Here is a 56,914-nt window from a genome sequence, read left to right on the forward strand (position 1 = left end):
AGGACCGCCACGTCAAGGCCGCGACCTTCGTCGACCTCAGCCTGTCGTATGCGATCACGCCGAACATCTCGCTGCAGTTCGACGCGATCAACATCACCAAGGAGAAGTTCGAGAGCTACCTGAACGACCCGATCCGTCCGCGCGACATCCGCTACAACCCGACCACTTACGGCCTGGGTCTGCGCTTCTCCCTGTGATCATGACGACGACTTACACCAACCCGGTCTGGCCCGAGGTCTTCGCCGATCCCTTCGTGCTGCGGCACGAGGGGGTCTACTATGCCTACGGCACCGGCCCGGGCGGTGCCGACGGCAGGCAGGTGCCGGTGCTGCGCTCGACCGACATGGTCAACTGGGAATCGCTCGGTCATGCTTTGGTGCCCGCCGCCGGGATGGACGCAGACCAGGGCTACCACTTCTGGGCGCCGGAAGTGGCCGCGCACGAGGGCCGCTTCTATATGTATTACTCGTCGGGCAATGCGCGGGAAGGCACCGACCAGAAGCTGCGCGTGGCGGTGGCCGAGCACCCGGCCGGGCCCTTCGTCGACACCGGCAAGATCCTGGTCCCGGACCAGCCGTTCTCGATCGATGCCCACCCGTTCCGCGACCAGGAAGGGCAGTGGTGGCTGTTCTACTGCGTCGACTTCCTCGAGCTGTCGCACGACGAGCGGACCGGCACCGGCATCGTGGTCGACCGCCTGCTCGACATGACGACGCTGGCGGGCGAGGCGCGCACGGTGGTGCGCCCGCACCAGGACTGGCACGTGTTCCGCAAGGGCCGCACGATGTACGGCAATGTCTACGACTGGCACACGGTGGAAGGCGCCTCGGTGCTTTATCACGACGGCCACTACTACTGCTTCTACAGCGGCGGGGCCTGGGAAAAGGAGAATTACGGCGTCAGCTACGTGGTGGCGAAACACGCCGAAGGCCCGTACCGCCGCCCCGAAGGCGGCCACGAGGCGCTGCTGATGCGCACGCCGTCTTCCGGGGAATTACTGGGGCCGGGGCACAATTCGTTCACGGTGTCACCAAGTGGCAGCGAGACCTGGATCGTGTACCACGCCTGGGACCCGGGCCAGACCGCGCGCCGGATGTGCATCGATCGGGTGGATTGGGTGGATGGCAAGCCGGTGACGCCGGGGCCGACCTGGACGGCGCAGCAGGCGCCTACTTGAGGTCGTTCCGCACCGAATACGTCGTTCCCGCACCAGATACGTCGTTCCCGCGCAGGCGGGAACCCAAGTTTGCGGGCGCAGCCTTAACACGTGCGAAAACTTGGATCCCCGCCTGCGCGGGGATGACGGCTGATGCGCGGGGATGACTGCTCGTGCGCATGGACGGCGGTTCACTTCGCCAGGAACTCCTTTACCTCCGCCTGGAAGCGCGCCGGCTGGTCCCACATGATGAAGTGGGCACTGTCGTCGATGCGCTTCAGGGTCACGTTCTTGATGGGCGCGTACATGCTCTTGTACCCGGCGTCGAAGTGCCCGGCCGGCACCGGCATGGTCTTCGGCTGAACGTACAGCACTGTCACCGGCACGCTGATCTTCGACAGCTCCGGCCCGAGGTCGGTGACGATCAGCTCGCGGTAGGCGCGGGTGCCGACGTCGGCATCGCTGCGCATCGAATCCTCGATCGCGCCGGCGCGCATGGACTCGGTATTCACCATGCCATTGATGGTCTCGACGGCGCGTTTGCTGCGCGCGTCCGGCGTGGCGGCGCGCATGCCGGCTTCGACGCGGTCGGCGACCGGCACGATACTGCTCGCCGTCGCACCCGGACCGCCGAAGAAGATCCCCATGAAAGGCACCATGTCGACCACCATCAGGCGCGACAGGTCGCCCGGATGGCGCGCGGCCAGCATCATGCCCATGGTGCCGCCCATCGAATGGCCGATCACGGCCGGCTGCTTGAGCCCGGCTTCCTTGATGTAGCGGTCGATTTCCTCGGCCACCGGCGCCGCCACCGGGCCTTCGGTATTGCCGCCTTTCGGCTGGCCGGCAAACCCGGACACCTGCACCAGGTGGTAGCGGTAGCCGGGCACGGCCTTGATCATCTCGGTCCACACGCGCGGCGAGGAATTCAGGCCGGGGATCAGCACCACGTCCGGGCCGCTGCCTTCCGTGCGAACCGAGATGCGGGTCGATTCGAAGGGGGCGGCGAGGGCGGAGGCGGCAATGCCGAGCAGGGCGGTGGCGGCAACAGCGGCTTTGAGGGTGAAGCGGCGAGAAAACACGGCGGCGGGCATCTTGTCTCCTGGTGGGTGATGTGCACAGGATTCTATGCCGGCGCGGCGCTTAATGCTGCCTGCAAGAAATGATAGTGTCGTCCACGCCTTCTATGCCGGATCGAAGCTGCGGTCCATGGTCTCCCTGTCATAGTCGAGCAGGTAGCGATTATGTTTCTCGTAGAGCCCCTTCAGTAGTGCTGGGCGGCGGCAGATGATGTCCATGCCCCGGTCGTCATAGGGATGCACGAGGATGCCGTTCGCAGCATCGACCAGATACACCCGGCAGTGCGGATTTAGTAGCCGGCCCGCTCCATCGCTTCCTCGATCGCCCCCTTGAGCCGCCGTTGCAGCGCCTGCGACACCGTATCCCTGACCTTCGGGTCGCCCAGGTTGGACAGGTCGGGACGCAGCCCCAGCTCGGTCTCAGGGGTCATATGCGGATTATCCCTGGTCGCGCCCCGCCTGACCAGTTCCTTGCCGTTGCGGTCCACCACGATCAGGCCGATATAGGCGTGCACCATCATCGGCCCGGCCTTGTCGCCGAAGGTGCGGAAGGTCAGGCCGACGCCTTGCCCGGGCAGGTTCTGGCCCATGCCGTCTTCGAGCACGAAGATCTGGTCGACGTCCAAGCGCGCCGCGAGGGCCGCCAGCGCCGCCGTGTTGGCGCTCGCAGTCTGCTTGGCGCCGGCGGGGAGATCGAGCGCGCCAGCCTTGAGCGCCCACTGTGGACGCGTGCCCGCCAGGCGCTGCCTGACCGTCTCGACCGCCACCTGTTTCAGCTTGCCGTTCTGGGGAATGCCGTCCCTGGCGTTGGCGAACACCGTAAAGCCGAGGCGCCGTACCGGGCCGGACTCGTCCAGCAGCGAGACCACGGCGACGGAACGGACAGCGGCGTCCTCTTGCGCGCTGCGCGGTGCCGCGCAGGCGGCGAGCAGCAGAGCGGCGGTGCCGGCGGCGAGCAGGGTACGAAGCAGCTTGTCCATGCGGTTTCTTTCGGATGAGGGAATGGTTCCGCCAGCATACCGGGAGATCCTGAACAAGCCGCATGGCGGCCTTTCCTAACGTGCGGATTCACGCGCCGCGCATAAGCGCAGCTCAATCCCAATCATGCCGCGTCTCGCCTTCCTGCGCCCGCCGGTCGCGCGCAATCATTTCCTCCAGTTCCTCGCGCGCCCGCTTGGCCATCGACACATACTGCTCGCGGTCCTTGTAGTACGGGTAGACCGCATGCACGTTGGCGATGTTGTGCTTCCTGAACTTCAGCGCCGCCTGGCGCACGCTGTAGGCGTTGTGACCGAGACCGGCGGTCAGCACGGCACGGCCCATCTGCAGCGAGGACTCGAAGGTCTCGCGCTCGATCATGGTCACGCCGCGGTCCATCAGCTGGTAGTAGTGGGTGACGTTGCGGGCGCGCGCGAAGATCTGCAGCTGCGGCCAGTCGCGGCGCACGGTCTCGACCAGTTCCAGGCTGTCTTCGATGTCGTCGATCGCGACCACCAGCGCGCGGGCGCGGGCGGCGCCGGCGGCGCGCAGCAGGTCGGCGCGGGTGGCGTCGCCGTAGAACACCTTGAAGCCGAAGCGGCGCAGCACCTCGATCTGGTCGGGGTCGTGGTCCAGCACCGTCAGCTTGATGCCGTTCGCGTGCAGGAAGCGGCCGACGATCTGGCCGAAGCGGCCGAAGCCGGCGACGATCACATGGTCTTCGTTCGGCTCGATGGCGTCGGCTTCGGGTTTGTTGTCCTGGCATTCGCGGCGCGCCATGACTTTGTCGTAGGCCATCAGCACCAGCGGCGTGACCACCATCGACAGCGCCACCACGACCACCAGCATCGAAGCGACTTCCTCGGTGAACACGCGCGCGGTGGCCGCCGCGCCGAACACGACGAAGGCGAATTCGCCGCCCTGCGACAGCAGCAGCGCGAACTGCAGGTGCTGGCCGCGGGCGATGCCGAACGCGCGCGACAGGCCGTACAGCACCGCGGTCTTGAGCACCAGGAAGCCGGCCACCAGGCCCAGGATCAGCCCGGGATGGGCCAGGAACACGGCGAAGTCGACCGACATGCCGACCGCGATGAAGAACAGCCCGAGCAGCAGGCCCTTGAAGGGTTCGAGGTCGGTCTCCAGCGCGTGGCGGTATTCGGAATCGGCCAGCAGCACGCCGGCCATGAAGGCGCCCAGTGCCATCGACATCTCGATCCACTGCATCAGCAGGCCGATCGCGATCACCAGCAGCAGCGCGAAGGCGGTGAAGATCTCGCGGGTGTCGGTGCGCGCGATGACCTGCAGCAGCGGGCGCACCAGGTAGCGGCCGCCGACGATGATCGCCGCCAGCACGCCCACGACCTTGGCGGTGGCCAGCCAGAAGTTGCCGCTCGATCCGGCCTCGTCGGGAATGCCGAGCAGCGGCACGATGGCGATCATCGGGATCGCGGCGATGTCCTGGAACAGCAGGATCGCGAAGCCGGCCTGGCCGGCGGGCGTCGGCATCAGGTTGCGCTCTTCCAGCGAGGCCAGGGCGATGGCGGTCGAGGACAGCGACAGCCCGAGGCCGGCGATCAGCGCCACCTTCCAGCCGATCCCGAGCAGCAGTCCGGCGCCGAACAGGCTTGCTGCGACGGCCACGACCTGGGCGCCGCCCCAGCCGAAGATGGGCCGGCGCAGCGCCCACAGGCGGTCCGGTTCGAGCTCGAGGCCGATCAGGAACAGCAGCAGCACCACCCCGAATTCAGCGAAGTGCAGGGCGTCCTCGACGTTGCCGATCAGCTTCAGGCCGTAGGGGCCGATCAGGATGCCGGCCGCCAGGTAGCCGAGCACGGTGCCCATGCCGAGCCGCTTCGACAGCGGCACCGCGACCACGGCGGCAGCGAGATAGATCAGTGCGTTCTGCAGCAGGCTATTCTCCATGTGCGGCCTCCGTGTAGGCCAGCAGGCGGCGCCTGAACTCGGCGATGTGGGCGTCGACCGCCGCTTCGCCGGCCGCGGCCGCGCCGTGCATCGTCAGCGGTGCGATCCAGTCCATGCCGCACAGCGCGGCGGTCTGCTCGAAGGGCGCGAGGAAGTCGGCGAAAGGCCGGCCGTGCAGGCCGCCGGGCTGGTAGGCCTCGGCGCCGCTGCCGGTGGTCGCCACCAGCCAGTAGCCCTTGCCGCGCAACACCGAATCTGGCGTGCCGTAAGCCCAGCCCGGCACCATGACGACGTCCATCCACTCCTTCATCAGGGAGGGCATGCCGTACCACCGGATCGGGTGCAGGAAGACCAGCAGGCTGGCGTCGCGCACCAGGGCGCGCTCGTTCTCGGCGTCGATGTCGAAGTCGGGATAGGTATCGTATAAATCCTGCACGACGACGCCGGGCGTGGCGCGCGCGGCATCGGCCAGGCGGCGGTTGACCGGAGAGCGGTGCGGGGCGGGGTGGGCGTACAGGACGAGAATGTGTTTTGCGTTCATGGTATTGATTATTCCACAATGCCTCGCCCGATATGTCCTACAAGCCAGTCGGGTGCTTGCCTATTTGTCTGCAGAATGTGCGGGACTATGATGAACACAACGTCAACGTCAAGGAGATCGGCATGTCGATGCAAAGCGAAGGCAAGGACGCCAAAGGCCGCAATTACCACCAGACCACGAAGGACGGCACCGGTTCGGCTGCCAGCGTGGGCACCGGCGGCACCGGCGATATCGGCCGCATGTCGGGCGATGTCGATGCCGGCACGCCAGGCAATGCGCGTGAAGGCGGGGTCGGCAACGCACAATCGGACGTCCGTTCCGACGATCTGCTGACCTCGGGCACGGAACAGGAGCGCAAGCAGGGTTACCGCCCGAGCGAGCCGGGGGCGATCGAAACCGGCATGGAAGGGATCGGCAACAAGGTCGGCGGCGACGCCGGCAATCGCCAGAAGGAGAACCCATGAGCGCGCAGAACGGAACCAAAGACCCGCGGGAACCGATGGGTGCCGACGTCGTCGGCGGGGGCGGCAACCAGCACAACGACTGGGGGCACAGCGATGTCGGCGGCAACAAGCAGTCGACCCTGGACGACGTGGTCGGTTCGGATACCGGCCGTCCCGAAGAGGAAGCCGGCGAGCTGCAGACCGGGCTGGGCGGGACCGAAAGCCTGAGCACCGGGAATGCCGGCAGCCGCCAGTCGGCGGACAAGCAGTAAAAGAAGACGTCATTCCCGACCTGGCCGGCCGCCTTGGCGGGAATCCAAGTTTTAGCGCTGCGTTAGCGCACGCAGAGCTTGGATCCCCGCCTGCGCGGGGATGACAGCTAGACACACGTGAACGACGGGGCTGTCAGATATGCAGCGCGTGCCCCAGCGCCCTTAACGCCGCTTCCTGCACCGCCTCACCCAGCGTCGGGTGCGCGTGGATGGTGCCGCCCACGTCTTCCAGCAGCGCGCCCATCTCGATCGACTGCACGAAGGCAGTGCTGAGCTCGGCCACGCCGCTGCCGACCGCCTGCCAGCCGACGATCAGGTGGTTGTCCTTGCGGGCGACGACGCGCACGAAACCCTCCGTTCCTTCGATGGTCATGGCGCGGCCGTTCGCGGCATAGGGGAAGCTGGCGCTGATGCAGTCCAGGCCCTGGTTCGCGGCCTCCTGCGGGCTCAGCCCGACCACCACCACCTCCGGGTCCGTGAAGCACACCGCCGGAATCGCGGCCGGCGTGAAGTGGCGGCGCTTGCCGGCGATGATTTCGGCCACCATCTCGCCCTGCGCCATCGCGCGGTGGGCCAGCATCGGCTCGCCGGTCAGGTCGCCGATCGCCCAGACATTGCGCATCGAGGTGCGGCACTGGTTGTCGATCCGGACCGCGCGGCCGTTCATGTCCAGCATCAGGCTTTCCAGGCCAAAGCCGGCCGTGCGCGGACGGCGGCCGACGGCCACCAGCACGCGGTCGGCTTCGATCGCGACTTCCTCGCCGCCGCCGTTCTTCATGCGCACGGACTTGCCGTCCTCGCTCATGCCCAGCACGCTCGATTCCAGGTGCAGCTCCACGCCCAGCGACTTCAGGCGCGCCGCCACCGGCCGCGACAGTTCGTCGTCATAGGCCGGCAGCACGCGGCCGGCAGCTTCCACCACCGTCACGCGCGCACCCAGCTTGCGGTAGGCGGTGCCCAGTTCCAGGCCGATGTAGCCGGCGCCGACCACCACCAGGTGTTCCGGCAGGGTCGCGGGCGACAGCGCCTCGGTGGCGGATATCACATTCCCGCCGAAGGGCAGGAAGGGCAGCTCGACCGCTTCCGAGCCGGTCGCCAGCAGCAGGTGCTCGCAGCGGATGCGGGTGGTCTGACCGCCGGCATCGTTGGCGGCGCCTGTGCCGCCGCCCTCGCTGTTGAGCACCTCGACCGTCTTGCCGTCCAGGATGCGGGCCCAGCCGCGCACCACCTGCACGCCGTTCTTCTTCAGCAAGGCGCCGACACCGCCCGTCAGGCGCTTGACGATGCCTTCCTTCCAGGCGACGGTACGCTTGACGTCGATGCTGGGCGCCGCGGTGCGGATACCTAATGGCGAGTCGCCTGCATAGTGGCAGGCCTTGTGAAATTCCTCGGCCGCGTGGATCAGCGCCTTGGACGGGATGCAGCCCACGTTCAGGCAGGTACCGCCCAGCTGGGCACCCTCCACCAGCACGGTCTTGATGCCCAGTTGTCCGGCACGGATGGCGGCCACATAGCCGCCCGGTCCGCCGCCGATGATGAGTAAAGTCGTTTCCATCGTCATCTTGATCGATATCCCTTATTCCACGAACAGCGTTGCCGGCGTTTCGAGATAGCCGCGGATGGTCTGGATGAACTCGGCCGCGACCATGCCGTCGATGACGCGGTGGTCGAAGGACGAAGACAGGTTCATCAGCTTGCGCGGTACCAGGCCGCCGTTCTTCACGACCGGGCGGTCGAGGATGCGGTTGACGCCGACGATCGCCACTTCCGGGTGATTGATGACCGGGGTGGTGACGATGCCGCCCAGCGGGCCCAGGCTCGTAATCGTGATGGTCGAGCCGGACAATTCGTCGCGCGCGGCCTTGCCGGTGCGCGCGGCCTCGGCCAGGCGCACGATCTCCTTCGCGCTGTTCCATGGATCGCGCGCCTCGGCGTTGCGGATCACCGGCACCATCAGCCCGGCGTCGGTCTGGGTGGCGATGCCCAGGTGGACCGGCTGGTAGCGGGTGACGATGCCGGCCTGGTCGTCGAAGCGCGCGTTGACTTCGGGGAACTTGCGGATCGCCAGCACCACCGCGCGCATCAGCAGCGGCAGCAGGGTCAGCTTGCCGCGTTCCTTGCCGTAGCGCTCGTTGAGCTGGGCGCGCAGGGCTTCCAGTTCGGTGACGTCGACTTCCTCGACATAGGTGAAGTGCGGGATCTGGCGCTTGGCCATCTGCATCTTCTCGGCGATCTTGCGGCGCAGGCCGATCAGCGGCACCGCTTCCTCGCCGTGCAGCTCGGCATAGCGGCTGTCGGAACCGCCGCCGCCGTGCGCGGCATGGCCGCCGCGCTGGCGGCCCGCTACAAACGCGTCGAGGTCGGCGTGGGTGATCTGGCCGGCCGGACCGCTGCCTGCCACGAACTGCAGTTCGATCCCCATGTCCCAGGCGCGCTTGCGCACGGCCGGCGCCGCCAGCGGTTTTTCGCCCGGGTCGCGGAACAGTGCGCGCGAGGCGGCGCCGTTGTGCTGCGGTGCCGGCGAAACCGAACGCGCGGCCGGGGAAGCAGCCGGCGCCGAGGGCGTACGCGCCGAAGAAGCGGCGGGCGCCGACACGCTGGCCGCGCCGGCGGCCACCCGCTGCGGCTCGGGCACGAAGCCATGCGGCACGTCGGCCGGCTCATCCGCGGCCGGCGCTGCGGCAGTGGCCGGGGCTGCGGCAGGCGCGGCAGCCGCTGCGGCCGGCTTCGCCGCCTCGGCCTTCAGGTTGCCCGCGCCCTCGATTTCCAGGCGGATCAGTTCCGCGCCCACGGCCAGCGATTCGCCGACCTTGCCGCCCAGCGCCACCACGGTGCCGTGCACCGGCGACGGGATCTCGACCGTCGCCTTGTCGGTCATGACATCGGCCAGGATCTGGTCTTCCGTGACCGCATCGCCCGGCTGGACACGCCAGGCCACCACTTCGCATTCCGCAATACCTTCGCCCACATCGGGCATCTTGATGATGTGAATTCCCACCTTTATGCCTCCATCGCTCGTTTGAATGCCGCACCGACGCGGTCCGGCCCCGGGAAATACGCCCATTCCTGCGCATGCGGATAAGGGGTGTCCCAGCCGGCCACGCGCTCGATCGGCGCTTCCAGGTGGTAGAAGCAGTGTTCCTGCACCAGCGCGGCGAGCTCGGCGCCGAAGCCGCTGGTCTTGGTCGCTTCGTGCACGACCACGCAGCGGCCGGTCTTCTTGACCGATTCGACGATGGTGTCGAGGTCGAGCGGCCACAGGGTGCGCAGGTCGATGATCTCGGCGTCGATGCCGGTCTCGAGCGCAGCGGCTTCCGACACCCAGACCATGGTGCCGTAGGTCAGCACGGTGAGGTCCGCGCCGGGACGGAAGACCGCCGCCTTGTCCAGCGGCACCGTGTAATAAGCTTCCGGCACCTTGCCCAGCGGGTGCTTGGACCAGGAGGTCACCGGGCGGTCGTGGTGGCCGTCGAAGGGACCGTTGTACAGGCGCTTGGGCTCCAGGAAGATCACCGGGTCGTCGTTCTCGATGGAAGCGATCAGCAGCCCTTTGGCATCGTAGGGATTGGACGGCATCACGGTGCGCAGGCCGCAGACGTGGGTGAAGAAGGCTTCCGGGCTCTGGCTGTGGGTCTGGCCGCCGTAGATGCCGCCGCCGCAGGGCATGCGGATCGTCAGCGGCGAGGTGAAGTCGCCGGCCGAGCGGTAGCGCAGGCGCGCCGCCTCGGAGACGATCTGGTCGGTCGCCGGGTAGAAATAGTCGGCGAACTGGATCTCGACCACCGGGCGCAGGCCGTAGGCGGCCATGCCGACCGCGGTGCCGACGATGCCGCCCTCGGAAATCGGGGCGTCGAAGGCGCGCTGCTTGCCGTACTTGGCCTGCAGGCCGTCGGTGACGCGGAACACGCCGCCGAAATAGCCGACGTCCTGGCCGTAGACGACCACGTTGGGGTCGCGTTCCATCATCACGTCCATGGCCGAGCGCAGGGCCTGGATCATGGTCATCGGCGTGGTCGCCGTCTCTTCGGCAGCCTGCTCGGCGGCCTGGTCTTTATCGATATCTCGCATCACGTCACACCCCCAGTTGTTGGCGTTGGCGGCGCAGGTGTTCGGGCATCTCCTTGTAGACGTCCTCGAACATCGATGCGGCGCTCGGCACCCGGCCATCGATCAGCGTGCCATATTGCTCGGCTTCCTTCTGCGCGGCCAGCACTTCGGCTTCCAGCGCGGCCTGCAGCGCTTCGTGCTCGGCGTCGGACCACCAGCCCTTCTTGGTCAGGTGGCGCCGCAGGCGGCCGATCGGGTCGCCCAGCGGGAAGTAGGTCCATTCGTCGGCCGGGCGGTAGCGCGCCGGATCGTCGGAGGTCGAGTGCGGGCCGGCGCGGTAGGTCACCCATTCGATCAGGGTCGGGCCCAGGTTGCCTCTAGCGCGCTCGGCGGCCCAGCAGGAGGCCGCGTAGACCGCCAGGAAGTCGTTGCCGTCCACGCGCAGCGAAGCGATGCCGGCGCCCACGCCGCGGGCGGCGAAGGTCACGCTCTCGCCGCCGGCGATGGCCTGGAAGCTCGAGATTGCCCACTGGTTGTTGACCACGTTCAGGATCACCGGGGCACGGTAGACGTGGGCGAAGGTGAGGCCGGTGTGGAAATCGCTCTCGGCGGTGGCACCGTCGCCGATCCAGCCGGAAGCGATTTTGGTGTCGCCCTTGATGGCCGAGGCCATGGCCCAGCCCACCGCCTGCGGGATCTGGGTGGCGAGGTTGCCGGAAATCGTGAAGAAGCCGTCCTTCTTGGACGAATACATGACCGGCAGCTGGCGGCCCTTGAGCGGGTCGCGTTCGTTCGACAGCAGCTGGCAGATCATGTCGACCATCGGGTAGTCGCGCGCCATCAGCAGGCTTTGCTGGCGATAGGTCGGGAAGCACATGTCGCCGTCCTTCAGCGCCAGCGCGTGGGCGGTGCCGATGGCTTCCTCGCCGAGCGAGGTCATGTAGAACGACATCTTCTTCTGGCGCTGGCCGATGACCATGCGGGCATCGAAGACGCGGGTCTTCATCATGGTGCGCAGGCCGGACAGCAGGGTTTCCTTGTCCAGTTCCGGGGCCCATGGACCGACGGCATCGTCGTTGTCGTCCAATACGCGGATCAGGCTGGAGGCGATCTCCGCCGTGTCCTGGTAGCGGACATCGACGGGCGGACGCGGCACGACGCCGGCCGGGTTCACGCCAAGATACGAAAAATCAGTCTTGCAACCCGGGCGGCCGGTAGGCTCCGGGACATGCAGCGACAGAGGTTGACTCTGGCTCATAGTTCACTTTCCCTTCGGTAAAGGTGTGTACAGCAGAAAACATATTAATTGCCGCAAGGGCGCACACGCGTGCTTTGCGCGACTTTTTTTCTGCTGCTCTGCAGCACGGAAACACCGGGGTAAGGCGTCATCCGCCCGCGGCTACAGGCCAAGACACTAGCACGCGCTGCAGCGAAGCCGTGTCGACTACGGCAAGCGTGCGCGGGCTTTCGGCAGCCAGCCGATGCCTTCCGCATGCAGGCTATGGATGTAAAGACGGTCGGCAGTTTCCAGCACGCCGGTGGTGTCGCGGTAGGCGCCGTCCGGGTCCTGCAAGTCGGCCAGCACCTTGCCGTCTTCATCGAAGGCCAGCACGTGGCCGTAGGCCGGCGGCAGCGGCCACAGAAAGCGCGGCAGGCGCAGCGCCAGCTTGCGCAGGAAAGGGTGGCCGGCCGTGGCATCGGCCGAGGCCGTGCGCGGCTTGGCCAGCCCAAGCCAGATGCGCCCGTCCATGCCGCGCATCAGGTTGTCCGGGAAGCCCGGCAGGTCGGCCAGCAGCACGCTAGCCTGGGCCGAGGGGCCATGGCGCAGGTCGAGCCGGCGCCCGTCGGCGGCGATGCGCCAGACCCGGTAATTGCCGCTTTCGGCCACGAACAGGGCGCGGCCGTCCTGCGACATCACGATGCCGTTGGCAAAAGACAGGCCGTCGGCCACGACTTCCACGCCCTGGCCCGGCCGGTAGACCAGCACGCGGCCGGTCGGTTCGTGTTCCAGGAAATCGAGCAGGCTGGCTTCGAAGGGGCCGCCGTGCTCGCGCGGCGAAAAGCGCCGGCTGGCGTCGGTGAAATAGACGCTGCCGTCGGGTGCGATCGTCACGGCGTCCGCGAAACGGATCGGCTCGCCGTCCGGCATGCGGTCGGCCAATACGGTCACGTGATGCGGCGCCTCGGCCGCGATCGCCAGCAGGCCGCGCATGGCATCGGCGGCGATCATGCGGCCGCTGCCCTCGAATGCGAAACCCAGCACGCGGCCGCCGGTCTGCGCCCAGATCTCCTGGCCGCTGCCGTCCGGCCGCATGCGCAGCACGCTGCCGCCGGCCACGGCCGCGTACAGCCAGCCGTCCGGCCCCAGCGCGATATGTTCCGGTCCGACCGCGCCATCCAGGGCGATCGTCGACAGGTCCGCCAAGCGCTCGTTCGCCGCATACGCGCCCGTATAGCCGGGATTCGCCGGCGCCTGCCACGCCACCGGATCGGCCTGCACCGGCGCCAGCGCCAGCCAGCCGGCGCAGACGAGCAGGAGGAGGGCGGCAGTGCCGAGCAGGGAAGGGCGCATGGACACTCCAAAGATGTTGTCTATATTGCACAATTTTAAGGCCAATAATATCTTGCAACACTCCCATTTCGTATAGTGTTTCCTGTAATCCTCAAAGCATTTACAATTGCGGACTTCATAAAAAGACTAGGTTTATTAACAAGATGGCGATGCGCGACGCGGTCCTGGCCAGGACCTTCGGCAGTGATGGCGGAATTCTCGGCAAACTGATCGACGACCACGACTGGAGCGCTACCAGCCTCGGTCCCATCGCGAGCTGGCCGGCGGCCATGCGCACCACCGTCGAACTGGTGCTGCGCTCGCCGGCGCCGATCGCCACCCTGTGGGGGCGCGAGGGCGTGATGATCTATAACGCGGCCTATGCCGCCATCGCCGCTTCGCGCCATCCGGCCATGCTCGGCGCGCCCGTATGCGAAGCCTGGGCCGAAGCCGCCGCCTTCAATGCCAATGTGCTGGAGGTGGTGCTGGGCGGCGGCACGCTGTCTTACCGCGAGCAGCCGATGACCCTGGAGCGCGACGGCCGGCCGGCGCAGTGCTGGTTCGACCTCGATTACTCGCCGGTCGCCGACGAGCACGGCAGCGTGCTGGGCGTCATGGCGCTGGTGGTCGAGAGCACCGCCAAGGTCAGGGCCGAGGTGGGCCTGGACGTCGAGCACAGCCGTCTGCGCGCGATCTTCCAGCAGGCGCCCAGCTTCGTCGCGCAGCTGACCGGTCCCGAGCACGTGTTCGCGCTGGTGAACGCCGCCTACAGCAACCTGATCGGCGAGCGCCCGGTGATCGGCCGGCCGCTGCGCCTGGCGCTGCCGGAGACCGTGCCGCAAGGCTTTGTCGACCGGCTCGACCACGTCTACCGTAGCGGCGAACCGTTCGCCGCCACCGCGACGCCGCTATGGCTGTCCGAAGGCGGCAACCAGCGCCGCCTGTACTACATCGATTTCACTTGCCAGCCGCTGCGCGGCGAAGACGGCAGCGTGAGCGGCCTGTTTGTGCAGGGCAACGACGTGACCGAACGCGTGCTCGCCGAACAGGCGCGGCGCGCCAGCGATGCCCGCTTCCACAGCTTCGCCCAGGCCATGCCGCACCAGGTCTGGAGCGGCACCGCCGACGGCAAGAACGACTGGTTCAACGACCATGCCTATGCCTACAGCGGTTTGAGCCTGGCGGAACTCGGCGGTACAGGCTGGACCACGATCGTGCACCCGGACGACCTGCCCGAAGTGACGACCCGCTGGGCGATCGCGGTCGCCTCGGGCTCGACCTATGAAGCGGAGATGCGCCTGCGTGCGCACGACGGCAGCTACCGCTGGCACCTGTGCCGGGCGGTGTCGCTGCGCGGCGACGACGGCGAAGTCAGCGCATGGGTCGGCACCAACACCGATATCGAAGACCGCAAGCAGGACGAGCAGCGGCTCGCGCTGCTGAACGCCAGCCTGGAACAGCAGGTGGCGCAGCGCACCGCCGAGCGCGACCGCATGTGGCGCCTGTCCAAGGACATCATGCTGGTGGCCGGCTTCGACGGGCGCGTGGAGGCGGTCAGCCCGGCCTTCGGCTCGCTGCTGGGCTGGAGCGAGGCCGATGCCGTCGGCCGCAGTATCTTCGATCTGGTGCATCCGGACGACCATGCCGCCACCGCGGCGCAGATGGATTCGCTGGGCGCCGGTCACTACGTCTACAAGTTCGAGAACCGTTTCCGCCGCAAGGATGGCAGCTGGTGCCTGCTGTCCTGGTCGGCCGCGCCGGACGCCGCCTTCATCCACGCGATCGGGCGCGACATCACCGCCGACCGCGAACAGGCCGAGCAGATCCGCCGCACCGAGCTGGCGCTGCAGCAGTCGCAGAAGATGGAGACCATCGGCAAACTGACCGGCGGCGTGGCCCACGACTTCAACAACCTGTTGCAGATCATCTCCGGCAACCTGCAACTGCTGGAGGTGCATTGCGAGGGCGCCGAGGTGCAGCGCTGGATCGCGAATGCCCGCTCTGCGGTCGAGAAAGGCGCCAAGCTGGCCAGCTATTTGCTGGCCTTCGGGCGCCGCCAGCCGCTCGAGCCGCGCGTGGTCAAGATCAGCCGGGTCGTGATGGGCATGGAAGACATGCTGCGCCGCGCCCTCGGCGAGGAAATCGAGGTCGAACTGGTGATTTCGGGCGGGCTGTGGAACACCGCGGTCGACGTCGCCCAGGTCGAGAACGCGGTGCTGAACCTGGCCATCAACGCGCGCGACGCGATGAGCGCGAATGGGACAAATTCGGGCCGGCTCACCATCGAGGCCAACAACGCGGTGCTGGACGACCTGTACTGCCGCAACCACGCCGACGTCGCGCCCGGCCAGTACGTGATGATCGGCGTGACCGACACCGGCACCGGCATGGCGCCCGAGGTGCTGCGCCAGGCCTTCGAACCCTTCTTCTCGACCAAGGAGGAGGGCAAGGGCACGGGCCTGGGCCTGTCGATGGTGTACGGCTTCGTCAAGCAGTCCGGCGGCCACGTCAAGATCTACAGCGAGCCGGGACAGGGCACGACCGTCAAGATCTACCTGCCGCGCACCCTGGCCGCGGTCGAGGACGCGCTGGCGCCGGTGCTCGAACTCTCGCCGGCGGTGGGCGGCACCGAGACCATCCTGGTGGCCGAGGACGACGAAGCGGTGCGCACCACCGTGGTCGAGATGCTGACCGACCTCGGCTACCGCGTGCTGAAGGCGGCCGATGCCGCCAGTGCGCTGGCGGTGGTCGAATCCGGGGTGCCGATCGACGTGCTGTTCACCGATGTGGTCATGCCCGGCACCCTGCGCAGCCCGGAACTGGCGCGCATGGCGCGCGAGCGCCTGCCGAACCTGGCGGTGCTGTTCACTTCGGGTTACACCGAAAACGCGATCGTCCACGGCGGCCGCCTCGATCCGGGCGTCGAGCTGCTCGGCAAGCCCTATACCCGCGATAGCCTGGCGCGCCGCATCCGCCAGGTGCTGGCCAACCAGCGCAGCCGCGCACTGGGGGCGCCGGCGATCACTCCGCCGCGCGCGGACGGCGGCGCCGGCGCTAACAGCGGATCGCTGCGCATCGTGCTGGTCGAAGACGAGGAAGAGATCCGCGATGCGACCGAGGCGCTGCTGCTGCACCTCGGCCACGAGGTGCGCTCGGCCGGCACCGCCGAAGACGCGCTGGCGCTGATCTCGGGCGAGTCGGACTTGTTGATCACCGACGTCCAGCTGCCGGGCATGTCCGGCGACATGCTGGCGGCCGAGGCGCGCGTGCTGGCGCCGGGGATCCGGATCGTGTTCGCGACCGGTAAAGGGGAGGTCAACAACTGGCCGGATGCGGTGGTGCTGCGCAAGCCTTACGATTTGATGGGCTTGAGTGCGGTGCTGGCCGACGCCACGGCGCCGGCCTGAAACGGCCACGTCGTTCCCGCCCTGCCACGTCGATCCCGCCCAGCCACGTCGTTCCCGCCCCCATCACGTCGTTCCCGCGAAGGCGGGAACCCAAGTTGGACGAAAAGCCTCAGGCGCGTGATGCTTGGATTCCCGCCTGCGCGGGAATGACGGTAGCTGTCGCCGCGGGCAGGTCCTGCAGAGCGGCCTCGATGAACGCCGCCGTCCGCTCCACCTGCGTGATCGGCAGCATATGCCCACCCTCGACCAGCTCCAGACGCGCGCCCGGCACCTTGTCGACCAGCGCCTGGCCGTTCGCCTTCCAGTCGAGGATGCGGTCGTCCTTGCCGTACAGGACACTGACCGGCACGCGCAGCTCGCGATAACGTTCCTGCACCTGCGGCAGCCGTTCCGGCAAGGCCTGCAGATCGCTCGATGCGGACAGGAAGGCCGACGGCCGCAGGCTCAACAGGCCGCCGCCCTTGGTGGCGAAATCCTTCGGCACCGCTTCCGGTCCGAACACCATCTCCAGCGTCGCCTTGCTGTTCTTGATCGACGCCGGCACCGCCAGCGTCCAGGCGACCAGTTTGCGCACCAGCGGCGAGGCGATGGTCAGGCCCTTGAAGGCCGGCGGCACGTCTTCGCGGATGTGGGTCAGCGGCGCCAGCAGGGCCAGCCCGGCCACCTGCTGCGGATGCTCGAGCGCCAGCGTCAACGCCACCGCGCCGCCCAGCGAATGGCCGACCACCAGGCTCGGGCCGAGGCCGAGGTTGCGCATCAGAGCGGCCAGCGCGGCAGCCTGGGTCGACAGGTCGGCGGATGTGTTGGCGGCGCGGGTCGAATAGCCCGAACCCGGACGGTCGACCACGATCACGCGGTGCTGCGCGGCCAGCTTGCCGGCCACGCCATACGTAAAGTGCGACAGCTGGCCGGCCAGGCCGTGGATCATCAGGATGGCCGGGCGGCCGGCGTGGGTGTCGCCGAAGTCGCGTATGTGCAGGCGCGCGCCGGGCACGTCGACGAAGCGTCCCTTGGCCGGCAGCAGGCTCTCCACCTTGCGCGCGGTGTGCCAGGTGAACAGGACGACGATCGCCAGCAGGATCGCCAGGATACCGACGAGGGCAAGGAAGATGTTCATCGCTTGATCGCTTTCTTCAGGAGGTTCCAGTAACCGACCGGCGCCAGGCGCTCGAGGACGGCGGCGGCCTTGGCGTCGCTGCCGACCAGGATGCGGGCCTGGCGCTTTTCGATGCCGCGCACGATGATCTCGCCGGCTTGTTCGGGCGGCATGCGCAGCAGCTTTTCCATGGTCTTGCGGCCGCGCGCGATTTCGTCGCCGGGCGCGCCGGCCGGCACGCGCGCGTTCTTTGCGATCGAGGTCGCGACGCCGCCCGGATGCACCACCGAGACGCCGACGGTGCTGCCTTCGAGCTCGTGGCGCAGCACGTTGGAGAAGCCGCGCACCGCGAACTTGCTGGCCGAGTAGGCCGCCTGGCCGGGCGGCGTGATGATGCCGTAGATGCTGGAGACGTTGACGATGCGCGCATCGTCCGAGCCGTGCAGCAGCGGCAGGAAAGCGCGCGTCATGCGCACCACGCCGTGGAAGTTAATCTCCATCAGCCAGTCGAAGTCCCCCTCGCTGACCTGTTCGAAGGTCCCGCCCAGCGCCACGCCGGCGTTGTTCATCAGGAGGTCGACACGCTGGTGCGCCTTGCGAACGATCTCCGGAAAGGCGGCGACGGCGGCGCGGTCGGCCACGTCCAGGCGGTGCGCGGTGGCGCGCACGCCCAGCGTCTGCGCGGTGCGCGCGGTGTCGAGCGCGCCGGCTTCGTCGATGTCGGCCAGCGCCAGGTGGCAGCCGCGGCGGGCCATGGTGAGTGCGGTGGCGCGGCCGATGCCGCTGCCGGCGCCGGTGATCACGGCGACGCGATTACTGAGATTCACGGCATAACTCCTTTCGCTCCGAAGTGCATCACGCCGTCGGCCAGGCGGCCGTAGCGGATGGTGATCATGTCCTGCAGGTAGTTCTGGTAGACCTGCCACGGGCGGCGCGAGCCCTGCTGCGGCAGTTCGCCCTTGGCGCGCTGCACGTAGCCCGAGGTGAAGTTCAGGAAGGGCTCGGGCTCGACCCCGGCTTCGCGGCGCGGCACGGCGATCGCGATGCCCTTGCGGTCCATGTAGCGCAGCAGGCGGCAGACGTAGGCGGCGGTGAGGTCGGCCTTCAGGGTCCAGGAGGCGTTCGTATAACCGAAGGTCATCACGCAGTTCGGCAGCTCGCTCAGCATCATGCCCTTGTAGGACATGGATTCGCTGGCGTGGAAGGGCTTGCCGTCGACGGTCACCGCGACCCCGCCCAGCACCTTGATCTTCAGGCCGGTCGCCAGAACCACCACGTCGGCCGCCAGCTCCTTGCCGGACTTGAGCAGGATGCCGATCTCCGTGAAGCGCGCGATGTGGTCGGTGACCACCGAGGCGCGGCCTTTGCGGATGGCCTTGAACATGTCGCCGTCCGGGACCACGCAGACGCGCTGGTCCCAGGGCTTGTAGTCGGGCGTGAAGTGGGTGGCGACGTCGAAGTCCTTGCCCAGCTGGTGCCGCGCCATCGCGACGATCTTCTGCTTGGCCAGCTCCGGCTTGCTGCGCGCCACGCGGTACAGCAGCATGCTCTCGACGATCACGCGCCAGCGCGTCGCCCAATAGGCGGTCTTTTCCGGCAGCCAGCTGCGGAAGCGCCGGGCGAAGCCATACTCGGACGGCCGCGTGACCACATAGGTGGGCGAGCGCTGCAGCATGGTGACGTGGGCGGCCTTGTCGGCCATCGCCGGCACCAGGGTCACGGCGGTGGCGCCGCTGCCGACCACGACGACCCGCTTGCCGCCGTAGTCCAGGTCCTGCGGCCAGAACTGCGGCTGCACGATACGGCCCTGGTAGCGGTCTTCGTCTTCGAAGTCCGGTCGGTAGGCTTCTTCGTAGCTGTAGTAGCCGCTGCACATGTAGAGGAAGCGGGTGCGGATCGTGACCGCGGCGCCGTCGTGCAGGGCCTGCACGGTCCAGCAGGCGTCCTGGCTGGACCAGGAAGCGGCCGTCACCTTGTGCTTGAAGCGGATGTGGCGGTCGATGCCGTTGTCGCGCGCGGTGTCGCGAATGTAGTTGCGGATCGAAGGGCCGTCGGCGATCGCCTTGCCGGCGGTCCATGGCTGGAAGGCGTAGCCCAGCGTGTACATGTCGGAGTCCGAGCGCACGCCGGGATAGCGGAACAGGTCCCAGGTGCCGCCGATGGCCTCGCGCGCCTCGAGGATCGCATAGCGCTTGTTCGGGCAACGCTGCTGCAGGTACCAGGCCGCGCCGATGCCGGACAGGCCGGCGCCGACGATCAGCACGTCCAGCAGCTCGCCGCCCTGCGTCGTGGAGGAGGAAGCTTGCATGGTGTCTCTTGTAATATTGGTTTTGGTTAGAGCACCTAACAAAACCTCCATGGCTGCGTTGCATCGTCTCGCCGTACTAAAGTACTGTCTTCGACGATGCGCCTTGCCCTAGAGCTTTTGTTAGGTACTCTTAGTGACACTGTACATTGTCACATTTGTTCTGACAACATTCCGTGGCAAAATAGAAGAATGTCTCGAGAACCTTCCCCAGCGCGTACTTACCGCGGCGTGTCACAGGACGAGCGCCGGGCGCAGCGGCGCAGCCAGCTGATCGGCGCCGCCATCCAGGTGTATGGCGAGCGCGGTTATCGCCAGGCGACCGTCAAGGCGGTCTGCGAAGCGGCCGGCCTGACCGAACGCTATTTCTACGAATCCTTCGCCAACAGCGAAGACCTGCTGATCCAGTCCTACAACGCGGTGACCTTCTCGGTGTTCGGCGAGCTGCGCAAGGCGGCGCAAGCGGCCGGGCCGGACCGCATGCAGCGTTCGCGCGCGATGCTGCGCGCCTACTTCACGGCGCTACGCGACGATCCGCGTTCGGCGCGCGTGTTCCTGGTCGAGATCCGCGGCGTCAGCCGGGCCGTCGACAAGGCTTTCGATGCCTCGCTGCGCGCAATTGGTGACGAACTGGCCCAGATGTCGGGGCCGGAGAACGAGGAAGCGGATCCGCTGCTGTTGGCCGGCGTGGTCGGCGGCGTGATCCATATCGCGCTGCGCTGGATCGAGGATGGCTACAGCCCGGATATCGATAGCGTGACCGAGAGCGCGATGCGGCTGGTGATGGTGGCGCCCAGGAACGCAGCGGCGTAGCGCGCCCGCGGCCGCTCAGGGCCAGTCCAGCTCCACCCAGGTCGGTGCATGGTCGCTCGGCTTCTCGCGTCCGCGCACCTCGCGGTCGACGCCGGCCGCCTTCAGTTTCGGCGCCAGCGCTGGACTCAGGAGCAGGTGGTCGATGCGCAGGCCGGCGTTGCGGCCGAAGGCGTCGCGCATGTAGTCGAAGAAGGTGTAGATCACTTCGTCCGGATGCGTCGCGCGCAGCGCGTCGAGCCAGCCCTGGTCGACCAGCTTGAACCAGGCGGCGCGGCTTTCGGGGCGGAACAGGGCGTCGTCGAGCCAGCGCTCCGGCTTGTAGACGTCGAGTTCGGTCGGCATCACGTTGTAGTCGCCGCACAGGACCACCGGCGCGCCGGTGTCGATCAGTTCCTGGGCGCGTTTGTGCAGGCGCTCGAACCAGCGCAGCTTGTAATCGAATTTGGGGCCCGGTGCCGGGTTGCCGTTCGGGAGGTAGAGGCAGCCGACCAGGATGCCGTTCACCGCGGCCTCGAGGTAGCGGCTTTGTTCGTCCTCGGGGTCGCCCGGCAGGCCGCGCGTGATCTCCTGCGGTTCCGCATCGCGGGCCAGGATGGCGACGCCGTTCCAGCTCTTCTGGCCGTGCCAGATCGGGTGGTAGCCGGCGGCGCGGATTTCCATTTCCGGGAATTTTTCCTGCGGCGCTTTCAGCTCCTGCAGGCAGGCGACGTCCGGCTGCGTCTCTTCCAGCCATTGCAGCAGGGCGGGCAGGCGGCTGTTGATGCCGTTGACGTTGAAGGTGGCGATTCTCATGCGTCGTCTCATGTGATTGGCTTCGGGTCGATGATACCTCATCAGGCCTTGGCCTTGCCGGCGCTGGAATCCATGTGAAAAACGCCGGGTCGCTGTTCGGCAAACCCGGCGCCGAGACGAAGGGCTTACTCTGCCTTGCGGCGCTTCATGCGGCCCAGAGCGGCCAGGCCGAGGCCGACGAGGGCGAGGCTGCCGGGTTCCGGGACATCGCTTGGCGGCGGCGGGGTATCCGAGAAGGTGCCGGCTTCGATGAAGACGCCGGAATCCAGACTGCCGTCGCCCTGGTCCGCGATGAAGAACTCAAAGGTATTCGTCCCGGTCAGGCCTGTGGCCTGTGCTGTCAGGACAGTCGTCATGCCATCGTAGCCGGTGTTATACGCCCCGGTCGTGTTATCCCGAAAGTAGGCCGAATTCGTGCCGTTGTTGACGTTGTTGATCGAGACGAGGCCGCCGCCTCCAGGCAGCAGAGCGATGTTGACACCGTTGAGGCGCACTTCGAACCTGTCGTTAAAAGTGGAGTTGACAAATTCGTTGTATTCTTCCGATGCGAAAACGTACCGGAAGTACACGTTGCCGTTAGAACTTGTGAAATCGAATTTGAGGGATGTGGTAGTACCAGCTCCGCTGCAGTTCGAGGACAGATTCGGTCCGACCGCGCAGGCAACGGTGCCCGTGGTCAGGAGAACACCTTGATCGAAACCGATATTGCCGCCCCCGGTAAACGTGCCCGCCGCCGTTGGAGTCGCGGCGCTGAAGACGACATTCGAAATGTTGATGCCGCTGCCGGAAATGGCGCTTGCCAGGGCGTTGCCATCGGTCGTGGACGTCACCACCACGGCGCTGGCGGAGTGGCCGACGGTTGCGAGAAGTGCGGACAAGATTACTTGCGTGAATTTGTTCATTTGGTCACTTTCAAGGTAGGTTATGGACGAGTTGCATTCCAAATTTGAGCAATATGCGTGCCAACGAAGAATTCCGACAGTTAATCAAGCACTTAGCGTTACCGAGAGTAGTTTGTATTAAAAATATGTTAAGATTGCCGACATGCAATTTGGGTAACCCGCCTACGATGCAGTAGTCAAACTACGCAAAGACAGTTCCTGGCAGAATGGAGTCTCCCAGCAAGCGACCAACGGCTGTAAATTTACTACCTCATCCGCACGAATTCTGGCATGCTCTCGGCAGAACCACGACCAAAAACCGAGACCATGAAACACACCCGCCTCACGGCCGCCCTGGCCACCGCCTTCGCCACCCTGGCCGCCAGCCCGCTGGCCCATGCGCAAAACGCCGACCGCCACTTCCTCGGCTTCAGGCAAGCGCCGGGCAGCGGCTACGAAATCGCCACCAGCGACGGCCGCTACCTGATCAAGCCCTACGCGGCCAACATCGTCGAGACCACTTTCGTGCCCGCGAACGAGGAAGGCAAGCCGCGCGCCGCCTCGCACGCGGTGGTGCTGCAGCCCGGCCAGGTCCCGGTCCAGGTGAGGGAAGACGCGGCCCGCATCGTGCTGGCCACCGAGGGCATCATGGTCACGGTCGAGAAGTCGCCGTTCCGCATCGGCTACAGCTACAAGGGCAAGCCGCTGGTCGCCGAGAAGCACGGCTATGCGCGCGCCGACAAACTGGAATCGATCGAATTCGCGGTCGAGGGCGGCGAGGCCCTGTACGGCGCCGGTTCGCGTGCGGTCGGCATGAACCGCCGCGGCTACCGCTTCCCGCTGTATAACAAGGCATCTTATGGTTTCGGCGCGCATGCCGAGCAGATGGGCTATGGGATTCCGATGGCGCTGTCGTCGAAGCGCTATGCGATCCACTTCGACAACCCGCAGGCCGGCTACCTCGATCTGGACAGCCGCAAGGACGGCACGCTGCGCTTCGAAGCCATCGGCGGACCCAAGACCTACCAGGTGGTGGCGGGCGACGACTGGGCCCAGATCATGGACGGCACCACGCGCCTGACCGGACGCCAGCCGCTGCCGCCGCGCTGGGCCTTCGGCAATTTCGCCAGCCGCTTCGGCTATCACGACGAGGCGGAGACGCGCGCCGTGGTCGACAAATTCATCGCCGACGGCATTCCGCTCGACGCCGTCGTGCTCGACCTCTACTGGTTCGGCAAGACCGTCAAGGGCACGATGGGCAACCTGGCCTGGGACCGCGACAGCTTCCCGCACGCCGAGAAGATGATGGCCGACTTCAGGCAGAAGGGCGTGCAGACGGTGGTGATCACCGAGCCCTTCATCCTCACGACCTCGAAGCGCTGGGATGAGGCGGCGAAGCAGGGCGTGCTGGCCACGGACAAGGACGGCAAGCCCTTCACCTTCGATTTCTATTTCGGGAACACCGGCCTGGTCGACGTCTTCAAGCCGCAGGCGCGCGACTGGTTCTGGAACATCTACAAGGAGCTCAAGGCGGGCGGCGTGGCCGGCTGGTGGGGCGACCTCGGCGAGCCGGAGATGCACCCCAGCGAAGCCCGGCACGCCACCGGCAGCGCCGACCAGGTCCACAACATCTACGGCCACGAATGGGCGCGCATGATCCACGACGGCTATGCGCGCGACTACCCGGCCGAGCGTCCCTTCATCCTGATGCGCTCGGGTTATTCGGGCTCGCAGCGCTTCGGCATGATCCCCTGGTCCGGCGACGTCAGCCGCGGCTGGGGCGGCCTGCAATCGCAGATGGAGATCTCGCTGCAGATGGGCATGCAGGGCCAGGCATACATGCACTCGGACCTGGGCGGCTTTGCCGGCCCGGTGCTGGACGACGAGCTCTACGTGCGCTGGCTGCAGTACGGCGTGTTCCAGCCGGTGTTCCGTCCGCACGCGCAGGAGGACGTCGCGGCCGAGCCGGTGTTCCGCGAAGCGAAAACCAAGGCCCGGGCGCGCGACGCGGTGCGCCTGCGCTACGCCATGCTGCCGTATAACTACACGATCGCCTTCGAGAACAGCCGCAGCGGCATGCCGATGATGCGGCCGATGCTGTTCGAGGAGCAGGACGAAGAGGGCGCGGCAGGCATCGCCTCGACCTATCTGTGGGGCCCGAGCTTCCTGGTTGCGCCGATCGTCGAGCCGGGCGCCACCCGCAAGGAAATCCACTTCCCGAACAAGGGCAGCACCTGGTTCGATTTCTACGACGACCAGCCGCACCGCGGCGGCATCACCGAAATCGTGACGCCGGTGCCCGGCCACATCCCGACCTATGTGCGCGCCGGTGCCTTCGTGCCGCTGGCGAAGGTGGTGCAGAGCACGCGCGACTACAACACCCGTGCGCTCGAGCTGCACTACTGGCACGATGCCAGCGTGACCAGCTCTTCGGGCCAGCTCTACGACGACGACGGCAAGACCCCGGATGCCTACGCGGCCGGCAAGTACGAGCTGGTGCGTTTCAGCAGCCGCGTCGATGGCGGCAAGCTCGAGATCGGCCTGGCGCCGGAAGCCGGGGCTGCTTACACCGCTTCGTCGCACAGCTTTGCGCTGAAGGTCCACAACGTCGCGCGCAAACCACGTGCGGTGCAGGCGGACGGGAAGCCGCTGAACTACCGTTGGGACGCGAAGCGGCGCCTGCTGGAGGTCTCGCTGCCGCTGCTGCGCGACAGTAGCATGCAGGTCGCGGTGACGCTGTAAGTCGCTGATTTTACTGCTGAGTTTTATGGCCGGGCAGTCAGCAGGGCGCGTTCAGACGCGCTCCGGCATGGTGGGGGATTCGGTAAACTGAGGGGCCTGAACGCAGAAGCGATGCGATCGCCCATGAAGACCCAACTGCTGGAAGATTTCGACGAAAGCGGCTCGGCGCCGTCCAGGGCGGCGGGCGTGCCTGCTGCCCAACCCGCGCAGGCCACCGCGCCTGCTGCCCAGGCTGCGGCGCCGGCCGCGCCATCCACGGTGCCAGCCGCTCAGTCGACGGCGCCTGCCGCGCAGGCCGTAACGCCTGCCCCCCTGGCTGCGGCCCCGGCCGAGAGGCCGGCCGCCCCTTCACGTCCGGCGGTGTGGCAGCGGCCGCGCCAGGCGGAAGCGGCCACCGCCTCAGCCTCGCCTGTGGCCGCGCAGGCAGACGCAGCCGCGCAGGCACACGCAGCCGTGCCGTCACCCGCTGCCGCCGCCGCATCGCCTGCGAGCGTCCGGCCACACCCCGCCGCGCCGCGACAAACGGTGCCGGGACAGCCGCTTTCTTCACCGCCGCCACCGCCATCGCCGCCACGCCAGGCGCCGATCCATCCGCGCGGTTTCGCGCTCCAGCCTACAGCCTCGGGCACGACCACGGTGCCGCTGGGCGACACCACCGCGCCGGCCTGGCCGCAAGGCCCATCGTCCGGCGGCGACCCCGACTGGCTGACGGAACGGCTGGCGCGCGACGCGGCGCTGCAGGAGCGCACCGAATGGAATGGCTTGTGGAGGCGCCGGCTGGCAAGCTGGGGCGCGGCCGGCGTGCTGCTCGCGCTGCTGGCCGGCGGCGGATTGTGGCTCTACGAGCAAAGCCGGGTGGAAGGTGCGCTGGTGGTGGTGGCGAACACGAATCCGGCGCCGGAGGCGCATACGCCACGTCCGGTCGGTATGCCTGCGCCGGCCGTTGTGCCGGCAAGCCCGCCAGTGGCCGCCATCGACACGTCCGGTGCGGCCGCTGCAAGCGTTCAAGGGGCTGAGCCGAGCGTGCCCGCTGCGGCATCAGGCACAGTGGAAAGTGCGGGTGAGGGCGCGACAGGCGGCACGGCAGGACCGTCGACGGCGGCCGGCAGCGCCGAACCGCAGACGCCGGCCTTCGCCGACCGCAGCGTGGTCCCGGTCGCCACGGATGCGCCGCCGCCGGCCAAGCCGAAACACAAGCGCGTCCGCGCCACCAGGCACGCCGAGCCGGAAGCGCGCGCCGACATCCGCGAGGGCGAGCGCTCCTACCGCCAGCGTTACGAAGAAACCCTGATGCAGTGCCGCGCGCATGGCTACGACGAACGGCAGTGCCTGCAACGGGGATGCGAGATGACGCGCTACGGCTTCGCCTGCAAAGGCTGAACGGGCGTCAGGGCCTGATGCCCGCTCAGTAGTTCAGTCACTCCTCGTGGTGGTGCTTCTCGTACTCGTCGGCTTCCGCCTTGGTCGCATGCACGATGCCGTCCGGGTGCTCCGGCGGCGTGTACAGCGTGTACAGGCGCATCGGTTCGGTCTGCGACTTGTTGATGACGTTGTGCTCGGTGCCGGCCGGGATGACCACCGCCACGCCGTCTTCCAGCTGGTGTTCTTCGCCGTCCAGGATGGCGACGCCGGTGCCGGCTTCGACGCGGATGAACTGGTCGTGGCCGGTGTGGTGTTCCATGCCGATCTCTTCGCCCGGCTGCAGGGTCATGATGACCAGCTGACTGCGCGGCGTCGTGTAGAGGACTTCGCGGAAGTTATTGCCGGCGAGGGTCTTTTGTTCGATGTTGATGCTGTATCCGGACATGCTTGTTCTCCTGTTGGTTCAGATTTGCCGATAACGATTGTATAAGACGGCGCGTTTCCGTGCAGGCCAAGCTTAACGTGTTCAAAATCCGCCATGGGCGTGATCCCGACTGTTATACTCGGGCATTTTCCCTTTCTCCTACTCAAATGCAGAGCGACTTCAACGCCCAGCGCCGTGCCCAGCTGCTGATCGAGCGCGTGGCCGATTACGCCATCTACATGCTCAATCCGGACGGTACGGTGGCCAGCTGGAACGCCGGCGCGCGTCGCTTCAAGGGCTACACCGAGCCGGAGATCCTGGGGCAGCACTTCTCGCGCTTCTACACCGAGAAGGATCTTGCCGCCGGCGTGCCGGCGCGCGCGCTGCGTACCGCGCTGGAGAGTGGGCGTTTCGAAGACGAAGGCTGGCGCGTGCGCAAGGACGGCACCCAGTTCTGGGCCTCGGTCGTGATCGACCCGATCTACGACGACAACGGCGAGCTGTTCGGCTTCGCCAAGATCACCCGCGACATCACCGACAAGAAGCTGGCGCGCGATGTCCTGCGCCGCACCGAAGAGCAGTTCCGGCTGCTGGTCGAGAGCGTGGTCGACTACGCGATCTACATGTTGTCGCCCGAGGGCGTGGTCACCACCTGGAACGCCGGCGCCCGCAAGATCAAGGGATATACCGCCGACGAGATCGTCGGCAGCCACTTCAGCCGCTTCTACACCGACGACGACCGCCGCAACGGCATGCCTGAGCGCGTGCTGCGCCAGGTGCGCGAGCATGGACGCTTCGAAGCCGAAGGCCTGCGTGTGCGCAAGGACGGCAGCACCTTCCGCGCCAGCGTGGTGATCGACGCCATTCACGACGCCGACGGCAAGCTGGTCGGCTTCGCCAAGATCACGCGCGACATCACCGAGCGCACCCAGCTCGAGGATGCGCGCGAAGCGCTGCAGCACTCGCAGCGCCTGGAAGCGGTCGGCAAACTGACCGGCGGCGTGGCGCACGATTTCAACAACATCCTGCAGGTCATCGGCGGCAGTCTGCAGCTGCTGAGCGGCACCGTGGCCGGCATCCCGGCCGCGCAGCGCCACCTGAACATGGCGCTGTCGGCGGTGGACCGCGGCGGCAAGCTGGCGGCCCAGCTGCTGGCCTTCGCGCGGCGCCAGCCGCTGCAGCCGGTGGTGCTGAACGCGGGCCGCGTGGTGCGCGGCCTCGAAGAACTGGTGCAGCGCGCGGTGGGCGAGACGGTCGAAGTCGAGACCGCGGTCTCGGCCTCGCTGTGGAACACGCTGATCGATCCGCACCAGCTCGAGAACGTGGTGCTGAACCTGGCCATCAACGCGCGCGACGCGATGCCGGGCGGCGGCAAGCTCACCATCGAGCTCTCCAACACCATGCTCGACGACAGCTACGTCAGCGCGGCGCACGAGGTGCCGCCGGGCCAGTACGTGCTGCTGGCGATCAGCGACACCGGCACCGGCATGACGCCGGAGGTGCTGGCGCGCGCCGTCGAACCCTTCTTCACGACCAAGAGCGAAGGCCAGGGTACGGGCCTGGGCCTGTCGATGGCCTTCGGCTTCGTCAAGCAGAGCGGCGGCCATTTCCGCATCTACAGCGAAGTCGGGCACGGCACCACGATCAAGGCCTACTTCCCGCGTTCGATGGACGCCGAGCAGGCGCTGCCCGAAACCGGGACCAGCGAAGTGCGCGGCGGCAGCGAGACCATCCTGGTGGTCGAGGACGATCCGAACGTGCAGGCCACCGTGGTCGGCATGCTGTCGGAACTCGGCTATCACGTGCTGCGCGCCGATAACGCCGAGATGGCGCTGGCCGTGCTGCGCGCCGGCGTGCGCTGCGACCTGCTGTTCACCGACGTCGTCATGCCGGGCAAGATCAAGAGTCCCGACATGGCGCGCCAGGCCAAGGCCCTGCTGCCCAACCTGAAGGTGCTGTACACCTCGGGCTACACCCAGAACGCGATCATCCATGGCGGCCGCCTCGATCCGGGCGTGGAGCTGCTCAGCAAACCGTATCGCCGCGAGAAGCTGGCCGCCAAGGTGCGCCAGATGCTGGGCGGCCAGGAACAGGCGCAGGCCCCAGCCGTGTCGCCGGCGCTGCGCAGCATCCACCCGGACGGCCTGCGCGTGCTGCTGATCGAAGACGACAGCCAGGCGCGCGAGCTGTACCGCGACATCCTGGAGGCCGCCGGCTACCGCGTCGCCGAAGCGCCGACCGCCGCCGCCGCGATGGAAGCACTGGCCGCCGAGCGTTTCGATGCCGCAGTGGTCGACTACAGCCTGCCCGACCTGGATGGCCTCAGCCTGGCGCGCCGCATCGTCGCCGCCCACCCGGGCGTGGCGCTGGTGTTCGCGTCCGGCTACGGCAGCCTGGTGGCCGGCGCCGCCGACATGGCGGCGCGGGTGCTGACCAAGCCCTTCACGGACCTGCAGCTGAAGCATGCGCTGCTGGCCGCGGTCGAGGCGCATGCCAGGAGCGGCAAGCGCGCCTGAGGCCGCGCACGCCAATCTCGCGCCGTGAATCTCGGGAGCATGCTAGTGTTTCCTTGTGGCAATTAAAACAAGGAGAAAGCATGCAATCCCAAGTCAAGGCATCGGTCATGGAGGCGATCGGCGAGACCCCCGTGGTCAGGCTCGGCCGGCTGTTCCGCGGGGCGAACGTGGTCGCCAAGCTGGAGTACATGAACCCCGGCGGCAGCATCAAGGACCGCATGGTGCGGCACATGCTGCGCCAGCGGCCGGCGGACACGACCCACGTGGTCGAATCCTCGTCCGGCAATACCGGCGCGGCGCTCGCCATGGCCAGCGCCGTGCTGGGCCTGCGCTGCGACGTGACGGTGCCGCGCACCACCAGCACCGAGAAGGTCAGGCGCATCGCCGCCTATGGCGCCGAGGTCCACCTGTGCGACCCCGACGATTACCATGCCGCCGCCGAGCGCCTGGTGGACGAGCACGGCGCCCATTACCTGGACCAGTACTGCACGCCGCTGAACCGCGAAGCGCACTACCGCGACACCGGCCCGGAGCTGTGGCGCCAGCTGGCCGGCGAGCTCGACGTCTTCGTGTGCGGGGTCGGCTCGGGCGGCACCATCTCCGGCATCGGCCGCTACCTGAAGGAGCAGAACCCGCGCGTGCGCGTGATCGGCGTCGAGCCGCTGCATTCGTCCTACCGCAAGCTGGTCACGGACGCGCCGGCGGACGGCAGCTTCAGCACCGTGGTCGAAGGCGTCGGCAAGCGCCAGCCCTCGCAGAGCTTCGATCCCAGCGTGGTCGACGACGTGGTGCAGGTGAAGGACGCCGATGCGCTGGACTGGTGCCGGCGCCTGGCGCGCGAAGAGGGCATCCTGGCCGGCGGGTCCAGCGGCTGCGTGGCGGCGGGGATCGCGGCGCTGCTGCCCAAGCTGCAAGGCCAGCGCATCGCGACCGTCTTTCCGGATTCGGGGGCGTTCTACCTGTCGAAGTATTTTTGACTGGCAGTCATAAATCCCCAGCCTTATACTCGTGCTTTTGTCATTTCGCCAAGGACCACCAGGACCCTTATGAACCACCGCCGCCGTCTCCCGCTCATCGCGCTGTCGCTGTCTCTTGCTTTCAGCGGCGCCCACGCCGCTGCCGCCACGCAAACGGCCGCCGCCGATGCGCCGGCCCCGCAGCGCGAGCTGCGCGCCAGCTATACCAAGTACGAGTACCGCATCCCGATGCGCGACGGCACCAGGCTGTTCACGGTGGTCTACGTGCCGAAGGACGCCTCGAAGAGCTATCCCTTCCTGATCAACCGGACGCCCTACAGCGCCGGCGTGTACGCCGAGGGCGAGCTGCGCTACGGCGAGGACTGGTATCCGGCGCAGATCGGTCCGTCGAAGGAATTCGAGGACGCCGGCTACATCTTCGTCAAGCAGGACGTGCGCGGCCGCTATATGTCCGAGGGCAAGTGGGTCGAGATGACGCCGCACGTGGCCGCCAGGCGCGCCGCCGGCGAGGGCCAGGAAAGCCAGGACATGTACGACACCATGGAATGGCTGCTCAAGCACGTCCCCAACAACAACGGCAAGGCCGGCATCTACGGCATCAGCTACCCCGGCTTCTATACCTCGGCCAGCATCATCGATTCGCACCCGGCGATCAAGGCGGCCTCGCCGCAGGCGCCGGTGACCGACCTCTACATGGGCGACGACTCCTACCACGGCGGCGCCTTCATGCTGGCGGCGAACTTCGGCTTCTACGCCAACTTCGTCGAACAGAAGAACCCGACCAACGGCGCGAAGAGCCGCGAGCGCTTCGACTACGGCGCTGCCTCCGCCTACGACTTCTTCCTCAAGCACCAGACCATGCCGAACATCCTCGGCACCCTGAACGACGGCCAGCGCGCCTACCTCGCGCCGACCATCGAGCACGACACCTACGACCAGTTCTGGCAGAGCCGCGACATCTCGCGCCACCTGAAGAACGTCAAGGCGGCCGTGCTGACGGTGGGCGGCTGGTTCGATGCCGAAGACCCGCAGGGCCCGTTCACGACCTACCAGGCGGTCAAGAAGTATAACCCGGGCACCTTCAGCGGCCTGGTGATGGGCCCCTGGGTGCACGGCGGCTGGGCGCGTTACGACGGCCAGCAGCTGGGCCACGTGCGCTTCGACAGCAAGACCGGCGAGTACTTCCGCACCCAGATCCAGTTCCCGTTCTTCGAGCAGCACCTGAAGGGCGTGAAGCCGGCCAAGGCGATCGCCGAGGTGACCGCGTTCGAAACCGGCTCCAACGTCTGGCGCCAGTACACGGCCTGGCCGCCGGTGCAGGCCAAAGCGCGCACCCTGTACTTCGCGCCGGGCGGAAAACTGAGCTGGACCCAGCCCGCTGCCGGCGCCGCGGCCCCGTCCGATTACGACGAATACGTGTCCGATCCAAAGAAGCCGGTGCCCTACATCGGCTATGCCACCACCGACGTGCCGCAGGAATACATGGTATCGGACCAGCGCTTCGCCGCCAGCCGTCCGGACGTGCTGGTCTACCAGTCCGAGGTGCTGGAAGAGGACGTGACCGTGGCCGGCCCGGCGACGCCGAAACTGTTCGTCTCGACCACCGGCACCGACGCCGACTGGGTCGTCAAACTGATCGACGTCTACCCGGCCGAGTACCCGTCCGGCGGGGAGAAGCAGCGCGGCCGCGATGTCGGCGCGCCGCAGACCAGCCTGGCCGGCTTCCAGCAACTGGTGCGCGGTAATCCGCTGCGCGGCAAGTTCCGCAACAGCTTCGAGAAGCCCGAGCCCTTCGTGCCGGGCAAGGTCGAGGCGATCAGCTACCACCTGGGCGACGTCAACCACACCTTCCGCCGCGGTCACCGCATCATGGTGCAGGTGCAGAGCTCCTGGTTCCCGCTGGTCGACCTGAACCCGCAGACCTTCACCTCGATTCCGAAGGCGAAGCCGGAAGACTTCAAGGCGGCGACCCAGCGGGTGTATCACGCGGCGCAGACGCCGTCCGGTCTGCAGCTGCTGGTCATGCCGACGCACTGAAAAGGTGCGTTCGGTTAGAATGGGCGGGATCTGACGATCCCGTCCCATCCCCCGCCTTGCAAAGCGCAGTCCACGTGCCGATTTCATCTCCTTTCCGCTCCACCAGCCGCGTCTCCGCCTACCTGTTGGCGCTGCTCGGCGTGCTGCTGGCGACCCTGGTCCGCTACGAGATGGGACCGGTGTTGGGCGGCACGATCCCGGTGGTGCTGTACACCGTGCCGGTGGCCCTCGCCGCGCTGCATGGCGGCTTCGGCCCGGGTCTGTTCGCGACACTGACCGGTGCGCTGGTCAGCGATTTCCTGTTCATCGAGCCGGTCTATCGCTTCAGCCTCGAGTCCCAGTCCAGCGTGGTCGTGATCCTCAGTTTCCTGGTGACCGGCCTGACCATCAGCTATTTCGGCCATCGCATGAAGACGCTGCAAGGCAGCCTTGCCGAGCAGGCCAGCAAGCTCGCCGCCGCCAACCGCGAACTCGAACAGAGCGACCGCCGCAAGGACGAGTTCCTGGCGATGCTGGCGCACGAGCTGCGCAACCCGCTGGCCGGCATCAGTACCGCGGCCGAACTGCTCAAGCGCGCGCGCGACGCCCAGCCGCGCACGGTGCAGACCGGCGAGATCATCGGCCGCCAGGTCCGCCACATGACCAAACTGGTCGACGACCTGCTCGACGTCTCGCGCGTCACGCGCGGGCTGGTCATGATCGAAAAGAAGGCGGTCGACCTGAAGGATGCCGTGCAGGGCGCGGTCGAGCAGGTCAAGGCCTCGCTCGCGGCCAGGCGCCAGCACCTGACGCTCGACCTGGCCGATGGCGACATTCTCGTGTGCGGCGACCGCATCCGGCTCACCCAGGTCATCAGCAACCTGCTGGCGAACGCCAGCAAATACAGCCCCGAGGAGCGGACCGTGAGGGTCGTGCTGCGCGCCACGGCGGAGCAGGTCGAGCTGGCCGTGGCCGACGACGGGCAGGGTATCGACGCCAGCCTGCTGCCGCACGTGTTCGACCTGTTCGTGCAGGCCGAGCGCACGCCGGACCGCGCGCAGGGCGGTTTGGGAATCGGCCTGGCCCTGGTCCGGCGCATCGTCGAACTGCATGAAGGCAGCGTGACGGCCCACAGCGACGGCGCCGGCAAGGGCAGCCGCTTCACGGTCGCCCTGCCGCGCCTGGCGCGGGCGGCCGGCAGCCCGGAAGGCAGCCAGGGCGCGGCGCCGGCCCAGCCCATGCCGCAAGGGATGCGCATCCTGGTCGTCGACGACAACCAGGATGCGGCCGACACCGTCGCGCTGCTGCTGGAGGCTTGCGGCCACAGCGTGTCGGTCGCCTATGGCGCGGCTGCCGCGCTGGCGCGCGCCGGCGCCGAACGATTCGACGCCGTGATCCTCGACATCGGCCTGCCGGACACCGACGGCCGCGCGCTGTGCAGAACGCTGCGCGCCAGGCCGCAACTGCGCGGGACGGTCTTCATCGCGCTGTCCGGCTATGGCCAGGAGCAGGACCGGCGCGCATCGATGGAGGCCGGGTTCGCGCGGCATCTCGTCAAGCCGGTCGACACCGGCGCATTGATCGAAGCCCTTGGGGCAGGAAGAGGAGTGGAGTTTGAACCGACGCATCGCCATTGAACCAGCCAAGGCCTACCGCCTGATGAATCACGGCCCGACCGTGATCGTCACCAGCCACCACGGCGGGCGGTCCAACATCATGTCGGCGGCGTGGTCCATGCCGCTCGACTTCAATCCGCCCAAGGTGGCGGTGGTGATCGACAAGTCGACCTACACGCGCGGGCTGATCGAGGCCTCGGGCGAGTTCGTGCTGAACATCCCGTCGCGTGCGCTGGCGCGCCTGACGGTCGACGTCGGCAACGAATCCGGTGCGGACGTCGACAAGTTCGCCGCGAATGGCATCGTGGTCGGCGCCGGCAGCGTGGTGCGGGCGCCGCTGGTCGAGGGCTGCCTGGCCTGGCTCGAGTGCCGCCTGATTCCGGAGCCGCACATCCAGCAGACCTACGACCTGTTCCTGGGCGAGGTGGTGGCGGCATGGGCCGACCCCGCCGTGTTCGACGGCGCGCACTGGACGATGGAAGAGGGCGGCAAGCGCAGTATCCACTACGTCGCCGGCGGCCATTTCTTCGAGACCGGCGACGCTTTCGACGTCGGCGCCCCCTAGACCGATTGCTTCCCCATGCACCGCACCGTATTGTCCCTGCTGTTTGCCGCCATCCTGTTCCGCGACCTGGATGTGGCGCTGCGCTGGTACACCAAGGCTGCGCAGCAGGGCAATGTTTTCGCGAAGGACCACCTGCGGCTCATGTTCACGCCGCGCTAAGGCTCAGGCCACGCGGTCCTTCAGCACTTCCGCCAGCCGCGCCACCAGGTTCTGCCGCGCCTCGGTCGCATGATGCTCGGACATCTGCACCGCGTGCGCGACGTCGCCCGCGGCGATCGCCTTCGCCATGGCCTCGTGCTCGTCCCAGATCGCCTCGCGCTGGCCGGCCGACTGCAGCACCGCGCCCATCACGCGGCGCAGGTGCACCCAGTGGAATTGCGTGGTCTCGAAGATCAGCGGATTGCCGGATGCTTTATAGATCGCGGTATGGAAGGCGATGTCGGCGTCGATCATCGCCTTCACGTCCTTGCCGCGCGCGGCCTTGCGGCCCCGGGCGATGATGTCCGGGTCGATCGTCGCCTTGCGCTCGGCGGCCAGGCGCGCCGCCAATGTGTCCAGTGCGCCGCGCACCTGGTACAGGTTGCCGATCCATTCCGCATCCAGTTCCGCGACCAGCACGCCGCGGCCCGGCGCATCCTGCACCAATCCATCCTTCTTCAGGAGCCGCAGCGCCTGCAGCACGGGCGAACGCGACACGTCCATCTGCTCGGCGATTTCCTCCTGGGTGATGCGGGCGCCGGGCGGCAGCGAGCCATCGCTGATGGCGTCGAGCAGCGACTGATAGACCTGGTCCACGAGGTCGGGACGTACCTGGATTTTCGATAGTTGTTTGAGCATGTTTTCACCTTTGTATTCAGTATACGTCACGTCGACTTGAAGTCACAAGCGGGGCGCCGCCCTGAGGAACAGGCGCGCACGGTTTGCTAAAAAATATTTGACAGCGCCTGCAAACGGGTGGAGACTGTATTCTGTATACAGAACACGAAGCGTGCGACGTGCTAGCAGGAAAGCTGATTTAATGGTTCAGCAGTTCCGACCACGAAGCGCAAAAAATTTTTGCCAGTGCGCTTTGTATACAGAATACGGAACACGGTTGCACGCATGATGCAGCCCCATCAGCCAGAGGAGACACAGGAATGAATACCCGCGACAAGACCGCAGAAGCCGCAGCCCCGCAACAGCCCGTCGTCAAGAAGCTGATCCCCTTCGGCGGCTATCACACCAACAAAGTACCCGGTCACGATCCGGAGCTGACCGAAGTCGGCCCGGGCACCCCGATGGGCGAGTACATGCGCCGCTTCTGGCATCCGGTCTGCATGTCGATGGAGCTGACCGACACCCCGCACTTCTTGAAGATCCTCGGCGAGGAACTGGTCGCCTTCCGCGATGGCGCCGGCCGGATCGGCCTGCTGCATGCGCACTGCGTTCACCGCGGCGCCTCGCTGGAGTACGGCGCGATCCAGGAGAAGGGCATCATGTGCTGCTACCACGGCATGGTGTTCGACATCGACGGCAGCTGCCTGCACGTGCCCTTCCCGAAAGGCGAAGAGAAAGAAGCCGAAAAGTACGCCTGCTCGATCAAGCAGGGCGCGTATAAAGCCTTCGAGCGCAACGGCCTGGTGTTCGCCTACATGGGCCCGCCGGAAGAAGAGCCGCCGTTCCCGGAATGGGAGGGCAACTTCACGGTGGCCGAAGGCGACGAGCTGGTCCCCTACAGTAACTTCCAGCACTGTAACTGGCTGCAGGTGCAGGACAACGCCGCCGACAACTTCCACCCGACCGCGCTGCACGCCGCCAAGAACGTCGTCAACAAGCAGTTCCAGGGCACGACCTTCGACGAAGTCGGCGCCGCCTCGATGGAAGTCGCGCCGGACATGCAATTCATCCCGGTGCACGGCGGCCGCGGCCTGGCCTGCGCCGGCGCCCGCCGCGTCAACAAGGACAAGCTGTTCGTGCGGGTCCAGCACCAGGTGCTGCCGAACCTCAGCCTGCACGCCTACACCTCCGAGGATGGTTCGAACAAGAAGCTGTTCAGCCGCTTCCACATCGTGCGCTGGACGGTGCCGGTCGACGACGTGAACTCGAAGATGATCGGCTGGCGCGTGATGGGGCCGGGCATCGACACCCGCGGCATCGGCCGCAAGGACATGGTCGGCTACGAGACCATCGACTTCCTCGAGGGCCAGGTGGCGATGCGCCGTCCGGAACGCTTCGGCAAGTTCAAGCTCGAAGACATGCCGCCGATCCCGTCGGACCACCGCGCGCGCGCCAATTACAAGGAATGCCAGTACGCGCCGGGCGACTACGAAGCCATCATCAGCCAGCGCCCGATCGCCGTGCACGCGCTGGAGAATCCGACCAAGTTCGACGCCGGCGTGTTCCTGTTCCGGAAGATGCTGCGCGACGCCGTGCGCGGTTCCAACCCGGCCGCCGGTCCGCAAGCCTTCGCCCAGTGGCTGCGCGATAACGCCGCGGCGCCGAACAGCTACTGCTCGGGCAATGTGCTGGAAGTGCCGGAAGGCGCCACCGTCGAGGAAGAAGTGGCGCGCCGCCGCCACGTGACGCGCCAGATCGTCGCCATCCTCACGCAGAGCGAAAACCTGAAGGGCGAGGAACGCGCGTCCTTCGTGCGCGAAAAATTCGACGAACTCGAACAGTCGACCAGGCAGTAAGCCGGTGGAGGCGGAACATGGAAATGACCCAGACCCATATCATCAGTCGCGACCAGTCCAAGCTGTCCTTGCTGGTCAAGCAGATCCGCTTCGAAGCGAACGGCATCAACTCCTATGAGCTGGTCCATCCGCAGGGCGAGGAACTGCCGCCGTTCAGCGCCGGCGCCCACATCGACATTATTCTTCCGAACGGGATCGTGCGCCAGTACTCGCTGTGCAACTCGCCGGGCGAGCGGCACCGCTACGTGATCGCCGTGCTGCGCGACGAGAAGGGGCGCGGCGGTTCGAAAACCTTGCACGATGCGCTGCGGGTGCAGGACCTGGCCCAGGTCTCGGCGCCGCGCAACAACTTCGCGCTGGTGCCCGAGGCGAAGAAGGTGATCCTGCTGGCCGGCGGCATCGGCGTGACGCCGCTGAAGTCGATGGCGCATGCGCTCGACCAGGCCGGCATCCCCTTCGAGCTGCACTACTGCGCCCGCAATCCTGGCTGCGCCGCCTTCCGCGAGGAGCTGGGCATCGCCTGGCAGCACGGCAAACTGGTGCACCACTTCGACCACGGCCAGCCGGAGCAGGGCCTGGACATCGCGGCCCTGCTGCGTGAGCCGGAACAGGGCACGCACCTGTACTACTGCGGCCCGGCCGGCTTCATGAAAGCCTGTGCCGAAGCGTCCAGCCACTGGGCCGCCGGCACGGTCCACTTCGAGCACTTCAAGGCGCCGGCGCCGGCTGCCGATACGGCGGCACTGGCGCCGGGCGCCTTCATGGTGAAGATCGCCAGCAGCGGCGCGATGCTGGAAGTGCCGGCCGACCGCAGCATCGCCGACGTCCTCGAGCAGAACAACATCCGCATCGAGACCTCGTGCCAGGCCGGCCTGTGCGCGACCTGCAAGATCCGCTATCTCGAGGGCGAAGTCGACCACCGCGACTACATCCTCGGCGACGACGAACACGGCCAGTTCCTGACCGCCTGCGTCTCGCGCGCCACCAGCCCGGTGCTGGTACTCGACCTGTAAGCCCTCTCGTCATTCCCGCGGAGGCGGGAATCCAAGTATCCAAGGAGACATCATCATGCTGGACAAAGTCAAACAGATCGCCCCGGTCGAGGCCGAGCGCATCGCCAAGTCGCAACAGGACGCGCTGCGCTCCATCTACCACCCGCGCCAGGCGGACGTGATCTATCCCGAGATCCCGTCCTTCGACGATCCGGCCCAGGAGCGCCGCCACCGCAAGGAACGCCTGGTCGCCGCCTGCCGCGCGTTCGCCCAGCACGGCTTCGACTACGGCTTCGCCGGCCACCTGACGGTGCGCGACCCCGAGCATCCGGAGCTGTACTGGACCAACCCGATGTGCGTCCATTTCTCGCAGGTGAAGGTGTCGAACCTGATCCTGGCCGACCACCAGGGCCGGGTAGTCGAAGGCGAGTATGCGATCAACCGCGCCGGCTTCGTGCTGCACGCCGCGGTGCACGAGGCGCACCCGGACATCGTCGCCATGTGCCATGCGCACACGGTGTACGGCACCGCCTTCGCATCGCTGGGCCGCGAACTCGATCCGATCAGCCAGGATGCCGCCGCTTTCTTCGAAGACCACGTCGTGATCCGCGAAGAAGCGGGCCAGGTGGCGGTGGAAGAGAAGGCAGGTATGGCGGTGTGCGACTGGTTCAAGGGCGTGAAGGCGGCCATCCACCAGAACCACGGCCTCCTGACCGCCAGCCGCCACAGCATCGAATCGGCCGCGTTCTGGTTCATTGCGCTGGAGCGCTGCTGCCAGCAGCAGCTGATGATCGAAGCGACCGGCATCAAGCCGGTGCTGGTGCCGCCGGACCGCTCGCGCTACAGCCGCGAGCACGTCGGCAGCGAGTACATCGGCTGGCTGCACTTCCAGCCGATCTGGGACCAACTGAAGAATACGCAGCCCGATATGTTCGATTGAGTATCCCGCTGCTCCATTGTTTCACGCCGCAGACCACAGGCGGCGAATAGCAGGAACGCCAGACCACGGACGCGGCATCCACGAGATGCCGCCATAACCGGGCACGTTTCATAACCATATCTGGAGACAAAACAATGCTGAGCTCAACCAAAGTCGCCGTAGGCGCAGGCACGACCGACGAAGCCTCGAAGGCATATTCGAAGGTCGCGTGGCGCCTGCTGCCGTTTCTATTCCTGTGCTACGTCTTCGCCTACCTGGACCGCGTCAACGTCGGCTTCGCGAAGCTGCAGATGATGTCCGACCTCGGCCTGTCCGAGGCCGTCTACGGCATGGGCGCCGGCGTGTTCTTCGCCGGCTACCTGATGTTCGAAGTCCCGAGCAACATCATCATGCTGAAGGTGGGCGCCCGCAAGTGGATCACCCGCATCATGCTGACCTGGGGCGTGATCTCGGCGGCGATGATGACCGTTTCGACGCCCGCCAGTTTCTATGCGCTGCGCTTCCTGCTGGGCGTGGCCGAAGCCGGCTTCTTCCCGGCCATCCTGCTGTACCTCACCTACTGGTTCCCGGCCGGCCGCCGCGGCAAGGTCACCGCGCTGTTCATGACCGGCATCCCGATGTCGGGCGTGATCGGCGGACCCTTGTCCGGCCTGATCATGGGCACGATGGACAACGTGGGCGGCTACCACGCCTGGCAATGGGTGTTCGTGCTGGAGGCGATCCCGACCATCATCCTGGGCGCGATGGCCTGGTTCTACCTCGACGACAAGGTCAGCGACGCCAAGTGGCTGGACGAGCGCGAGAAGTCGCTGATCGAGCACGAGCTGGCCCAGGACAAGCAGGGCACGCACCTGCATTCGCTGCGCGACGGCCTGGTGAATCCGCGTGTCTGGCTGCTGAGCGGGATCTACCTGTTCTACACCATGGGCCTGTACGGCATCAGCTTCTGGCTGCCGACCATCATCAAGGCCAGCGGCGTGTCGAGCGCCTTCGACATCGGCATGCTGACCTGTATCCCTTACGCCGCGGCGACGGTCACGATGATCCTGGTCGGCCGCAGTTCGGACGTGCGGCGCGAGCGGCGCTGGCACCTCGCGCTGGCCGGCGTGGCGGGCGCGGTCGGCCTGACCTGGAGCGCGGCCTACGCCGACAACACCGCCATCGCGATGCTGGCGCTGACCCTGGCGACGATGGGCATCATCACCACGATCTCGCAGTTCTGGCTGCTGCCGCCGGCCGTGCTGACCGGCGCCGCCGCTGCCGCAGGCATCGCGCTGGCGAACTCGGTGGGCAGCGTGTCGGGCATGATCGCCCCCTACATGCTGGGGGTGGTCAAGACCATGACCAACAGTACCAACGCCGGCGTGATCGCCATCGCCGTTTGCCTGTTAGTTGGCTGTGTGCTAACTTTTGCCTTACCGGCCAAGGCCGTCAACCCAAAATAAACTGGAGACCTGGATGAAGAAAAAGTTGATCGTATCGGCTTTGCTTGCAGGCGCATCGCAACTGGCTAGTGCTCAGAGTAGCGTCACCATCTACGGGATGATCGACATGGCCGTCGTCCGCGAAAGCGGCGGCACGGCCGGGCCGATGACCAAGGTCACCAGCGGCACCACCGGCGGCTCGCGCCTCGGCTTCAAGGGCACCGAAGACCTGGGCAACGGCCTGAAGGCGCTGTTCCTGCTGGAGAATGGCTTCCAGGGCGACACCGGCACCGCCGGGCAGGGCGGCCTGATCTTCGGCCGCCAGGTCTACGTCGGCCTGCAGGGCGGCTTCGGCACGGTGCTGGTGGGCCGGCAGTACACCCCGCACTACCTGGTGCAGGTGTTCGCCGACCCCTTCGGCTCGGGCTGGGTCGGCGACACCAAGAACCTGCTCGGTACCACCGGCAATTCGTTCAGCCGCATGGACAATACGGTCAAGTACCAGTCGCCAGTCGTCAGCGGCTTCAGCGCCGAACTGGTGGCAGCGCCCGGCGAAGTGTCCGGCGACAGCGCCTCGGGGCGGCAACTGGGCGGCTCGCTGGCCTGGGCCAGCGGCCCGCTGCAGGTGCGGGCCGGCTACCACAACCGCAACAACAACACTGCGACGGTGACGGGTACCGAGAACGCCAAGAACTGGGTGCTGGCCGCGGTCTACGACTTCGGCAAGTTCAGGCTGCACGGGCTGTACGACTGGAATCGCGGCCTGAACAGCTCGGTGCTGCGCAATACGGCGAATCCTTACGGGCGGCCAGCGATTGCGTCGACCGACAGCCGGGATGCGATGGTCGGCCTGTCGGTGCCGTTCGGGGTGCATGCCTTGCTGGCCTCATACGTCTACAAGGACGACCGGACTGCGTTCAACCAGGATGCGTCGCAGATTGCGATCGGCTACCGGTACACCTTGTCCAAGCGGACCGACTTCAACATTGCCTATGCGAAGATCGATAACCGCCGTGGGGCGAGTTATACGGTGGGTAGTGCGATTGAGTCGGGGACGGGGGATCGGGCGGCGATGGTGGGGGTGCGGCACGCGTTTTGAACGGCTCGGCGGGCAGGTAGCGGCGGTGCTGTATTCGCCGATGGCGCTACTTGTCCGTCGCCGGGTCGAACACCAACGGGCGGGTATTTGCTAGCAGGTCGATGGTGTCCGCGAGCCAGTTCAACGCCTCGGCAGGAATGGTCGGTCCGCGACATCCGTGGTAGAGCGCGACGGTCTTGTTTTTTTCCTGATCGACGACACGGATCGACAGCCCGGATTGGTCCGTCCATAGCGCCTCGCAGCCATCCTCTTTCGACACGTAATGATCCTTCAGCGACCAGAATCCCGAACGTGTCAGCACGGATGACAGCAGTGCGATATCGGCGGGGGCGAGGCGAATCGGGTGTGTACCGTTTGCCTTGACATGCTCCTTGCCGATGAAGCTGCCCTTGCCGTCGCGGCCGATCTCGACGGCGTACACGGGGCACGACCCATAGCAGGCATTTCTCTCGAGCCGGAGCGTGTCGAAACCCACGGCCACCTGCGCCGGCGCCGGGGGCTGTGACGGCGGCGCGCCAGGTTCGCGCCGGCAACCGGCCAGGGTCAGCGCAAGCAGCGCTGAAAGCCAGAGGGCCTGGCGCATCATGTCGCGCTTGCAGCCGGTACCTTGCCGCGCTGCCTGATCCGGTAGCCGACGCCCAACACCACCAACCACACCGGAATCAGATACACGGACACCCGCATCTCGGGCGTCAAGAACATAATCACCAAAATCCCCGCCAAAAACGCCAGGCAAAGCCAATTCGTCAGCGGATAGAAAGGGCTGCCAAAAACAGGACGAACCCCCTGCGCCGCCTTCGCCTGCCGGAACCGCAGATGACTCCAGCTGATCATCGCCCAGTTGATCATCATCCCGGCCACGGCCAGTCCCATCAGCATGCCCAGCGCCTTGCCCGGCAGCGCATAGTTGACGGCCACGCAGATCACGGTCGCGACGGCGGACACGCCCAGCGACACCAGCGGCACGCCGCGCTCGTTCACCTTCAGCAGCGCGCGCGGCGCGTGGCCTTGGGTGGCCAGGCCATACATCATGCGGCTGTTCGAGTACACGCAGCTGTTGTAGACCGAGACCGCGGCGGTCAGCACCACCAGGTTCAGTACGTGGGCGACGGCGCCGGCGTCCAGCGCCTTGAAGATCAGGACGAACGGGCTGGCGCCGGGCTGGATCTGGTTCCAGGGGTAGAGCGAGAGCAGCACCGCCAGCGAGCCGACGTAGAACACCAGGATGCGCCACAGCGCCTGGTTGGTCGCTTTCGGGATCGACTTCGACGGGTTGTCAGCTTCCGCCGCGGTGATGCCGATGACTTCCAGGCCGCCGAAGGAGAACATCAGGACCGCCATCGACATCACCAGGCCCTGGATGCCGTGCGCGAAGAAGCCGCCGTGCTGCCACAGGTTGGCGACGCCCGCCTGCGGCCCGGCGCCGCCGGAGAACAGCAGGAAGATGCCGTACAGGATCATCGCGACGATGGCGACCACCTTGATGACCGCGAACCAGAATTCGGTCTCGCCGAAGGCGCGCACGTTGAACATGCTGATGGCGTTGGCGAACACGAAGCAGCCGAGGGCCGAGACCCAGGTCGGTATCTCGGGGAACCAGTACTGGACGTAGATGCCGACCGCGGACAGCTCGGCCATGCTGACTAAAACATAGAGCACCCAGTAGTTCCAGCCGGTGAGGAAGCCGGCGAAGCGGCCGCAGTATTTGTCGGCGAAATGGCTGAACGAGCCGGCCACCGGTTCGTCGACCATCATCTCGCTGAGCTGGCGCATGATCAGGAAGGCGACCAGGCCGGCCACGGCATAGCCGAGCAGGATCGAGGGGCCCGCCATCTTGACGGTTTCGGCCACGCCGAGGAAGAGCCCGGTGCCGATCGCGCCGCCGAGGGCGATCAGCTGGATGTGCCGGCTCTTGAGGCCGCGCTTGAGGTGATTTTCGTGGAGCGCCATCGGGTCCCGCCTTTGCTGATATTGCCTAAAAGACAGGAATAATAATCCATGCGTGGATTCGGCGGGGAGAATATCGGCGCGGCGCGTGGCACCGCTGTGTATTTACTTATGCAAAGAAATGTAAGGACCGGCAACTTTCTCGGCCGTTCGGGTATTCTTCACGCTTCGCTCGCCCGGCACCGCGCCCGGTCGGCGCATCAGAGACACGTTCAACGCCACGACAATCAAAAAGATGAGCCATTCTCCACGCAAGCGCACCCCGGGTGCGTCCCGGCGCCGCCGCGCCCATTACCTGGCCCTGGGCCTGGCCCTGTGCGAACTCGCCGCGCTGCGGCCCGCCCTGGCCCAGAGCGCCGACGGCGCCCAGGCGGGCGCGCCCGCCGCATCCAGCCCGGCCGCCACCTCGGGCCAGGCCGCAGGCCAATCGGCGGACGGCGGCAAGATCCAGTCCATCAAGGTGGTCGGCGAACGCCCGACCAACCGCATCGACCGCCAGGTCTATGACGTCAAGAACGACGTCAACAGTTCCAACGGCAGCGCCGCCGATGCGCTCGGCAACGTGCCGTCGGTGTCGGTCGACCCGGACGGCACCGTCTCGCTGCGCGGCAGCACCAACGTCCAGATCCTGGTCGACGGCAAGCCGTCCGCCATGCTGCAGGGCGATAACCGCGGTCCGGCGCTGCAAGCCATGCCGGCCGAGGACATCGACTCGGTCGAGGTCATTAACAACCCCGGCGCGGAGTTCGGCAACGACGGCGGCGGCGGGCCGATCCTGAACCTGGTGATGAAGCGCTCGCGCCGTCCCGGCGGCTTCGGCGTGGTCAATGCCAACTACGGTTCCGAAGGGCGCTACAACTCCGCCCTGAACGGTCAGTACAACACCGGTCGCTGGGGCGTGCAGGGCGGCGTCAACGTGCGGCGCGACGGCCGCGACTCGACCGTCGAAACGACGCGCGACCGCGAAGACCCGCGCACCGGCACCGTCCAGCACACGACCCAGACCGGCAGCAGCAGCGGCCTGAACGACAGCGCCGGCCTGCGCGGCCAGATCACCTACAACCTGGGCCAGGACGATACGCTGGAAGCCAACCTCGGCTACATGAAGCGGTCCAACGACAACTTGTCGAGCGACCATTACACGGTCGCCAACGGCGACGTGCCCTACAGCGACTACATCCGCACCGCCAAACGCAGCGGCGACAACACGAATTCGATGTGGGGCGCGCGCTGGGACCACAAGGGCGAGAAGCTGGGCGAGCTGTTCCGCATGGACTTGCGCGTCTCGAACAGCGAGAACAACGCCGACAGCCGCTACGACAACGCCTACCTGATCGCCCCCGTGCGCGCGATCGATCCGAGCCTGCCGTTCTCCGGCATCGATACCGGGAGCCCGGACGCCGGCAGCCTGCAGGACAACGCCACCAAGGTGAAAATCGTCGACTACACCGGCGACTACGAGACCCCGCTGGAAAGCGGCGCCATCGTCAAGCTGGGCTACAAGATCGTCGATACCGACAGCCAGTTCGACTACCGCTACTTCAACTTCGACCCAAGCACCGGCGCCGCGCTGCCGAACATGCGCCGCACGAATGCTTTCGAAGTCGACGAGCGCGACGTGGCGCTGTACGGCTCCTACCAGTGGCGCCTGAACGAACGCTGGGGCGCGCTGGTCGGGCTGCGGACCGAGTACACGCACATGGACCTGGACCAGATCACGTCCGGCATCAACGCGAGCAATAATTACGTCAACTGGATTCCGAGCGCTTTCGCGACCTATAAACTCAGCGACACGTCGAATCTGCGCTTCGCCTACGCGCACCGGATCCGGCGCGCCACCGGAGCCCAGCTGAATCCTTTCGTCGTCTACCAGGACGAATTGAACGAGTCGCGCGGCAACCCGAACCTGAAGCCGGTGCAGACCGATTCCTTCGAGATCGGCATTGAAACCAAGGCCGGCGGCCTGGACGCCAACCTGCGCGCCTACTATCGCGCCGACCGCGACATGATCCGCAGCCGCCAGACCGTGGTCAACGATGCGATCCTGCTGACGAGCTTCGAGAACGGCGGCAGCAACCGCGCCGGCGGCCTCGAATTCACGCTCAGCGGCAAGCTGACGCCCAAGCTGTCGATCAACACCAGCGGCAATCTGGCCTTCACCGAGCAGGAGCAGGTCGACATCCTGGGCGGCGAATACAAGCGCACGGCTTCGTCGCTGAGCGTGCGCGGGCGCCTGAACTATCAGCTGACCCCGCAGGACGTGCTGCAGGTGATGGTGAACGCCCAGGGCAAGACCCTGGCCGGCGCCGGCTACCGCGAGCCGATGTCGACGCTGAACCTGAGCTACCGCCGCAACATCACGCCGGCGCTGAGCCTGGTGCTGAACGTGACCGACGTGTTCCGCTCGCAGAAGGTCGAGACCTTCACCGATACGGCTTCGCTGCAGGAGCATTCGATCCGCCGTTCGGACGGGCGCATCGCTTACCTCGGCTTGTCCTACCGCTTTGGCGGCGTGCAGGGTGCGGGCAATCGCCGCCGCGACGAGCGCGGACCGGATGGCGAAGGCTGGCGTGGCGGTCCGCCGCCGGGTGGTCCTGGCGGCCCCGGCGGGCCGGGCGGCTTTGGCGGCGGCCCGGGCGGGGGTGGTCCCGGCATGTAAGCAGGTTAAGCAGGTCGCCGGCGCGCACGCGGCCCGGCTCAGTCCGAGGTGAAGCGCCGGTAGCCGATGCCCTCCAAATAGTCGCGCAGCGCGTCCGGCTTGCCGGCGCCATCGGCGGTGGCCAGATAGCCGTCCGGGCGCACCAGGTAGGCGGCGCCGCGCGCAAAGCCAGCGTGCTCGTGCGCACGCTCCCAGTCGAACACGCGCAGTTGCAGACCGTGCCGGTGGCACCAGCTGGAGAGTACCTCGTCCGCCTCGCCGTACACATGCACTTGCCAGTCGAGCTTGCCGGTCGGCGCATAATTGTCGGCGCTCGCGCCGGCCGCCCAGGGCAAGCGGTCGCCGCCCTTGAGCTTGCCGGCGCCGGCGCCGCTGAGCGGGCTGCCGTGGTAGTTCAGCATGCACTGGGATACCAGCCTGAACATGAATTCCTTGACCGCATCCACGCTATAGGCCGCGCTGACGAAGAGCGGCGCGATCCGGGTGCGGACGAAATTCGCGAAGTTGCCTTCGGCAGACACGAAGGTAAAAACACGGTCGGTGGTCTCCACCAGCTTGTGGGCAAAGGCCAGGCGTTCGCTGTCGTAGCTGTCGAGCAGCTTGTCGTCCGCCTCGCCGCGCAGCACCGCCTTCAGCTTCCAGGCCAGGTTGATGGCATCGCCGATGCCGGTATTCATGCCCTGGCCGCCGGCCGGGCTGTGGATGTGGGCGGCATCCCCCAGCAGGAATACGCGGCCGTGGCGGAAATGCGCGGTCAGCCGGTGGTGTACCTTGTAGGTCGAGAACCAGTTGACCTCGTCGATCTGCAGGCCCAGGCCCTGGATCGCGCGCCCGCGCACGTCGTCGAAGCCCAGCGCTTCCGGGTGCGCGGCGCGCTCGTCGCGGATCGTGCCGATCAGGCGCGCACTGCCGTCGTCCGAGTAGGAGAACAGGGCCAGGAAGTCGGCGTCGTCCAGCGAGATGTGGATCTGCCCGTCGGCTTGCCTGCCGCGCACGCGCACGTCGGCCACGTAGAACAGCTGGTCGTAAGTGCCGCCCTCGAAGCTGGCGCCGAGCCGGTGCCGGACCAGCGAGTGCGCGCCGTCGCAGCCGGCCAGGTACAGCGCTTCGCAGGTTTCCTCCTTGCCGCCGGGCCCGCGCAGGCGCAGCTCGACGTGACCCTCGTGCGGGCTGAAGTCCAGCAGCTCGGTGTCGCGCTCGACCTGCACGCCCATGTCCTCGAGCTGCGCGATCAGCAGGCGCTCATGCCGATCCTGCGGATACATCAGCACGAAGGGGTAGGGCGTCAGCCCGGCGCCGGCGTCGCCGAAGGACACGTGGGCGCGGCGTTGGCCCTTGACCCAGAGGCTGATGCCAGGGTTGATGTGGCCGGCTTCCACGACATGCTCGGCCAGGCCGATCTGCCGGTACAGTTCCAGTGTGCGGGCCTGCACCGCCACCGCGCGCGAGCTGGTACCCGGGCCGGCGGTCTTGTCGACGATGCGCACGTTCACGCCCTGGCGCGTCAGGAACAGCGCCAGCACCAGGCCGGTGGGTCCGGCACCGGCGATCAGGACCTCGGTGCGGGTCATGGCAGCTCCGTCGCCGCTTGCGGGTGGCCGCGCGCGGCGCGCCAGGCGGCGACGCGCTCGACCGACTCGAACAGCACCATCCCGGCGATCATGGCCGCCACGAACAGCAGCGTCGGCCAGCCGCCGACGCCCAGGCTGGCAAGCGCCGGGCCCGGGCAGTAGCCGACCAGGCCCCAACCCACGCCGAAGCTGATGCTGCCCGCCACCAGCCGGGCGTCGATGTGCTTCGCGCTGGGCAGGTGGATGCTGCCGCCGAACACAGTGCGGGCGCGCGCCCCGCCGACCCGGAAGGCGATGGCGGCAACCAGGATCGCGCCGATCATCACGAGGGCCAGCGACGGGTCCCAGCGCCCGGCGATGTCGAGGAAGGCCAGCACCTTGGCCGGGTTGGTCATGCCCGAGAGGATCAGGCCGGAGGCGAACAGCAGGCCGGCGACGAAGGCGCTTACCAGTGGCATCTCATCCTCCCAATACGTGACGCGCCACGAAAACGGTGGCGAAGCCGGCCAGCATGAAGCACAGCGTCGCCACCAGCGAGCGCGGCGACAGGCGGGCGATGCCGCACACCCCGTGGCCGCTGGTACAGCCGGAACCGAAGCGGGTGCCGAGTCCGACCAGCAGGCCGGCAATCGCCAGCAGGCCGGGGGAATGGTCGATCTGGGCCGGCGGCATGGCTTGCATCGCCAGCCAGACCAGAGGCGCGGCGAACAGGCCGAACAGGAAGGCCAGGCGCCAGGCGATGTCGCCGCGCGCTGGACGCAGTAGCCCACCCGCGATGCCGCTGATGCCGGCGATGCGGCCGTTGGCCAGCAGCAGGAGGGCGGCGCCGAGCCCGATCAGCAGGCCGCCGCCCAGCCCGGCCAGTGGCGAAAAGTGGATCCAGTCGATGTGCATGCCGACGTCTCCTCCTGCTGCTTGTCCCAGTTTCATTCTGGCAGGTGAACCGAGGGTGTCAAGTAGCCGCAGCGGGCGGCGCCGGGCCGCCTGGCGTTCTCAACGCGCCGGCTGCGCGCCGCCCGCCCGGCTGTCGGTCACCCCGGGAATGTCATGCGAAGCGCGGCCGAACTTGCCTTTCAGGTCGTCCACGCCCGATTGCGGCTTGGCCAGCTTGACCAGGTCGGCGCGCTTCTTGCGCTTCTCGGCGGTCTTGATTTTCAGGCGCGTGTCGCGTTCTTCCTGGAGGTTGGGCAGCATTTCGCCGTCCCGGTTGAAGGACCAGGCCAGCATGACCGGTCCCAGCGGCAGGCTATCGCCGGACTTGCCGTTGGCGCCGGTGTTCCACACGTGCCAGGTCTTGCCGTAGCTGTTCATCTTTTTCTTCATCAGCTCGTGCTCGGCGGTGTCGGGGATGCCGGGCGCGACCAGCTGGCCGCTCAGGATTTCGCCGTTGTGCGGGTGCCAGAAGCGGCGCTCTTCTTCGGGCAGGGTGTTGAACAGTTTTTCCGAGATGATGTATTCGATGCCGTTCAGGTTGGCACCGGTAGTGTTGCCGTCAAACAGGGTGCACTGGGCGAAGTCTTCGTTGACCTGCTTGCAGAAATGGTGGGCCTCGACCTGCATCTCGGGATGGTCCTTCATCGGATGGAAGCCGTTCAGGTAGACGTCGAATTTTGCCAGCGGGGCGCTGCGCTGCAGCAGCTTGGCACCGGCTTCGAGGGCGCGTGTCTTGGGCGCCTTGGCTTCCCCGGGCGGGGCGACCTGCGGCTTGCTGTCCTGGGCCGCTGCCGTCAGGGCCGTGACCGAGAAAGCCGTCGCGAGGACGGCGGCAATACACCTGGCTGTATGCATGTGGACTCCTTGAACGTTCAAGAATAGACCGGCCGCGGTGCGCCGCGGTTCCGGCATCAGGCAGCGGCCTCCTTGACCGGTATCACCATCAGGCGGTCGATCCGGTTGCCGTCCATGTCGGCCACCTCGAAGCGCCAGCCTTCCCAGTCGAGGATTTCGCCGGGTTTCGGGATATAGCCCAGCTGGTAGAGGATGAAGCCGGCCAGCGTGTGGTAGGCGTCGTTGTCTTCGTCGGGGAAGCGCAGCGGCGCGCCGGTCAGGTAGCGGAAGCGGTCCAGCACCATGCTGCCGTCCATGTACCAGCTGCCGTCCTCGCGCTGCACGGCGTCGGGCGCCTCGTCGTCTTCCTCCGCCGGCACTTCGCCGACCAGCGCGGTCATGACGTCGGTGAGGGTGATCATGCCCTGGATCTCGCCGTATTCGTCGACCACCATCGCCAGTTCGGCATGGTTCTTCTTGAGCTGCTCGAGCAGGTCGATCGCGCTCACCGATTCCGGCACGTAGAGCGGGGCGTCGATTTCGGCTTCGATGTCGATGGCTTGCAGCGACCCCTTGCGGATGGCCTGGCGGAACAGGTCGCGCGCATTGACGATGCCCAGCACCTGCGAGCGGTCGCCGCGGTAGACCGGAAAGCGCGCATACGGAATCTCGGCCAGGCGCGCCAGGTTCGCTTCGAGCGGTTCGCCGAGGTCCAGGAATTCGAGGTCGACGCGCGGCGTCATCAGGGCCCGCAGGTGCCAGTCGTCCAGGCGCAGGGCGCGCGCGGCGATGTCGTATTCGGCCTTTTCGAACACGCCGGCATCGGTGCTCTCCTTGATCATGCCGGTGACTTCTTCCTCGGTCGGCGTTTCGTCCTTGTGGTGGCGCATGCCGAGCACGCGCATGATGGCGTCGGTGGTCAGCGACAGCAGCAGCACGAAGGGGTGCATCAGGCGCGACAGCGTGCGCATCGGGCGCGCGACGCGGCTGGCCAGAAATTCCGGATAGAGGATGGCGATGCGCTTGGGCACCAGTTCGCCCAGCACGATGGACACGAAGGTGATCGCGACCACCACCACCGTCAGCGCGACGGGGCGGGTCCAGGCTTCGGGGATGCCGATGCCGGCGAGGCTGGGCGCCAGCCGTGCCACCAGCGAGGCTTCGCCGAAGGCGCCGGTGAAGATGCCGATCAGGGTGATGCCGACCTGGACGGTGGACAGGAAGCGGCTGGGGTCGTCGGCCAGCTTGATCGCGGTCCTGGCGCCGCCGCTGCCGTCGAACGCCATCTTTTCGAGGCGCAGGCGCTTGGCGGAGACCACGGCCAGTTCCGACATCGAAAAAATGCCGTTAAGAAGAATAAGGACAAGAATAATGATGATATCGGCCATGCGGTTCCTGTTTGGTTGTCAGCCTATCATCGCACGCCGGGCAAGCCCGCGCCAACTGGCACACGATTCAGCGGCCAGCGGCGCATTGAAATCGTGATAATCCGCGCATTTTTATATATTGCAAAAGAGTACATTCATGAGTGGTTTCTTCCAAAACACGACAGGGAGTACATCGATGCAAGCAATGAATGATGACGACACGCCAAGCTTTGCCCAGGTGTTTTACGAGGACAAGGCAATTGCCTTCGTCTTGAACAGTTTGCGGGATGCCACAAGCTTGTGGGCCGCCTCATCCTTATTTAATGAAACGGTGCTGCTGAACGAGGTTGCCGAAGCCCTGAGCAAGATTGGGAAAGAAAAATGCCCGTCGCAAAATTATCCCGAGATACAGGTGTCGACGGAGCGGGCCATTCTTGACAAGGCCGCTGGCGATAACAGCGACATGTTCGGCGCAGACCTTGGGCTGAGCTTGTCGATGTACGAGGACGACGAGTTGATCAAGCAAAGGACAGCATTGTTTCAGCTGAAACTTGGGGAGCGAGCCGGAACGGAGACGAAGTACAAGCTGGATGTGCGCCAGGTGTATAACTCCGGACACAACAAACATGCGGCAGACCGCTGGTTCATGGCCGTATGCGAAACATCGCATGGCGTATGGAGCTTCGGTACGGCCCGGCAGATCGGAAGCCGGCTGCAGGAAGATCAGTTGTCCAAGGTTCAATACGCGACCAGTGAGGACCGTGTCGTCGTCCTGCGAGTGGCTGACGACTGGTGGTCGATTTCGCAATGGATCGGTGACTGGCTTGCCGGCGCGATCGGACGCGACAGCGACCTTTCCGATCCGAACCGCATCGAAATGCTGATCGAAAAAGTGCGACAGCGCGAAGCCGCGAAGAAAAAAGGCCAGGACATCGGCTACGAGTTCGAGCGGCAGTTTGCTGCGGAAGGCGCCTTCCTGCCGCGCGTCTACCTGGACGTGCGCGTCAAGTCCGTGAAGGCCAGGCCGCGCCAGGACTGAGCTTGTCCTGGTCCGCGCTTCACGGCCGGCCGGGATCGAAATGCTTGCCGATCCCGGCCCAGCAATCCTGGTAATTGGCCTGCAGCTGCGGCGAGTTCAGCGCGTATTCGGTCGCCGCGATCGGGGTGCGCGTCTCGAACATGAAGGCCATGGTGTCGAGTACCTTGTGCGGCTTGCTGGTGTCCGCGCTGCTGGCCTTGTCGAAGGTGGCGGCGTCCGGGCCGTGGCCGCTCATGCAATTGTGCAGGCTGGCGCCGCCGGGCACGAAGCCTTCGGCCTTGGCGTCGTAGGCGCCGTGGATCAGGCCCATGAATTCGCTGGCGACGTTGCGATGGAACCAGGGCGGGCGGAAAGTGTCTTCGCCGACCAGCCAGCGCGGCGGGAAGATCACGAAGTCGAGGTCGTCGACGCCCGGCGTGCTGGTCGGCGAATGCAGCACCAGGAAGATCGACGGGTCCGGGTGGTCGTAGCTGATCGAGCCGATGGTGTTGAAGTGGCGCAGGTCGTATTGATAAGGGGCGTAATTGCCGTGCCAGGCCACCACGTCCAGCGGCGAGTGCTTGATAGGCGCGGCCCACAGGCGGCCGCCGAACTTGGCGACCAGTTCGAACTCGCCTTCGATGTCTTCATAGCGTGCCACCGGCGACAGGAAGTCGCGCGGGTTGGCCAGGCCGTTCGAGCCGATCGGCCCCAGGTCCGGCAGGCGCAGCAGGGCGCCGAAGTTCTCGCAGACATAGCCGCGCGCCGAACCGTCCGGCAAATCGACGCTGAAGCGCATGCCGCGCGGGATCACGGCGATCTGCTGCGGTTCCACTTCCACCAGGCCCATCTCCGTGGCAATCGACAAACGGCCCTGCTGCGGCACGATCAGCAGTTCGCCGTCGGCCGAGTAGAAATAGCGGCCGGTCATCGGCCGGTTGGCGGCATATAGATGGATCGCGCAGCCGGCCATGCTTGCCGGCGAACCGTTGCCGGCCATGGTCACCAGGCCGTTGACGAAGTCGGTCGGCGCATCCGGCATCGGCAGCGGGCTCCAGCGCATCTGGTTGGGCGAGGGCGGCAGCTGCTCGAAGCTGGCCGCGATGCGGGTCTGCGCCAGCGGCACGAAGCTGCCGTGCATCGCCGCCGGACGGATGCGGTAGAGCCAGGAGCGGCGGTTGTGGCTGCGCGCCGCGGTGAAGGCGGTGCCGGAGATCTGTTCGGCATACAGGCCGTAGGCCACGCGCTGCGGCGAATTGCGGTGCGCGGGCAGGGCGCCGGGCAGGGCTTCGGTGGCGAACTCGTTGGCGAATCCGGACATGTATCCGTGGGTCAAGACTATCTCCAGTGCGATGGTGGTGTTTTTTCCACTGTAGAGGAGAGCGGGAAATTTTACGAGATGAATATAAAAATGTAGACTATTCAGGATATCAATAAGACTATCGAGTCCATGATCGAACCGTCTAGCATCGACCTGAACCTGTTGTCCGTGTTTCAGGAGGTGTACCGCGAGCGCCAGATTTCCGCTGCCGCGCGCCGCCTCGGCCTGACCCAGTCCGCCGTCAGCAATGCGCTGGCGCGCCTGCGCCGCACCTTCGGCGACGAATTGTTCGTGCGTACCGCGCACGGCATGCAGCCGACCCCGCTGGCGCAGCAGATGGCCGAGCCGATCGGCGCCGCGATGGCGCAAGTGGCGCTGGCGCTGAGCCAGCGCAGCCGTTTCGAGCCGGCCAGCAGTACGCGCCGCTTCACGCTGGCGATGACGGACGTGGGCGAGGTCTACTTCATGCCGGTGCTGATCGAGCGCTGCCGGGGCCTGGCCCCCGGCGTGGAAATCGCGTCGGTCCGCGCCAACGCGCTGAGCCTGAAGGACGACCTGGAGACGGGCAGGGTGGACCTGGCGATCGGCGCCTTCGAGGAGGTGTCGGAAGCCTTCTACCAGCGCCAGCTGTTCCGGCAGCCTTTCGTCAGCATGTTCCGCAAGGGGCATCCGCTGGCGACCGGCAGCGTGGACCTGGCGCGCTTCGTGCAGGCGACGCACCTGATCGTGGACGCGGCCCAGAGCCCCTACGACAGGATCAACGTGCTGCTCGAGAAGGCTGGGGTCACGGCCCAGGCAAGATTCAGGGTGCCGCATTTCACCGCGGTGCCGTATATCGTGAGTACGAGCGATCTGGTGGTGACGGTGCCGCAGAAGCTCGCCGAAAGTGCCGCAGGCCCGTTCGGACTGAAGTGGATCGAACCGCCGCTGCAGCTGCCGACGCTGCAGACGAACGTGTTCTGGCACCGGCGTTTCAACCACGACCCCGGCATCCAGTGGCTGCGGGGGCTGATCGCCGACGTGTTCGCCGAGTAGTGAAGCAAGACACAACTAATGAGATAGAGGACAAGACAATGGCTGACCTGTTTGACAATCCGATGGGCCTGATGGGCTTCGAGTTCGTGGAATTCGCGTCCCCGGAGCCGGGCACGCTGGAGCCGATCTTCGAGAAGCTGGGCTTCACCAAGGTGGCCGTGCACCGCTCGAAGGACGTGGTGCTGTACCGCCAGGGCGAGATCAACTTCATCGTCAACAACGAGCCGAAGAGCGCCGCCGCCTACTTCGCGGCCGAGCACGGCCCGTCGGCTTGCGGCATGGCATTCCGGGTCAAGGATGCGCACAAGGCCTACGCCCGTGCGCTGGAACTGGGCGCGATCCCGATGGACATCCCGACCGGCCCGATGGAGTTGCGCCTGCCGGCCATCAAGGGCATCGGCGGCGCGCCGCTGTACCTGATCGACCGCTTCGAAGACGGCAAGTCGATCTATGACATCGACTTCGAATGGGTCGAGGGTGTCGAGCGCCATCCGAAGGGCCATGGCATGCAGATCATCGACCACCTGACCCACAATGTCTACCGCGGCCGCATGAGCTACTGGGCCGGCTTCTACGAGAAGCTGTTCAACTTCCGCGAGATCCGCTACTTCGACATCCAGGGCGAGTACACCGGCCTGACCTCGAAGGCGATGACCGCGCCGGACGGCAAGATCCGCATCCCGCTGAACGAAGAGAGCCAGAGCGGCGGCGGCCAGATCGAGGAATTCCTGCTGAAGTTCAACGGCGAAGGCATCCAGCACATCGCCCTGCTGACCGACGACATCTTCGCCTGCGTCGACGGCCTGCGCGCCGCCGGCATCCCGCTGATGACGGCGCCGCCGGAAACCTATTACGAGATGCTGGAAGCGCGCCTGCCGGGCCACGGCGAAGACGTGGACGCCCTGAAGATGCGCGGCCTGCTGGTGGACGGCAAGATCGAGGGCGACTCGAAACGTCTGCTGCTGCAGATCTTCTCGGAAAACCAGCTGGGCCCGGTGTTCTTCGAGTTCATCCAGCGCAAGGGCGACGAGGGCTTCGGCGAAGGCAACTTCAAGGCCCTGTTCGAATCGATGGAGCGCGACCAGCTCAAGCGTGGTGCGCTGAAGACTGCCGCCTGAAGGACCGCTGCCCAAGCCCGTTTCCACTTAGGCTTTTCAGTCTGTTATTATCCGCTACCGAAAGTGTTGCATGCGCACCGCATACGTGCACTTTCGGTAGATTCTCGCGCCGTTGACGCGCAATCCCGTCCTCTCTCCGCCTAAAATTGCCGTGTGGAATCTCTCCACGCAACCCACACGACAAGACCATGTATCCTGCACACCGGCTCGCGCCTTGCGCAGCCCTGTTGCTGGCGGCTTGCGCGCCGCTTGCCCACGCCATTGACGCCAACCAACCGAACGGTCCGTATGCCGCCGCCTTCGAATCCGCCGTCGTGCCGGCTCCGCTGAGCGCGCGCGTGGCCGGCAGCGCCAAGGGCGTCTGGAATCGACGCGGCCTGGCCGCCGGCCTCAGCACCAAGCTGGAAGGCGGCTGGACCGTCGCCGTCAACCTCACCCGCGCGATCGGCGGCGCTGGCGGCACCAGCAACTACGACCGCTACAGCACTGGCAACGTGCGCGCCGACGGCCGGCCTTGGCCCACCAGCCCTGGGCGCCGCGCCATCGTGCTGAGCCTGACTCACCGCTACTGATACTTCTGCTATCCTTGCCGGATCGATATGTGCCGATTCGGAGGAAGTCTTGCTGCAAGCGTTTGCCGTCCTGCTGGTGTTCCAATGCCTGGGCGAAGGCCTGGTGTTCTTGTTCGGCTGGCCGGTGCCCGGCCCCGTGACCGGCATGCTCCTGTTGCTGGCAGCCCTGGTGGCCGTGCCGCGCCTGCAGGACGTCGTCGAGTCCGGCGCCAGCGAGCTGCTGCGCCATCTGTCCCTGCTGTTCGTACCGGCCGGCGTCGGCATTGTGGTGGCCGCCTCCAGCGGCAGCGGGCAGTGGCTGGCGATCGCGGCGTCGGTGGTCGCCAGCACCCTGGTCACGTTGGCGGTCACGGCCCTGGTGCTGCAGGGCCTGATGCCACGCAAGCCGTCCGCGAAGGAAGAGGGCGGCCATGTTTAATTTTGAGGAACTCACCCACTTCTGGGTCTACCTGTCGGCCTCGCCGTTGCTGGGCCTGACGCTGACCCTGTGCGCCTATGTATTCGCGCACTGGGTCTACGTGCGCTGCGGCTTGTCGCCGCTGGCCAACCCGGTGTTCATCGCGATTGCCCTGATCAGTCTGGTGCTGGTGGCGAGCGGCATGTCTTACCAGCGCTATTTTGCCGGCGCCCAGTTCGTCCACTTCCTGCTGGGCCCGGCCACCGTGGCGCTGGCGGTGCCGCTCGCACGCCAGGTGCCGCGTCTGCGGCGCAGCCTGTTTCCACTGGCCTGCGCGCTGGTCTGTGGTTGCGCGGCGGCCATCGTTACCGCGGTCGTGGTCGCGATCCTGCTGGGCGCCTCACCGGAACTGGCGCGCACCATCGCGCCGAAGTCGGCCACCACGCCGATCGCAATGGCGGTATCGGAGCACCTGGGCGGCATCCCGGCGTTGACGGCGGTGCTGGTGATCGG

At 66.6% G+C, this 56,914-nt stretch carries 51 protein-coding genes (2 of these 51 cut by a window edge); 26 read left to right on the forward strand and 25 right to left on the reverse strand.

Going from position 1 to position 56,914, the window contains the following annotated elements; translation table 11 throughout:
- Together NX782_RS07980 and NX782_RS07985 are read left to right on the forward strand one after the other, a co-directional pair.
- Positions 1-197, forward strand: the 3' portion of a protein-coding gene (locus NX782_RS07980) for a TonB-dependent receptor (RefSeq protein WP_258844913.1). Its footprint begins 2,737 nt before the window's first position; 197 of the gene's 2,934 nt are visible here — the last part of the coding sequence; the start codon falls outside the window, past its left edge; the stop codon is at positions 195-197.
- A 2-nt stretch (positions 198-199) separates the two neighbouring features.
- A complete protein-coding gene (locus NX782_RS07985; protein WP_258844914.1) occupies positions 200-1,177 on the forward strand; it encodes a glycoside hydrolase family 43 protein in 978 nt (325 codons plus the stop codon).
- Between the two features lie 170 nt (positions 1,178-1,347).
- Here NX782_RS07985 and NX782_RS07990 read toward each other — a convergent pair whose 3' ends face one another.
- From NX782_RS07990 to kefF, 5 genes are all read right to left on the reverse strand, one after another.
- Positions 1,348-2,250 carry an alpha/beta fold hydrolase gene (locus NX782_RS07990; RefSeq protein ID WP_258844915.1) on the reverse strand — a complete coding sequence of 301 codons (903 nt, stop codon included), beginning with the start codon at positions 2,248-2,250 and terminating at the stop codon, positions 1,348-1,350.
- 90 nt (positions 2,251-2,340) lie between these two features.
- Positions 2,341-2,511: a DUF3885 domain-containing protein gene (locus NX782_RS07995; protein ID WP_258844916.1), complete on the reverse strand. Its 171-nt coding sequence runs from the start codon at positions 2,509-2,511 to the stop codon at positions 2,341-2,343.
- 14 nt (positions 2,512-2,525) lie between these two features.
- Positions 2,526-3,215: a hypothetical protein gene (locus NX782_RS08000; protein ID WP_258844917.1), complete on the reverse strand. Its 690-nt coding sequence runs from the start codon at positions 3,213-3,215 to the stop codon at positions 2,526-2,528.
- Positions 3,216-3,327: 112 nt separating this feature from the next.
- Positions 3,328-5,136: a glutathione-regulated potassium-efflux system protein KefC gene (gene kefC, locus NX782_RS08005; RefSeq protein ID WP_258844918.1), complete on the reverse strand. Its 1,809-nt coding sequence runs from the start codon at positions 5,134-5,136 to the stop codon at positions 3,328-3,330.
- On the reverse strand, positions 5,126-5,677 hold the full coding sequence (gene kefF, locus NX782_RS08010; protein WP_258844919.1) for a glutathione-regulated potassium-efflux system oxidoreductase KefF: 552 nt from the start codon (positions 5,675-5,677) through the stop codon (positions 5,126-5,128). Before kefF ends, kefC begins: the two co-directional genes overlap by 11 nt.
- Before the next feature lie 122 nt (positions 5,678-5,799).
- Between kefF and NX782_RS08015 the strand changes: the two genes are divergently transcribed.
- Both NX782_RS08015 and NX782_RS08020 read left to right on the forward strand, forming a co-directional pair.
- Complete coding sequence (locus NX782_RS08015; protein ID WP_258844920.1) at positions 5,800-6,141, forward strand: hypothetical protein; 342 nt, start codon at positions 5,800-5,802, stop codon at positions 6,139-6,141.
- Positions 6,138-6,392 carry a hypothetical protein gene (locus NX782_RS08020; RefSeq protein WP_258844921.1) on the forward strand — a complete coding sequence of 85 codons (255 nt, stop codon included), beginning with the start codon at positions 6,138-6,140 and terminating at the stop codon, positions 6,390-6,392. Before NX782_RS08015 ends, NX782_RS08020 begins: the two co-directional genes overlap by 4 nt.
- Before the next feature lie 133 nt (positions 6,393-6,525).
- On the opposite strand, the gene lpdA is transcribed toward NX782_RS08020, so the two are convergent.
- The 5 genes from lpdA to NX782_RS08045 all read right to left on the reverse strand — a co-directional run bounded on the left by lpdA (position 6,526) and on the right by NX782_RS08045 (position 13,011).
- The gene (gene lpdA, locus NX782_RS08025; protein ID WP_370661777.1) at positions 6,526-7,959 is read right to left on the reverse strand and encodes a dihydrolipoyl dehydrogenase; all 1,434 of its coding nucleotides are present in this window, start codon (positions 7,957-7,959) and stop codon (positions 6,526-6,528) included.
- A 9-nt stretch (positions 7,960-7,968) separates the two neighbouring features.
- Entirely contained in the window at positions 7,969-9,390 is a 1,422-nt protein-coding gene (locus NX782_RS08030; protein WP_370661772.1) for a dihydrolipoamide acetyltransferase family protein, read from the reverse strand.
- A 2-nt stretch (positions 9,391-9,392) separates the two neighbouring features.
- Positions 9,393-10,397: an alpha-ketoacid dehydrogenase subunit beta gene (locus tag NX782_RS08035; RefSeq protein WP_258845012.1), complete on the reverse strand. Its 1,005-nt coding sequence runs from the start codon at positions 10,395-10,397 to the stop codon at positions 9,393-9,395.
- A 67-nt stretch (positions 10,398-10,464) separates the two neighbouring features.
- The gene (locus NX782_RS08040) at positions 10,465-11,697 is read right to left on the reverse strand and encodes a 3-methyl-2-oxobutanoate dehydrogenase (2-methylpropanoyl-transferring) subunit alpha (protein ID WP_258844923.1); all 1,233 of its coding nucleotides are present in this window, start codon (positions 11,695-11,697) and stop codon (positions 10,465-10,467) included.
- Between the two features lie 186 nt (positions 11,698-11,883).
- On the reverse strand, positions 11,884-13,011 hold the full coding sequence (locus tag NX782_RS08045) for an SMP-30/gluconolactonase/LRE family protein (RefSeq protein ID WP_258844924.1): 1,128 nt from the start codon (positions 13,009-13,011) through the stop codon (positions 11,884-11,886).
- Between the two features lie 149 nt (positions 13,012-13,160).
- Here NX782_RS08045 and NX782_RS08050 point away from each other — a divergent pair, with 149 nt between their 5' ends.
- A complete protein-coding gene (locus tag NX782_RS08050) occupies positions 13,161-16,397 on the forward strand; it encodes a PAS domain S-box protein (protein WP_258844925.1) in 3,237 nt (1,078 codons plus the stop codon).
- A 109-nt stretch (positions 16,398-16,506) separates the two neighbouring features.
- On the opposite strand, the gene NX782_RS08055 is transcribed toward NX782_RS08050, so the two are convergent.
- Genes NX782_RS08055 through NX782_RS08065 form a run of 3 tightly spaced genes read right to left on the reverse strand, consistent with a single transcriptional unit; the run spans position 16,507 to position 19,801 of the window.
- Complete coding sequence (locus NX782_RS08055) at positions 16,507-17,514, reverse strand: alpha/beta fold hydrolase (protein WP_258844926.1); 1,008 nt, start codon at positions 17,512-17,514, stop codon at positions 16,507-16,509.
- Complete coding sequence (locus NX782_RS08060) at positions 17,511-18,320, reverse strand: SDR family NAD(P)-dependent oxidoreductase (RefSeq protein ID WP_258844927.1); 810 nt, start codon at positions 18,318-18,320, stop codon at positions 17,511-17,513. Before NX782_RS08060 ends, NX782_RS08055 begins: the two co-directional genes overlap by 4 nt.
- Positions 18,317-19,801: a flavin-containing monooxygenase gene (locus NX782_RS08065; protein ID WP_258844928.1), complete on the reverse strand. Its 1,485-nt coding sequence runs from the start codon at positions 19,799-19,801 to the stop codon at positions 18,317-18,319. Before NX782_RS08065 ends, NX782_RS08060 begins: the two co-directional genes overlap by 4 nt.
- Positions 19,802-19,990: 189 nt before the next feature.
- Between NX782_RS08065 and NX782_RS08070 the strand changes: the two genes are divergently transcribed.
- On the forward strand, positions 19,991-20,611 hold the full coding sequence (locus NX782_RS08070) for a TetR/AcrR family transcriptional regulator (RefSeq protein ID WP_258844929.1): 621 nt from the start codon (positions 19,991-19,993) through the stop codon (positions 20,609-20,611).
- Positions 20,612-20,626: 15 nt separating this feature from the next.
- Here the strand turns inward: NX782_RS08070 and xth are convergent, their stop codons facing one another.
- Together xth and NX782_RS08080 are read right to left on the reverse strand one after the other, a co-directional pair.
- Positions 20,627-21,403 (reverse strand): exodeoxyribonuclease III, encoded by a 777-nt coding sequence (gene xth / locus NX782_RS08075; RefSeq protein WP_258844930.1) that lies wholly within the window; start codon positions 21,401-21,403, stop codon positions 20,627-20,629.
- A gap of 125 nt (positions 21,404-21,528) precedes the next feature.
- A complete protein-coding gene (locus NX782_RS08080) occupies positions 21,529-22,305 on the reverse strand; it encodes a choice-of-anchor L family PEP-CTERM protein (protein ID WP_258844931.1) in 777 nt (258 codons plus the stop codon).
- 306 nt (positions 22,306-22,611) lie between these two features.
- Here NX782_RS08080 and NX782_RS08085 point away from each other — a divergent pair, with 306 nt between their 5' ends.
- Both NX782_RS08085 and NX782_RS08090 read left to right on the forward strand, forming a co-directional pair.
- Positions 22,612-25,026, forward strand: a complete 2,415-nt coding sequence (locus NX782_RS08085) for a glycoside hydrolase family 31 protein (protein ID WP_258844932.1) — start codon at positions 22,612-22,614, stop codon at positions 25,024-25,026.
- A gap of 123 nt (positions 25,027-25,149) precedes the next feature.
- Positions 25,150-26,406 (forward strand): hypothetical protein, encoded by a 1,257-nt coding sequence (locus NX782_RS08090; protein ID WP_258844933.1) that lies wholly within the window; start codon positions 25,150-25,152, stop codon positions 26,404-26,406.
- Positions 26,407-26,443: 37 nt separating this feature from the next.
- Here NX782_RS08090 and NX782_RS08095 read toward each other — a convergent pair whose 3' ends face one another.
- Positions 26,444-26,833: a cupin domain-containing protein gene (locus tag NX782_RS08095; protein ID WP_258844934.1), complete on the reverse strand. Its 390-nt coding sequence runs from the start codon at positions 26,831-26,833 to the stop codon at positions 26,444-26,446.
- A 146-nt stretch (positions 26,834-26,979) separates the two neighbouring features.
- On the opposite strand from NX782_RS08095, the gene NX782_RS08100 reads away from it, so the two are divergent.
- The 6 genes from NX782_RS08100 to NX782_RS08125 all read left to right on the forward strand — a co-directional run bounded on the left by NX782_RS08100 (position 26,980) and on the right by NX782_RS08125 (position 34,661).
- On the forward strand, positions 26,980-29,328 hold the full coding sequence (locus tag NX782_RS08100) for a PAS domain S-box protein (protein ID WP_258844935.1): 2,349 nt from the start codon (positions 26,980-26,982) through the stop codon (positions 29,326-29,328).
- Positions 29,329-29,408: 80 nt separating this feature from the next.
- Positions 29,409-30,305, forward strand: coding sequence for a PLP-dependent cysteine synthase family protein (locus tag NX782_RS08105; protein ID WP_258844936.1), 897 nt, complete (start codon positions 29,409-29,411; stop codon positions 30,303-30,305).
- A 69-nt stretch (positions 30,306-30,374) separates the two neighbouring features.
- Positions 30,375-32,342 carry a CocE/NonD family hydrolase gene (locus NX782_RS08110; RefSeq protein ID WP_258844937.1) on the forward strand — a complete coding sequence of 656 codons (1,968 nt, stop codon included), beginning with the start codon at positions 30,375-30,377 and terminating at the stop codon, positions 32,340-32,342.
- 74 nt (positions 32,343-32,416) lie between these two features.
- Positions 32,417-33,958, forward strand: a complete 1,542-nt coding sequence (locus NX782_RS08115) for an ATP-binding response regulator (RefSeq protein WP_258844938.1) — start codon at positions 32,417-32,419, stop codon at positions 33,956-33,958.
- A gap of 22 nt (positions 33,959-33,980) precedes the next feature.
- Positions 33,981-34,502 (forward strand): flavin reductase family protein, encoded by a 522-nt coding sequence (locus tag NX782_RS08120; protein ID WP_370661778.1) that lies wholly within the window; start codon positions 33,981-33,983, stop codon positions 34,500-34,502.
- Positions 34,503-34,517: 15 nt separating this feature from the next.
- Positions 34,518-34,661: a hypothetical protein gene (locus NX782_RS08125; protein ID WP_258844940.1), complete on the forward strand. Its 144-nt coding sequence runs from the start codon at positions 34,518-34,520 to the stop codon at positions 34,659-34,661.
- A 3-nt stretch (positions 34,662-34,664) separates the two neighbouring features.
- Here NX782_RS08125 and NX782_RS08130 read toward each other — a convergent pair whose 3' ends face one another.
- Positions 34,665-35,339 carry a GntR family transcriptional regulator gene (locus tag NX782_RS08130; protein ID WP_258844941.1) on the reverse strand — a complete coding sequence of 225 codons (675 nt, stop codon included), beginning with the start codon at positions 35,337-35,339 and terminating at the stop codon, positions 34,665-34,667.
- A 299-nt stretch (positions 35,340-35,638) separates the two neighbouring features.
- On the opposite strand from NX782_RS08130, the gene NX782_RS08135 reads away from it, so the two are divergent.
- From NX782_RS08135 to NX782_RS08155, 5 genes are all read left to right on the forward strand, one after another.
- Positions 35,639-37,174 carry a Rieske 2Fe-2S domain-containing protein gene (locus tag NX782_RS08135; protein ID WP_258844942.1) on the forward strand — a complete coding sequence of 512 codons (1,536 nt, stop codon included), beginning with the start codon at positions 35,639-35,641 and terminating at the stop codon, positions 37,172-37,174.
- Between the two features lie 17 nt (positions 37,175-37,191).
- On the forward strand, positions 37,192-38,187 hold the full coding sequence (locus tag NX782_RS08140; protein WP_370661773.1) for a PDR/VanB family oxidoreductase: 996 nt from the start codon (positions 37,192-37,194) through the stop codon (positions 38,185-38,187).
- Between the two features lie 55 nt (positions 38,188-38,242).
- Positions 38,243-39,106: a class II aldolase/adducin family protein gene (locus NX782_RS08145; protein WP_258844943.1), complete on the forward strand. Its 864-nt coding sequence runs from the start codon at positions 38,243-38,245 to the stop codon at positions 39,104-39,106.
- A gap of 134 nt (positions 39,107-39,240) precedes the next feature.
- The gene (locus NX782_RS08150) at positions 39,241-40,551 is read left to right on the forward strand and encodes an MFS transporter (protein WP_258844944.1); all 1,311 of its coding nucleotides are present in this window, start codon (positions 39,241-39,243) and stop codon (positions 40,549-40,551) included.
- A gap of 13 nt (positions 40,552-40,564) precedes the next feature.
- Positions 40,565-41,629: a porin gene (locus tag NX782_RS08155; protein ID WP_258844945.1), complete on the forward strand. Its 1,065-nt coding sequence runs from the start codon at positions 40,565-40,567 to the stop codon at positions 41,627-41,629.
- Between the two features lie 46 nt (positions 41,630-41,675).
- On the opposite strand, the gene NX782_RS08160 is transcribed toward NX782_RS08155, so the two are convergent.
- Positions 41,676-42,215: a DUF6438 domain-containing protein gene (locus NX782_RS08160; RefSeq protein WP_258844946.1), complete on the reverse strand. Its 540-nt coding sequence runs from the start codon at positions 42,213-42,215 to the stop codon at positions 41,676-41,678.
- Positions 42,212-43,579, reverse strand: a complete 1,368-nt coding sequence (locus NX782_RS08165) for an amino acid permease (RefSeq protein WP_258844947.1) — start codon at positions 43,577-43,579, stop codon at positions 42,212-42,214. Before NX782_RS08165 ends, NX782_RS08160 begins: the two co-directional genes overlap by 4 nt.
- Before the next feature lie 232 nt (positions 43,580-43,811).
- On the opposite strand from NX782_RS08165, the gene NX782_RS08170 reads away from it, so the two are divergent.
- Positions 43,812-46,235 (forward strand): outer membrane beta-barrel family protein, encoded by a 2,424-nt coding sequence (locus NX782_RS08170; protein ID WP_258844948.1) that lies wholly within the window; start codon positions 43,812-43,814, stop codon positions 46,233-46,235.
- Between the two features lie 38 nt (positions 46,236-46,273).
- Here NX782_RS08170 and NX782_RS08175 read toward each other — a convergent pair whose 3' ends face one another.
- The 5 genes from NX782_RS08175 to NX782_RS08195 all read right to left on the reverse strand — a co-directional run bounded on the left by NX782_RS08175 (position 46,274) and on the right by NX782_RS08195 (position 50,961).
- On the reverse strand, positions 46,274-47,806 hold the full coding sequence (locus NX782_RS08175; RefSeq protein WP_258844949.1) for an FAD-dependent monooxygenase: 1,533 nt from the start codon (positions 47,804-47,806) through the stop codon (positions 46,274-46,276).
- Entirely contained in the window at positions 47,803-48,264 is a 462-nt protein-coding gene (locus NX782_RS08180; RefSeq protein ID WP_258844950.1) for a DUF6691 family protein, read from the reverse strand. Before NX782_RS08180 ends, NX782_RS08175 begins: the two co-directional genes overlap by 4 nt.
- A gap of 1 nt (position 48,265) precedes the next feature.
- Positions 48,266-48,700 carry a YeeE/YedE family protein gene (locus tag NX782_RS08185; RefSeq protein WP_258844951.1) on the reverse strand — a complete coding sequence of 145 codons (435 nt, stop codon included), beginning with the start codon at positions 48,698-48,700 and terminating at the stop codon, positions 48,266-48,268.
- Between the two features lie 99 nt (positions 48,701-48,799).
- Positions 48,800-49,594: an OBAP family protein gene (locus NX782_RS08190; protein ID WP_258844952.1), complete on the reverse strand. Its 795-nt coding sequence runs from the start codon at positions 49,592-49,594 to the stop codon at positions 48,800-48,802.
- Positions 49,595-49,650: 56 nt separating this feature from the next.
- Positions 49,651-50,961, reverse strand: coding sequence for a hemolysin family protein (locus NX782_RS08195; protein ID WP_258844953.1), 1,311 nt, complete (start codon positions 50,959-50,961; stop codon positions 49,651-49,653).
- A gap of 136 nt (positions 50,962-51,097) precedes the next feature.
- Between NX782_RS08195 and NX782_RS08200 the strand changes: the two genes are divergently transcribed.
- The gene (locus tag NX782_RS08200) at positions 51,098-51,979 is read left to right on the forward strand and encodes a hypothetical protein (RefSeq protein WP_258844954.1); all 882 of its coding nucleotides are present in this window, start codon (positions 51,098-51,100) and stop codon (positions 51,977-51,979) included.
- A 19-nt stretch (positions 51,980-51,998) separates the two neighbouring features.
- Here the strand turns inward: NX782_RS08200 and hmgA are convergent, their stop codons facing one another.
- On the reverse strand, positions 51,999-53,279 hold the full coding sequence (gene hmgA / locus NX782_RS08205) for a homogentisate 1,2-dioxygenase (protein ID WP_258845014.1): 1,281 nt from the start codon (positions 53,277-53,279) through the stop codon (positions 51,999-52,001).
- A gap of 129 nt (positions 53,280-53,408) precedes the next feature.
- Here hmgA and NX782_RS08210 point away from each other — a divergent pair, with 129 nt between their 5' ends.
- The 5 genes from NX782_RS08210 to NX782_RS08230 all read left to right on the forward strand — a co-directional run.
- Positions 53,409-54,314, forward strand: coding sequence for a LysR family transcriptional regulator (locus NX782_RS08210; protein WP_258844955.1), 906 nt, complete (start codon positions 53,409-53,411; stop codon positions 54,312-54,314).
- A 38-nt stretch (positions 54,315-54,352) separates the two neighbouring features.
- Entirely contained in the window at positions 54,353-55,432 is a 1,080-nt protein-coding gene (hppD, locus tag NX782_RS08215) for a 4-hydroxyphenylpyruvate dioxygenase (protein WP_258844956.1), read from the forward strand.
- Between the two features lie 188 nt (positions 55,433-55,620).
- Positions 55,621-56,004, forward strand: coding sequence for a hypothetical protein (locus NX782_RS08220; protein WP_258844957.1), 384 nt, complete (start codon positions 55,621-55,623; stop codon positions 56,002-56,004).
- A gap of 49 nt (positions 56,005-56,053) precedes the next feature.
- The gene (locus tag NX782_RS08225) at positions 56,054-56,422 is read left to right on the forward strand and encodes a CidA/LrgA family protein (RefSeq protein ID WP_258844958.1); all 369 of its coding nucleotides are present in this window, start codon (positions 56,054-56,056) and stop codon (positions 56,420-56,422) included.
- A protein-coding gene (locus NX782_RS08230; protein ID WP_258844959.1) for an LrgB family protein crosses the window boundary here: on the forward strand, positions 56,415-56,914 show its 5' portion. Its footprint extends 241 nt past the window's final position; only the first 500 of its 741 coding nucleotides appear in the window; the start codon lies at positions 56,415-56,417; its stop codon lies off the right edge, out of view. Before NX782_RS08225 ends, NX782_RS08230 begins: the two co-directional genes overlap by 8 nt.

Source organism: Massilia norwichensis, from assembly GCF_024753245.1.
GTDB lineage: Bacteria > Pseudomonadota > Gammaproteobacteria > Burkholderiales > Burkholderiaceae_D > Telluria > Telluria norwichensis.

Coding starts and splice junctions, on each gene's coding strand:
- NX782_RS08085 (WP_258844932.1), top strand. CDS start 22,612: ATGAAACACACCCGCCTCACGGCCGCCCTGGCCACCGCCTTCGCCACC.
- NX782_RS08165 (WP_258844947.1), bottom strand. CDS start 43,579: ATGGCGCTCCACGAAAATCACCTCAAGCGCGGCCTCAAGAGCCGGCAC.
- NX782_RS08015 (WP_258844920.1), top strand. CDS start 5,800: ATGTCGATGCAAAGCGAAGGCAAGGACGCCAAAGGCCGCAATTACCAC.
- kefF (WP_258844919.1), bottom strand. CDS start 5,677: ATGAACGCAAAACACATTCTCGTCCTGTACGCCCACCCCGCCCCGCAC.
- NX782_RS08080 (WP_258844931.1), bottom strand. CDS start 22,305: ATGAACAAATTCACGCAAGTAATCTTGTCCGCACTTCTCGCAACCGTC.
- NX782_RS08125 (WP_258844940.1), top strand. CDS start 34,518: ATGCACCGCACCGTATTGTCCCTGCTGTTTGCCGCCATCCTGTTCCGC.
- NX782_RS08070 (WP_258844929.1), top strand. CDS start 19,991: ATGTCTCGAGAACCTTCCCCAGCGCGTACTTACCGCGGCGTGTCACAG.
- NX782_RS08040 (WP_258844923.1), bottom strand. CDS start 11,697: ATGAGCCAGAGTCAACCTCTGTCGCTGCATGTCCCGGAGCCTACCGGC.
- kefC (WP_258844918.1), bottom strand. CDS start 5,136: ATGGAGAATAGCCTGCTGCAGAACGCACTGATCTATCTCGCTGCCGCC.
- NX782_RS08200 (WP_258844954.1), top strand. CDS start 51,098: ATGAGTGGTTTCTTCCAAAACACGACAGGGAGTACATCGATGCAAGCA.
- NX782_RS08210 (WP_258844955.1), top strand. CDS start 53,409: ATGATCGAACCGTCTAGCATCGACCTGAACCTGTTGTCCGTGTTTCAG.
- hmgA (WP_258845014.1), bottom strand. CDS start 53,279: ATGTCCGGATTCGCCAACGAGTTCGCCACCGAAGCCCTGCCCGGCGCC.
- hppD (WP_258844956.1), top strand. CDS start 54,353: ATGGCTGACCTGTTTGACAATCCGATGGGCCTGATGGGCTTCGAGTTC.
- NX782_RS08100 (WP_258844935.1), top strand. CDS start 26,980: ATGCAGAGCGACTTCAACGCCCAGCGCCGTGCCCAGCTGCTGATCGAG.
- NX782_RS08160 (WP_258844946.1), bottom strand. CDS start 42,215: ATGATGCGCCAGGCCCTCTGGCTTTCAGCGCTGCTTGCGCTGACCCTG.
- NX782_RS08065 (WP_258844928.1), bottom strand. CDS start 19,801: ATGCAAGCTTCCTCCTCCACGACGCAGGGCGGCGAGCTGCTGGACGTG.
- xth (WP_258844930.1), bottom strand. CDS start 21,403: ATGAGAATCGCCACCTTCAACGTCAACGGCATCAACAGCCGCCTGCCC.
- NX782_RS08145 (WP_258844943.1), top strand. CDS start 38,243: ATGCTGGACAAAGTCAAACAGATCGCCCCGGTCGAGGCCGAGCGCATC.
- NX782_RS08110 (WP_258844937.1), top strand. CDS start 30,375: ATGAACCACCGCCGCCGTCTCCCGCTCATCGCGCTGTCGCTGTCTCTT.
- NX782_RS07985 (WP_258844914.1), top strand. CDS start 200: ATGACGACGACTTACACCAACCCGGTCTGGCCCGAGGTCTTCGCCGAT.
- NX782_RS08035 (WP_258845012.1), bottom strand. CDS start 10,397: ATGACCATGATCCAGGCCCTGCGCTCGGCCATGGACGTGATGATGGAA.
- NX782_RS08105 (WP_258844936.1), top strand. CDS start 29,409: ATGCAATCCCAAGTCAAGGCATCGGTCATGGAGGCGATCGGCGAGACC.
- NX782_RS08220 (WP_258844957.1), top strand. CDS start 55,621: ATGTATCCTGCACACCGGCTCGCGCCTTGCGCAGCCCTGTTGCTGGCG.
- NX782_RS08155 (WP_258844945.1), top strand. CDS start 40,565: ATGAAGAAAAAGTTGATCGTATCGGCTTTGCTTGCAGGCGCATCGCAA.
- NX782_RS08175 (WP_258844949.1), bottom strand. CDS start 47,806: ATGACCCGCACCGAGGTCCTGATCGCCGGTGCCGGACCCACCGGCCTG.
- NX782_RS08140 (WP_370661773.1), top strand. CDS start 37,192: ATGGAAATGACCCAGACCCATATCATCAGTCGCGACCAGTCCAAGCTG.
- NX782_RS08095 (WP_258844934.1), bottom strand. CDS start 26,833: ATGTCCGGATACAGCATCAACATCGAACAAAAGACCCTCGCCGGCAAT.
- NX782_RS08150 (WP_258844944.1), top strand. CDS start 39,241: ATGCTGAGCTCAACCAAAGTCGCCGTAGGCGCAGGCACGACCGACGAA.
- NX782_RS08170 (WP_258844948.1), top strand. CDS start 43,812: ATGAGCCATTCTCCACGCAAGCGCACCCCGGGTGCGTCCCGGCGCCGC.
- NX782_RS08195 (WP_258844953.1), bottom strand. CDS start 50,961: ATGGCCGATATCATCATTATTCTTGTCCTTATTCTTCTTAACGGCATT.
- NX782_RS08130 (WP_258844941.1), bottom strand. CDS start 35,339: ATGCTCAAACAACTATCGAAAATCCAGGTACGTCCCGACCTCGTGGAC.
- NX782_RS08090 (WP_258844933.1), top strand. CDS start 25,150: ATGAAGACCCAACTGCTGGAAGATTTCGACGAAAGCGGCTCGGCGCCG.
- NX782_RS08020 (WP_258844921.1), top strand. CDS start 6,138: ATGAGCGCGCAGAACGGAACCAAAGACCCGCGGGAACCGATGGGTGCC.
- NX782_RS08135 (WP_258844942.1), top strand. CDS start 35,639: ATGAATACCCGCGACAAGACCGCAGAAGCCGCAGCCCCGCAACAGCCC.
- NX782_RS08180 (WP_258844950.1), bottom strand. CDS start 48,264: ATGCCACTGGTAAGCGCCTTCGTCGCCGGCCTGCTGTTCGCCTCCGGC.
- NX782_RS08190 (WP_258844952.1), bottom strand. CDS start 49,594: ATGCATACAGCCAGGTGTATTGCCGCCGTCCTCGCGACGGCTTTCTCG.
- NX782_RS07990 (WP_258844915.1), bottom strand. CDS start 2,250: ATGCCCGCCGCCGTGTTTTCTCGCCGCTTCACCCTCAAAGCCGCTGTT.
- NX782_RS08055 (WP_258844926.1), bottom strand. CDS start 17,514: ATGAACATCTTCCTTGCCCTCGTCGGTATCCTGGCGATCCTGCTGGCG.
- NX782_RS08000 (WP_258844917.1), bottom strand. CDS start 3,215: ATGGACAAGCTGCTTCGTACCCTGCTCGCCGCCGGCACCGCCGCTCTG.
- NX782_RS08050 (WP_258844925.1), top strand. CDS start 13,161: ATGCGCGACGCGGTCCTGGCCAGGACCTTCGGCAGTGATGGCGGAATT.
- NX782_RS08045 (WP_258844924.1), bottom strand. CDS start 13,011: ATGCGCCCTTCCCTGCTCGGCACTGCCGCCCTCCTCCTGCTCGTCTGC.
- NX782_RS08120 (WP_370661778.1), top strand. CDS start 33,981: ATGAATCACGGCCCGACCGTGATCGTCACCAGCCACCACGGCGGGCGG.
- NX782_RS08185 (WP_258844951.1), bottom strand. CDS start 48,700: ATGCACATCGACTGGATCCACTTTTCGCCACTGGCCGGGCTGGGCGGC.